Origin of the sequence: Marinobacter segnicrescens, from assembly GCF_900111555.1 — a bacterium.
In the GTDB taxonomy this organism is placed as follows: domain Bacteria; phylum Pseudomonadota; class Gammaproteobacteria; order Pseudomonadales; family Oleiphilaceae; genus Marinobacter; species Marinobacter segnicrescens.
This window is the reverse complement of record NZ_FOHZ01000003.1, coordinates 218,676-274,328: the sequence shown is the minus strand read 5'-3', so window position 1 is coordinate 274,328 and position 55,653 is coordinate 218,676. Positions and strand designations below refer to the sequence as shown.

Genomic DNA, 55,653 nt, shown 5'->3' with positions numbered 1-55,653 from the left:
GTGAGAATCGGCGACCTGTTCGCCTGCTTCTCAAATCCACAGGCCCGGACTGCCTTGGCAGCTTCCGGGCCTGTGTGTTTCTGGTATCCTTGAACGGGTCAGGTCGCTCCGTTAATCAGGGCCGACCAGGGCAATTCCATTCGTATTCCGGTATCCGAGAAAATCCATGGCCACCAGCAGTTTCAAGGCATCCAGCAGTGATCTGGAAACCTCCAGGGTGAAAATTCCTCCCCATTCCGTGGAAGCAGAACAGGCCGTACTGGGGGGGCTGATGCTGGATAACCGGCGTTTTGATGAAGTCTCCGAGGTGATCACCGCTGGGGATTTCTATCGCCAGGATCATCGGCTGATCTACGCCGCCGTGGAGAGGCTGGCTTCCGAAAGTGAGCCGCTGGATGTGGTGACCCTGGCAGAATACCTGGAGCGAGCGGGGGATATTGAAGACGCCGGCGGCCTCTCCTACCTGGCAGAGCTGGCGGAGAAAACGCCCAGTGCGGCCAATATCCGGGCCTATGCGCAGATTGTGGCAGAACGTTCGATTCTGCGTCAGTTGATTGAGGTTTCTGGTGGTATCGTGGACTCGGCCTTCAACCCCCAGGGGCGGACCAGCTCGGACCTGCTGGATGAAGCCGAGCGCAATGTCTTCCGGATTGCCGAGTCCCGCACCAAGGAGGGCTCCGGTCCGAAGGCCATAAATCCCATTCTTACCCAGGCGCTGACCCGTATCGAGGAACTGTTCGAGTCCGGTGAGAAAGTTACCGGCCTGACCACCGGCTTCACTGACCTGGATGAATGGACCTCGGGGATGCAGCCGGCGGACCTGATTATCGTGGCTGGTCGTCCTTCCATGGGTAAGACAACCTTCGCCATGAACATCGTGGAAAACGCCCTGTTGTCCTCCGGTGAGCCTATCCTGGTGTTCAGTATGGAGATGCCCGCGGATTCGATCGTCATGCGTATGCTTTCGTCATTGGGGCGTATCGACCAGACCCGCATGCGCAGCGGCAAACTGGAGGAAGACGACTGGCCCAGGCTTACCTCGGCAGTGAGTTTGCTCAAGGACAAACCCCTCTACATCGATGACACCCCGGGGCTCAGCCCCACCGAGATGCGTTCCCGGGCACGCAGGATTGCCCGGGAAAACGGTGGCAAGCTCAGCCTGATCATGGTGGACTACCTGCAGTTGATGCGGGTGCCCGGTAACACCGAGGGCCGGACCGCTGAAATTTCCGAGATCTCCCGTTCACTCAAGGGTCTGGCCAAGGAGCTCAGTTGCCCTGTGGTGGCCCTGTCCCAGCTTAACCGGAGTCTGGAGCAGCGCCCCAACAAACGACCGGTGAACTCGGACCTGCGTGAGTCCGGTGCCATTGAGCAGGACGCCGATGTCATCATGTTTGTCTACCGGGATGAGGTTTATAACGAGGATACCCAGGATAAGGGCATCGCCGAGATCATCATTGGCAAGCAGCGTAATGGTCCCATAGGCACGGTGCGCCTGGCATTTATTGGCAAGTACACCAAGTTCGAGGACCTGGCCCACGGCGACTACGGTGGGGATTACTGATGTCGCGCCCCACCGTTGCCCGCATACACCTGGACAATCTGCGCCATAATTTCCGCCTTGCCCGGGAACGCGCGGCCCCGTCCCGTACCATCGCCGTGGTGAAGGCGGATGGCTATGGCCACGGGATTGGGCGCGTGGCCCGGGCACTGGCTGCGGAGACGGATCTCTATGCGGTCGCCTGCCTGGAAGAAGCCATCGCCTTGCGAGAGGCTGGCCTGACACAGCCTGTTCTGCTCCTGCAGGGTGTTCATGAGGCCCGGGACCTGGGTGTTTGTGAAGCGCAGAACTTTACCGTCGTGGTCCACGACCCCCAGCAACTGGCCTGGCTGGAGAGTGGTAAAGCGCGGCCGCAGATCTGGCTCAAGGTAAATACCGGAATGAATCGGCTGGGGTTTGCGCCTGGCGATCTGGAGACGACCAGGGACCGACTGGCGCAAGTCGGGGTCGCCGTTACCGGTGCCATGACCCACTTCGCCTGCGCGGATGATGAACACAGTGAGAGTACTGCGCGGCAAACAGAGGTTTTTGACCAGGCTACCGCCGGGTTGGGGGCTATTACCCGAAGCGTCGCCAATTCCGCTGCCCATTTCAGGAGCGGGCAGGCGCTTTTCGATCGGACCCGGCCGGGTATCATGCTTTACGGGGGTTCGCCCATGCTTGGGTGCCACGGCCCGGCGCTGGGACTGAGGGCCGTCATGACCCTGGAGTCGCGCCTGATTGCCACCAGGGAGCTGGCACCAGGTGATGCCGTAGGGTATGGCGAGACCTGGCGGGCCTGCAGGCCCACACGGATGGGTATGGTGTGTATCGGTTATGGCGATGGCTACCCCCGTCATGCAGTAAACGGAACGCCGATGTGGATCCGTGGAACACGGGTACCGTTGATCGGCCGGGTGTCCATGGACATGCTGGCGGTGGACCTCAGTGACGTTCCCGGGGCAGCCGTGGGAGATACTGTGGAGCTCTGGGGGGAGAACATCCCGGTTGACGAAGTGGCCGTCTGCGCCGGTACGATAAGCTATGAGCTTCTGACCGGAGTCACCCAGCGAGTACCCCGTATCGAGGCGGGAAATCAATAAGTCTGAGCACAGGATCCAATTTGTGAATGTTCTGGTAGTCCATGACAATGGTGTGCTGGCCCGGCTGTTGCTCAAACAACTGAGTAGCACCCATCTTGCCGTGACCCCCCTGCTGATCAGTGACCTGTCTCACCTGGACCTGTCCGGAGTGGATCAATGGGTGCCGCCGAGCACCGATCTCATCGTCAATGCCATGTGGCTGACAGATCCGGAGGTCGCCGAGGCGGACCCGGAACAGGCCCGCACCAAGGCCTTCTCCCTGCCCATGGCGCTGGCAGAGCATGCGGCCGCGAACGAGATGATCCTGCTACAGCTGTCCACGTCCTACGTCTTTGATGGTCGCAAGCAAAGTGCCTACCTGTCTTCCAACCCAGGTAACCCTATCGGGCAGCTGGGTATCTGGCAGTGGGAGTGCGAACAGGTGATGCGAACGGTCCTGCCCCGGCACATACTGTTGCGCACCGGATGGGGCCTCCAGCGCTTTATTCGCAAGGTGCACGGTGCATCAGGGGCAGGGGAGCCGTTACGGCTTTCCAGCCGCCATCGGGGGCAGCCGGTAGCCAGCGGTGATCTCGCCAGGGTGATCCGGGCGATGGTTCTGCAAATGGACTGCGGTGCGGAGGTCTGGGGGACCTATCAATACGCCGGTGCCGAAGAGATCAGCCAGTATGACCTCGGGCTGACCCTGGCGGACCTGCCAGGAATGGACGGCGAAGGAGATGAGGTAGCGATACACGTGGTCGACGAACTGCCGTCATGGGCAGCCGTCGAGCCGGAAAACGCTACCCTGGGATGCACCAAGATCCGCAACACCTTCGGGGTGAAACAGTTGCCCTGGCGTTCCGCGCTGGAAGGGGAGCTGGCCCTGTCAGGTCTGGGCAGTGCCCTGGGCCATGGTTTGAAGGGCCTCAAGGTCGACTAGCTCGATGTCCCGGCCGCGCGCACGAATCAGGCCCTGATTCTGGAAACGGGTAAACACCCGGCTGACCGTCTCTACCGCAAGGCCAAGGAAGTTCGCAATATCATTACGGGCCATAGGCAGGTTGAAATGGGTCGGTGAGAGCTTGCGGCGCTGGAACCGGGTCGACAGCGACAGAAGCAGCGCTGCGATACGCTCCTCTGCGGTATTCTTGCTCAGCAGTACGGACAGTTGGTGGCTGTTGCGGATTTCCTGGCTCATCAGGTGGAACATGTGATGCTGCATGCCCGGCAGGGTATGGGCCAACTGCTCCAGCTGCTCCACCGGAATCTCGCATACGCTGGTACGCTCCAGTGCCTTTGCCGTCGACGCGTGGGTATCGTCACTCATGCTGTCCAGGCCAACCAGTTCACCGGGCATGAAAAAGCCGGTGATCTGCTCATCTCCGGATTCAGTAATCACGGACGTTTTGATGGCGCCGCTTTTCACCGCATAACAGGAGCGGAATGGCGTGCTCTGGGTAAACACCTGCTCCCCGCGATTGAAGATCCGATCACGGTTTACCACCTCGTCCAGACGATTCATGTCATCGCTGTCGAGCGCCAATGGCAGGCACAGATTGCTCAGGCTGCAATGCTGACAGGATGACTTGGAAATCGAAGAAACCTGATTTACGGGAATGGACTGATTCATGGCGACCCTGGTTGATGCATATCAACTCACACGATAATACGACAGCGGCAGTTTGCCAATGGTTAGCGCCCTTCTTTAAACCCGAAATCCGGCCCCGGCCATGACGGCCAGGGCCGGGCGCTCAGTCCAGTCGGCTGAAAATCAGGGAGGCGTTGGTGCCCCCGAAGCCGAAGCTGTTGGACATGACGTGGTTCAGTTCAGCCTGCCTTGACGCCGGCCCTACGATGGGCATGCCGGCAAGCTCTTCATCCGGATTTTCCAGGTTTGCAGTCCCGGCTACAAAGCCGTTCTGAAGCATCAGCAGGGAGTAGATGGCTTCCTGCACACCGGTAGCGCCCAGGGAGTGGCCGGTCAGGGACTTGGTGGACGAAATAGCGGGTACCTTGTCGCCGAATACGTTGCGCACCGCCTTCATTTCTGCCACATCCCCTACCGGAGTACTGGTGCCATGGGCGTTGATGTAATCAATGTCGCCATCCACGGTGGCCATGGCCTGCTGCATGCAGCGAGCAGCGCCTTCGCCGGAGGGGGCCACCATGTCATAGCCGTCAGAAGTGGCGCCGTAGCCGGTCAGCTCGGCGATGATATTGGCGCCCCGGTTGCGGGCGTGCTCCAGTTCCTCCAGGACCAGCATGCCGCCGCCCCCGGCGATAACGAAGCCGTCACGGCCACTGTCGAAGGGGCGAGAGGCGGCCTCTGGCGTGTCGTTGTACTTGAAGGAGAGGGCGCCCATGGCGTCAAACAGCATGGTGAGGCTCCAGTCCTCTTCCTCGCCACCACCGGCAAAGACAACATCCTGCTTGCCATTCTGGATTTGCTCCATGGCGTGGCCAATGCAGTGGGCACTGGTCGCGCAAGCTGACGACATGGAGTAGTTAACGCCGCGAATCTTGTAAGCCGTGGCCAGGCAGGCGGATACGGTCGAGGTCATGATGCGCGGCACCATGAAGGCACCAATCCGTTTGACGCCTTTCTCCCGCATAATGTCTACCGCTTCCACCTGGCTTGAGCAGGAAGCCCCGCCGGAGCCGGCGATAAGGCCGGTACGGTCATTGGAGACCATCTCTGGCGTCAGGCCGGAATCCGCGATGGCTTGCTCCATGGACAGGTAGGCGTACATCGCTGACTCACCCATGAAACGGCGGATCTTTCTGTCAATGACCGAGGTGTCCACGTCCACCATCCCGCACACCTGGCTGCGGAAGCCCAGCTCCTTATAGGTGTCATTGAACCGGATGCCGGACTTGCCCGTCCTGAGGCTGTTGGTGACTTCGTCGATGGAGTTACCAAGGCAGGACACAATGCCCATGCCGGTTACCACAACCCGTCTCATACTGTTCTCCTTGGTGCCGGGTGGCTCCTCTACAAGGGAGCAACACCCTGGTGTACATTCCCGGCGGGTACTCCAAAAAACCGCCTGTTCAGATATGGTGCGAGAGTTTAGGCAAAATCGCGAAAGATTGATATTTGACCTTCGTCAGGTGTTGCCGTTCCTGCGCTTACCTTTCTTTTTGCGCTCCTGCTCCCTGGCTCGTTCCTGCTCCAGTCGCAGTGCTTCCCGGGCCTGTTCCGCTTCAACCAATTCCGGCGTTTCCAGTGAAACAGCGCCCAGGGTGCCGGCCCGAAGCTCGTTCAGCAGCACTTCCGATACCTTATGCAGATCCGGAATGCCGCCACGGGCAAAGAAACGGCGCTTCGCCGCGATGGCGTCCATCAGTGCAAGGCCGTCGGCGGGTATCTCGTCCAGGCCATAACGTTCACAAACGCGGTCAGGGTAGGCTTGCAACAGATAGTCCGCTGCGAACAGGGCCACATCCTCGAACTCGATGACCGCTGCCCGGATGGCGCCGGTAACCGCCAGCCGGTAGCCACACTCTTCCGGGGTCAGCTTGGGCCACAGGAAGCCCGGTGTATCGTAAAGCAAAATATTGTCCGGCAACTTGATTGCCTGCTGGGCCCGGGTGACGGCGGGCTCGTTCCCGGTTTTCGCCACCGGCCGCCCGGCCAGGGTGTTGATCAGGGTGGACTTGCCCACATTGGGGATGCCCAGGATCATAATCCGAAGGGCACGGGTGTCGCGAATCGAATCAGGCACCATCTCCTGGGCCAGTCGCAAAATGCCCAGGGCTTCGTTGCGCTGATTGTGGGTCAGGGTCACGGCGCGTATGCCCTTTTTCTTCTCCAGCCACTGCTGCCATAACGCTGTGACCTCCGGGTCCGCCAGGTCCCGCTTGTTAAGCACCTTGATGACCGGCGTATCGCCCCTCAGGGCAGGTACCATGGGGTTCTCACTGCTGAACGGTATGCGCGCATCCAGGACCTCGATGATCAGGTCCATCTGCGGCATCACCTGTTTGATCTCCTTGCGGGCCTTGTGCATGTGGCCTGGAAACCAGTTGATGGCCATGGTGTGAGCTCCTGGCGTGGATGGGCAGTGTGAAGTGGGACAGGGCGCCATTATGGCGGGGAATAAAGAATTTTTCACATTTCCCGTGAGGCCGCAGATGCCGGGGCCTGACAGGCGGCAGGTGGATGATATGTCGTTATAGGCGCCAGTTGTGGGGTGAATTTGCCGGTTGATTTCTTTAGGGTGGACATGTTCCGATGCCATTCATAAACGACTGACCAATGATACCACGGAGATTTAGATGACCCTTATTCGCAACTTTGCGCTTGCCCTGATTGCCATGACCTTTGCCGGGTTTGCCATGGCCCAGCAACAACAGCCGGACCAGGTTTCCCAGATTGCCGAGCTTGTCGGCCTCAGCGCTGACCAGGAAGCAGAGATCCGCGAGATTATGCAGGAAACCCAGGGCGAACTTCGGGAGCTCCAGGCGGAAGCTACCGAAGTCCAGCAGCAGCTGCAGGACCAGATCGGCCCCGACTATGACGAAGGCGCCATCCGCGAAGATGCGGCACGCCTGGGTGAGCTGAACGGTGAGATGACAGCCCTGTCCACCCTGATGCAGGCCCGCATCGACAGCGTGTTCACTGAAGAGCAGCGCAATACCCTGGAGCAGCGCATGCGCGAAATGCAGCGCCAGCAGCAACAGATGCGCCAGCAAATGCAGCAGCGTCAGATGCAACAGCAACAGCAGATGCAGTAATGCGCTGACAATTGCGCCACTGCGGTGGCGCAATGGAATCAGACAGCCGCATTTCCCGGTTCGGGGAGTGCGGCTTTTTTATTGGAGTATTGCTCAACACTGATCCATAACCAGTATTTTAACCTATAGTTATCCCGGACGATTTTCGCGAACCGGGGGCTGTTACCGGGAAGCATGACCCGTCACTGATAGCCCCAGACATGGACCTGACTATGATTGCAGAAAAAAAATCATTTCAATCGACCATACTGGCACCGGTATTTGTTCCTGCTGTAGTGGTCACGCTGTTGCTGGTTGTCGGCACGATTGCCAATCCTGAGCTCGCAGGCGAGTTATTTGCAAGCACACTGGCCTGGATTACCAACACTTTTGGTTGGTTCTACATGCTCGCAGTAGCGATCTTCCTGGTATTCATTGTTTCCGTTGCGGCGTCTCGCTGGGGAAATATCAAGCTCGGGCCAGACCATGCCGAGGCCCAGTACAGTTTCCCCGCCTGGTTTGCCATGCTGTTCTCCGCCGGCTACGGCATAGCGCTGCTGTTCTTTGGGGTAGCCGAGCCGGTATTACACTTTTCCTCACCGCCCGCAGGGGCTGCAGAAACGGTTGATGCTGCCAAGCAGGCAATGCAGATAGCTTTCTTTCACTGGGGATTCCACATCTGGGCTATCTATGGCCTGGTTGGCCTGGTGCTGGCTTACTTTGCCTTCCGTCACGGCCTGCCGCTGTCCATCAGGTCCGCACTCTACCCGTTGATCGGCGAGCGAATCTATGGGCCGCTGGGGCACATTGTCGATGTCTTTGCCATCCTTGGTACCCTGTTCGGTATTGCCACCACCCTCGGGCTTTCCGTTGCCCAGATCAATGCGGGTATAAACTATCTGTGGGAAGGGGTTCCGATCAGCACCACGGTGCAGATCATTGCCATTGCCATTATCACCGCAGCGGCCACGGTCTCGGTGGTGGCTGGCCTGGATAAGGGAGTGAAGAACCTTTCCATCCTCAACATGGTGCTGGCCGTGTTGCTGATGACGTTCGTTTTCATCGTCGGCCCGTCCATTCTGATTCTGGAGACCTTCCTGCAGAACACAGGTAGCTACCTGAGCGGCATCGTGGAACGTACCTTCAACCTGCAGGCGTATACCCGCAGTGACTGGATTGGCAACTGGACGCTGTTCATCTTCGGCTGGACGATTGCCTGGGCACCGTTTGTGGGCCTGTTTATCGCGAAAATCAGTCGCGGCCGCACCATTCGTGAGTTTGTGGTCGGGGTCATGCTGGTGCCCTCCCTGTTTACCTTCCTCTGGTTCTCCATTTTTGGCGACACCGCACTGAACCTGATCATGAATGAGGGTGTAACCACGCTGATCGCTGACGTACAGAATGACCATGCGGTGGCCCTGTTCAAGTTGTTCGATCAGTTACCCTGGTCCTTCTTTATCTCGCTGGTGACGGTATTCCTGATCATTACCTTCTTTGTGACCTCCTCCGACTCCGGCTCGCTGGTTATTGACTCCCTGGCTTCCGGTGGTGTGTTGCAAACACCGGCCTGGCAGCGGGTATTCTGGGCGGTACTGGAAGGGGTGGTGGCCTCGGCCCTGTTGCTGGCAGGTGGTCTGAATGCCTTGCAGACAATGACCATCGCCAGTGCCCTGCCGTTTGCCATCATCATGCTGATCGCCATGGTGGGTATGTGGCGGGCGCTGGTGATCGAAGGGCATCGTGAAACCAGCCTTGTGGCTCATATGGCGTCCAATCGTCATATGACAGGCTCACAGTGGCGGCACCGCCTCGCCGGGATTATGGAATTCCCTGACCGGGAGCAGGTGGCCGGGTACATCCGCGACAAGGTGATGGCTGCGATGCGAGAGGTGGAATCGGAAATGCGCGAGCGAGGTTGGGAGGCCGTAGCGACCTATGACGACACGAACATTCGTTCCCACCTCCAGGTGCACCGGGAAGGTCATGTGGACTTTGTCTATGACATCCGGCTTACCGAACATCCCATGCCCGGTTTCGTCTATGCGGAGCTGAAGCGTGATCCGGACCAGCCGGACGTGTTCTACCGCGCCGAGGTATTCCTGCGTCGTGGCGGTCGTTCCTATGATGTATTCGGCTATGACAAGGATGACATCATCAAGGACATCCTCGACCAGTTCGAGAACTACCTGCACTTCCTCCACATCTCGCCGGGCAAGCTGCCCTGGGATATGGCCGAGCATGATGAAATGCTGGACACGGATAACGGCGATACACCGCCCCCGGAGGGCAAGCCAACCACCAGCTGAATGACCGTAAGCTTAAAGAAAACCCTGGCCGCCGCAAGGTGACCAGGGTTTTTTTAACGGCTCATTAGTGGCTGGCAGCCGGGCCGAAGGGTTTCAACAGAAGGATCAGCCGGGGCAGCAACATCAGTGCTCCCATCAGTGCCATGAACATGGCAAAGCCGGTGAACAGGCCGAAGTAGATGGTGGGCAGGAAGTTGGACAGCACCAGGATCGAGAAACCAATGATAATCGTCAGGGTAGTGTAGGACATGGCCCGACCGATACTCTGGTGGCAACGGTGCATGGTGGCGATATAGTCCCGGTCCTTTTCGAACTCTACCCGGAAGCGGTGGATATAGTGGATGGTGTCATCCACGGCAATGCCTACCGTGATGGCGGCTACGGTGATGGTCATCATGTCCAGGGGAATGCCCAGCCAGCCCATCAGGCCCAGCACAGAGCCCGCTGCCAGCAGGTTGGGGGCAATGCCGATCAGGGCCATTTTCAGGGACCGGAACAGTACGAAAAACATGATCGTGATCGCCAGGAATACGATGCCCAGGGTGCGGATCTGGGAGTCAAACAGGCTCTGGAGCATGTTGTTGTACATCACGGTCATACCGGTGAACAGTAGCTGACCTTGTTCAAAGCCCAACTTGCCGTGCAGGTGATTGCGGATCTCGGCCAGCAATTCATCCCGTCGAAGGTCCGGCAGGGAATCGATCAGGCGGATATTGATGCGTGCCCGGTGGTGCTCCTCATTGATATAGGGCGTCAGCAGGATGGGGGCCAGGTCATCCGGCAGCATGGCCGGCACGAAGGCCACCTCCATGGCGTTCAGGGGCTCACCGCCGTTGATTTCGGCCAGCAGGCGCAGGGTGGTGGTGACGGAGAGTACCTTGCCGGTTTCCGGCAGGCCGGCCAGGTAGTCATGGACCTGCTCCAGGCGATCCAGTTTCTGCCAGGTGAACCAGGTGTCCCGCAGGTCACCATCTTCGCAGTCCTCTACGAAGGGGTCGCAGTCACTGGCGAAGGGATCAGTTTCGGCATCTTCAGGTCGTTCCAGGTCAGTAATGATGATATCCAGTGGCGTTGTGCCACCGAGCTTCTGGTCAATCACCACCATGCCCTGGTGGATCTCGGTGTCGGACTTGAAATAGTCGATAAAGCTGTTTTCCACCGACAGGCGGCTCATGCCCACCACGCACAGCACCGCCAGGGCCAGGGAGCCGGCCAGCACTGTACCGCCAAAGCGTTCGGTAATGCGTGCAAAGGCATCGGTCAGCGGCAAGCTGCCCGGGCGGCTCTGGCGCACCGGCGGCTCAGGCAGAAGGGCGACCAGGACCGGGAACACCAGAAAGCTGATGGCAAAGGCCAGCGCCAGGCCCAGGGTCATCATCCAGCCGAAGTCGATCACCGGTCGGATGCCGCTGAAGGTCAGTGAGCCAAAGGCCACCATGGTGGTCAGAGCCATGTAGAAACAGGGTTTCACCATGGTGGAGAGCGTATCGCGAAGGTGCTGTTTGCGGTCGTCCTGCGGATGCGCCTGTTGATGCTCCCGGTACCGCACCATCAGGTGGATCGTCAGTGACAGGGTCATGATCAGCAGCAGGGAGACAAAGTTGGACGAGATTACCGTCACCGGCCACTGCATCCAGCCCAGGTAACCGGCCACCAGCCATACCGTGAACCCACAGCACAGGATGGGTACCACCACCCACTGCCAGCTACGGAAGATCACCACCAGGGTCAGAAGCAGGAAGATCAGTACACCCACGCCAAAGGTGGACAGATCGCTTTCGATAAAGCGGATCATGTCCGAAGCAATCATGGGTACACCGCCCAGGTGAATCTCGGCGTTGTCGCGGTAGCGGTCGAGGATGGCGCGAACATCGGTAATTGTTTGTTCACGCTCGGCCTCCAGTTCGGCTGCCAGCTGTCGGAACTGTTCAGAGACCTGCTGCAGTTTCTGCCGTTGCTGTTGGTTCAGTTCACCTACCCGGGCCTGCTCCCGCAGGTCATTGCGCAGGCGCACCAGCTCGAAGTAACGGTCGGGTGTTGGCAGGTTGACCTGGATCGCCGTGGTACTGGCATCCTCGCTGATCAGCATGTTGGGATAGAGGGGATTCGAAAGCAGGGAGTCCCTGGCCTGGTCCAGTGGGACCTCGTCCTGGTCCAGCGTCAGCAGCTCCTCATCAACCGTGTCGATGCCGAGGTCCGGGCTGTGGAGCAGGGGAACGTTGAGAATGCTGTTGGTGGAGCCAACCGGCCCAAGGGCGGCCAGGTCATCCCGCAGGTTGCGCAGGGTATTAATGGCCGGCTGGCTGAACAGGTCGCCGTCCGGCTTGTAGGTTACCACCAGGAAATCATCGGACGCTTCAAAGCGCTGGCTGACGGTGCGGTAGTCCTCCAGGGCGGTATCATTCTCCAGCACCAGGGATTCGGCAGAGGCGTCCAGGCGGAACTGGTGCAGTTTCAGGCTGGCAATGACCAGCACGACGGCAAACAGGATCAGCACCCGCCAGGGGTGGTTGAGAATCAGCCGGTCATAGAGGCTGTAGAAGGAACGCATTGAGTGACAGACTCCGCTGGTCAGAAGGAACTGCGAAGTCTGCCACACTGTGAAAAATTTTGTGAAAAATAGCGTTAAATGACTCGCCGTGCCGGAACATCCGCTTTAACTGGCGCGTACCTGTCGGGACGCTTCTTCCAGGGAGTCAATAAGCTGCTTGAGGCGCCGGGTCATTTCAGCGCTGGCGGCCAGTTCTCGGACCATGCCCTCAGTGGTTTCGCGTATCCCCCGCACGTCGGCAAGGACGGCATCGGTGCCGGCAGTCTGTTCGGCGGACACCCGGGCGATCTGTTCGTTGGTCTCGTCGATGCGGGCCACCATGCCCTGGATGTCCTGCAACGCCTGGCGACCCTCTGAGGCATCGCTGACGCAGCGGTGCGCATCGTCCGAGCTGGCCGTCATCTGGTCAACCGCGGCCGCCATGGCATCCAGGAGCCGGTCCAGGGTGCCCTGGATCTGGTCGGTGGAGTCCTGCACCCGCTGGGCCAGCTTGCGGACCTCATCGGCAACCACGGCGAAGCCCCGGCCCTGTTCACCGGCACGGGCAGCTTCGATGGCGGCGTTGAGTGACAGCAGGTTGGTCTGCTCGGCAATCCCCCTGATCTCGGTCACCGCCTGGCGGATTTCCTGGCTGTTGCCAGCCAGTGCCTGCACTGCCCCGGCCGAGGTTTCAACGGTTTGTGAGAGTTTCTCAATGGAATCCGCCGTCCGGGTGACCCGGTCGTGCCCCTCGCGGGCGGCGCGGTGTGCTTCATGGGACAGGGTGTTGGCCATACCGGCCTGTTCGGCAATGCCCGAGAAACTCTGCAGCATGGCCTCTACCGTCTCGGCGGAACGATCGGCACCCTGTTGTTGCCGGGTCAGCTCGTCACGGCGCTGCTCAGCGGCGGCGGTCAGCTCACGGACTTCCTCGTGCAGGCGGCGGATCGCCTCCAGCATGTTGCGGACCACGTCACCGGTGCGTTGCTGCATGGCGTTGAAGGCTTCGGCCATCTCACCGATCTCATCGCTGGAGTCAACACTGGCCCGTTCGTTGAGATCGCCGGACTGCTGAACCGATACCATGGTTTTCTTGAGCCGGTTGACGTGCCGTTCGATAAAGGAAATCAGTAACTGGGAGCCGGCCATCTCCAGCAGCATCAGTAACGCTACGATGCCGGCATATCCGGGCGCTGCGTCGGCGAACACGGTCATGAACGGCTGGTCAGTCCGGTTCGCGACATCGCTGATGGCGTAGAGCACCAGCAGACACATGACCACGAAGACCATGATGTTCAGTAGCCAGAATTTGTACTTCAGGCGGGCATTCTTGAGCAGCGTCAGCATGGTTAACCTGTTGTTGTCATGGTCCACCGGTGGCGGCAGTGGACGGATTACGAATCGGCTCCTGAAGATATCACCGGAACAGGGGGCGATGCTTGCTCCGGATCAGTTGGGGCTGACCTTTGACAATGTCTTACAAACAGGTATCGGCGGCTGGTGGCATTTCTTGAGGTTAGCAGGTGCCGGGGTGCGGCCAGCGGCGGCAAGCCGCTGGCGCAATGTTTTTAGGGGTCAGTCCACCTGACGTACTGGAATGGCGCTGGTGTCTCGCGGTACCGCCGGCACGGCCAGGCCAAGGTTGTTCTTCTCGAATACCCGGTCGGCACGATAGCTGGACCGAACCATGGGGCCGGAGGGAACTTCCATGAAGCCTTTTTCCAGCCCGATGTCCCGATACCGGTTGAATTCCTCCGGGGTGATATAACGTTCCACCGGCAGGTGGTTGGGCGTGGGGCGCAAATACTGACCGAGGGTGAGAATGTCCACGCCGATGGCCCTCAGGTCGTCCATGGTTGAGAGGATTTCTTCCTCGGTTTCACCCAATCCCAGCATCAGGCTGGTCTTGGTGAGCACGTCCGGGCGGTACTGCTTGGCGTGGGCGAGCACGCTCAGGGTTTTCTCATAGCCTGCACGTGGGTCGCGGACGCGACGGGTCAGGCGTTTGACGGTTTCAACATTCTGGGCGAACACATCCAGTCCGGAATCCACCACTTTCTCCACGTGGGGCATGACCGCATCGAAGTCCGGGGTCAGGGCTTCGACGGCGACTTCCGGGGTGCGCTGTTTGATGGCGGCAACACAGGCGGCGTAGTGGGCGGCACCACCATCGTCCAGGTCGTCCCGGTCCACTGAGGTGAGCACGATGTAGCGCAAGCCCATGAGCTCAACGGACTTCGCCGTGTTTTCCGGTTCGTCGTGGTCCAGCCAGCCCTTGGGGTTGCCGGTGTCCACCGCACAAAACTTGCAGGCCCGGGTGCATACGGAGCCCATCACCATGATAGTCGCTGTACCGTTGTTCCAGCACTCACCAATATTGGGGCAATGGGATTCCTGGCATACGGTGCTCAGGCGATGCTCGTTGACGTTCTGACGCACCGCCTCGAAGCGTTCACCGCCGGGCATGCGGGCACGGAGCCATTTGGGTTTGCGCTGCACAGGCGTTTCCGCGCTGGCGGTTTTCTTGACGCCATCCTTGATGGCCGAGAATCCGTGTTCATTGCGGAACTTCGAGCCGCTGACTACGCGGGGTTTGGCGTTGTCGCTCATGGCAACCGGGGTCTCTTTGCGAAGGTGTATGCGGGTACGTAAAGAGTAAGGCCCCGGACCAGTGGATACAAGCGGCATAGGGGAAATCCCGGTGCCACTTTGGTCGGGTTCAGACCGGTTGCTGGCCGGAAGCGCAGGCCTTCTCGGGTGCCTGTGACGTGCGGGTCTTCAGCCAACTTTCCAGTTCGCCGATCTGCTCTGCGCTGGCGTAGAGGCCCTGCTTGGTGCGCCGCCACAGGACATCGTCTGCGTTGCCTGCCCATTCGTGGCGTACCAGGTAGTCCACTTCCCGCTCATAGAGGTTGCCCAGGAAGTGACGCCCGAGATCATCCAGGCGGGCGCTGTCGCCCAGCAGTAGGTAACTGTCCGTACCATAGCTGCGTACCAGGCGTGAGGCGAGCAGGCCGGGTAGCCAGGGGTAGTGTTGGCACAGGGCTTCCTGCAAGCGAGGCTGACTCTGGAAGTCACCGCCCGGCAGGACGGCGTCCCGTGTCCAGTGTCCCCGCGCTTCCGGGAAATACTGGCAGAGCCGGTCAGTGGCTGCTTCGGCCAGCTTGCGAAAGGTGGTGAGCTTGCCCCCGAATACCGACAGCAGCGGTGTTTTTCCGCCAGGTGCATCCACTTCGAAGGAATAGTCCCGTGAGGCTTTCTGGGCACTTTCTTCCTCATCATCCATCAGTGGTCGGACCCCTGAGTAGGACCAGACCACATCCTCCGGCGTCAGCTGGTGGCGGAAATAGTGGTTAACAATATCGAGCAGGTAACGGGTTTCCTCGCCGGAAATCGTGGCTTCCGACGGGTTGCCCTCGTAGTCCACGTCAGTGGTGCCCACCAGTGAGAAGTGGTCTTCGTAGGGGATGACAAATACAATCCGCTCGTCTTCGTTTTGCAGGATGTAGGCCTCATCATCCCGGTTGAGTCGGGGTACCACGATATGACTGCCCTTGACCATGCGAATCATGCGCGGGGCTTTCTGGTCCAGGGTGCTGTCGAACAGGCTGCTGACCCAGGGGCCGGCCGCATTGACCAATGCCCGGGTACGAACCACGCGGGAATCACCGGTTCGGGTGTCCAGCAGGGTAACCTGCCAGTGATCACTGCCCCGTTCGGCCCGGACGCAGCGGGTCCTGGTCTGAATGCGGGCACCGAGCTGTTCCGCCTTGCGGGCCGTGAGCACCACCAGGCGGGCGTCATCCACCCAGCCGTCGGAATATTCGAACCCCCGGGTGATCTCCGGTTTCAGTGGATCGTCAGGGGTAAAGGTGATGGACCGGGAACCGGGCAGCAGTTCACGCTTTGCCAGGTGGTCATACAGGAACAGGCCGGCGCGGATCATCCAGGCCGGTCGCAGGTGGGGCTGGTGCGGCAGGCGAAAGCGCATCGGCCACATGATGTGGGGCGCATTTGCGAGCAGGGCTTCCCGTTCGGCGAGGGCCTGGCGCACAAGGCGGAATTCATAGTGTTCGAGGTAACGCAGGCCGCCATGAATCAGCTTGCTGCTGCGGCTGGAGGTAGCTGAGGCCAGGTCGTTCATTTCACAAAGCAGTACCCTGAGGCCCCGGCCGGCGGCATCCATGGCGATCCCTGTGCCATTCACGCCGCCGCCCACTACGACCACGTCATAACTCTCCGGTTTGCCGGTCATCACGTTCTTCCTTTAATCCTGGATGTGCACCGATGGAAGGAGTATGGAAAAGTCGTGGATATTCGTAAAGGAAAATATCGAAAATAAACGAAAGTGCCTATGATGGTGTCTCCAGCTCAGACGACGTGCAGACTGACCTGGTGTTCGGTAAGCAGGTGGCAGATTTCCTCAGGCGGTGCCTGGTCGGTGAACACATGGTCGGCCTGCACGATGTTGCCCAGCCGGACCATGGCATTGCGACCGAACTTGGTGTGGTCTGCCGCCAGTAACACCTGGCTGGAGTTATTGATAATGGCCTGGGCGACGCGGACCTCCCGGTAGTCGAAATCGAGCAGCGAGCCGTCACTGTGAATGCCGCTGATACCGATGATGCCAAAGTCCATGCGGAACTGGTTGATAAAGTCGCGGGTGGCCTCGCCCACAATGCCACCGTCCCGGTTACGTACCTCGCCACCGGCGATAATTATGGTGAAGTCTTCCCTGGCGGAGAGGATTGACGCTACGTGCAGGTTGTTGGTGACCACCCTCAGGTTGTTCTTTACCAGCAGGGCCCGGGCGATGGTCTCGGTGGTGGTACCGATATTGATGAACAGTGATGCGTTGTCGGGAATCATGTCCACCAGTGCTGAGGCGATGCGCTCCTTGGCGTCCAGTTCCATGATCTTGCGGGCCTGGTAGGCGGTGTTCACCGTGCTTGAGTCGATTCCGGCGCCGCCGTGGTGCCGGCGTACCCGGTTCTGCCTCGCCAGTTCGTTCAGGTCCCGGCGGATGGTTTGCGGAGTCACCTGGAAGTGGTCAACCAGCTGTTCCGTGGTGGCAAACCCCTGTTGCTGAATCAGTTCCAGGATCTGCTCCTGGCGGCGGGTTTGCGGCATGTTGACTCCCGATGTTCGTCAGCGAAAAGGCTTTTGCCGCTGCAGTATAAACCAGGATCGTTCAGCTTGTGGTATTTCAGCAGGTTGTGTGGCGTGACAGGGAGTCAGGCGTTTTTCGTTAACAAACTGCGAAAATGGTCATGATTGTTTGCGAACATTCAGAGCCTGTACTAGAACGATAGGAGGTTGTTTCAAAGGGACAGCAGGGTGCTTGCGAGCGGCCTGCACAAAAACAAGAAGGAAACCGGATGTCGCTGCAACTGGAGAATGTCTCCCGCGCCGTTGATGGCGTGGATTTCATCCGTGATGCCGATCTGACGTTCGAGGCCGGATCGTTCAATGTGCTGCTGGGTCGTACCCTGGCCGGGAAAACTTCCCTCATGCGCCTGATGGCGGGACTGGACCAGCCCGACAGCGGCCGTATCCTCCATAATAGCGAGGACGTGACCGGTCAGGGCGTGCGCAAGCGCAATGTCTCGATGGTCTATCAGCAGTTCATCAATTATCCCAACCTAACCGTCTACGAAAACATTGCCTCACCCCTGCGCCTTGCAAAGATGAAGGAGCAGGAACTGGATCGTCGGGTAAAAGAGACGGCAGCCATGCTGCACATCGATAACCTGCTGTCCCGTTACCCGCTGGAGCTTTCCGGGGGGCAGCAGCAACGGACCGCCATGGCCCGGGCACTGGTCAAGGATGCAACGCTCATCCTTTTCGACGAACCCCTGGTTAACCTGGATTACAAGTTGAGGGAGGAGCTGCGCTCGGAGCTTCGCCAGTTGTTCCGTGAGCGCCAGTGCATTGCGGTCTATGCCACCACCGAAGCCAACGAGGCCCTGGCACTGGGTGGCACCACAACATTGCTGCATGAGGGCAGGGTGGTGCAGACCGGACCGGTGGCGGAGGTCTATCGTCGACCGGTCAACACCCTGGCGGCGGAACTGTTCAGCGAACCGCCCATGAACCTGCTACCGGGTAAGGTCACCGGCAACTCGGTTACCTTTGGCGCCAATATCCACCACGACCTCACCCGTGAACTGGGTGATCTGGCAGAAGGTGACTACCTTTTCGGCATTCGCCCCAGTCATGTGGGCTTATCTCCGGCGGGGGAGGATGACCTAGCGTTGGAAATGGAAGTGGAACTGGCGGAAATCAGTGGCTCGGAAACCTTCCTCCACGTGGGTGCCGGGGCGCTGGACATGGTGGTCCAGGAGCTGGGAGTGCATACACGTCACCCAGGAGGGCAGGTAAAAATCTACCTGCCCATGAACCGCCTTTTCGTGTTCGACCAGCGTCGGGCGCTGGTGCATACCCCGGCGGATAGCGGAGGTGTTCATGGCTGAGATCGCCCTGACGGCCATGGCTCATAGCTATGAAAAGGAGCCAGCCGGGCCGGAAGACTACGCCATCCGTCAGCTGGACCACGTATGGGAAAAGGGCGGGGCCTATGCGCTGCTGGGTCCTTCCGGGTGCGGCAAAAGCACCATGCTCAACATCATTTCGGGCCTGCTGGCGCCCTCGGAAGGACAGGTACTGTTCGACGGCAAGCCGGTCAACCATCTCTCGCCCAGGGAGCGCAACATTGCCCAGGTGTTCCAGTTCCCGGTGGTGTACGACTCCATGACGGTGTTCGACAACCTGGCCTTTCCCCTCAGGAACAGCGGGTTACCAAAGGCGAAAATCCGGGAGCGGGTCAACGAAATTGCGGAAGTCCTTGAGCTGGAACCCCTGCTGCACCGCAAGGCCCGTAACCTGACCGCAGACGAAAAGCAGAAGGTGTCCATGGGTCGTGGGCTGGTTCGGGAGGACGTCTCGGCGATCCTGTTTGACGAACCCCTGACGGTGATCGACCCGCAGCTGAAATGGAAGCTTCGCCGCAAGCTCAAACAGATCCATGAACAGTTCGATATCACCATGATCTATGTAACCCACGACCAGCTGGAAGCGTCGACCTTCGCTGACCGGATCGCGGTGATGTACGAGGGGCGCATCGTGCAGTTTGGTACACCCACGGAATTGTTCGAGAACCCCAACCATACCTTTGTAGGCTTCTTCATCGGCAGCCCCGGTATGAACCTGATAGATGTGACCCGCTGCCCGGGCGGAGTGCAGTTCGGCAACACGCGCTTCCCACTATCGGAAGGAGTGATGAAGCGGCTCGCGGAAACAGGCTCGGACAATCTGCGCCTGGGTATAAGGCCGGAATTTATCGAACTGACAGAGCCGAACCCGGATAGCTGCCCGGCCATCGTGGAGGATGTGGAAGACCTGGGTACCTACCAGATCCTCACCGCGCAACTGGAAGGCCAGGGCCTCAAGGTCCGGCTCTCGGAGGATATCCAGGTTGAGCGGAAGCAGGTGGTGCACCTTCACTTTCCGGCACGCTGGCTGAAGCTGTACGTGGACGAATTCCTGGTGGAGGCATCGCCATGAGAAAGGTCCCGGACAACCGTGCCTGGTGGCTGGTGCTGCCGGTACTGCTGCTGGTGGCGTTTTCCGCCCTGGTGCCATTGATGACCGTGGTGAACTATTCAGTGCAGGATATTTTCGGTCCTGGTAACGCCTATTACGTGGGCACCGAATGGTTCCGGGATGTATTGCGGGACGAGCGCCTGCAGGCGTCGCTATTGCGGCAATTCGGTTTCTCTGCAGCGGTCCTGGCTATCGAGATTCCGCTGGGAATCGGGATCGCGCTAATGATGCCAAAAGGTGGCATTCGCGCGTCCCTGTGCTTGATCCTGCTGGCGATTCCGCTGCTGATTCCCTGGAACGTGGTGGGCACCATCTGGCAGATCTTCGCCCGGGGTGATATCGGCCTGTTCGGCTGGGGGCTCAACCAGCTGGGCTTCAACTACAACTACACCGGCGACCCGGTGGACGCCTGGCTGACGGTGCTGTTGATGGATGTGTGGCACTGGACGCCACTGGTGGCACTGCTGTGCTATTCCGGCCTGCGGGCCATCCCCGAGGCGTTCTACCAGGCGGCGGAGATTGACCGCGCCTCACGCTGGGCGGTGTTTCGCTATATCCAGCTACCCCGCCTGAAAAACGTGCTGGTGATCGCCGTGCTGCTGCGGTTCATGGACAGCTTCATGATCTATACCGAGCCGTTTGTGCTCACCGGAGGCGGGCCGGGAAGTTCCACCACCTTCCTGAGCCAGACCCTGACTACCATGGCGGTTGGCCAGTTCGACCTTGGGCGGGCTGCGGCCTTCTCCCTGGTGTACTTCCTGATTGTGTTGCTGGTGTCGTGGCTGTTCTTTACTGCCATCACCCATATGGACAAGGAGCGCTAGGCCATGGCGATAAGAGAACGATCCCGCAGCAAGGGACTGGGCATTACGGTCTTCATTATCCTGCTGCTGACGCCCATCTACTGGTTGCTGAACATGTCGTTCAAGACCAACCGGGAGATCCTCAGCGGACTGACCCTTTGGCCACAGAATTTCACCTTTGACAACTACGTGGTGATCTTTACCGATTCGAGCTGGTACTCCGGCTATATCAACTCCATGACCTACGTGTTGATGAACATGACGATCACCCTGACTGTGGCCTTGCCGGCGGCCTATGCGTTCAGTCGGTACCGGTTCCTGGGGGACAAGCACCTGTTCTTCTGGCTGTTGAGCAACCGCATGGCGCCGCCGGCGGTGTTTCTGTTGCCCTTCTTCCAGCTGTATTCCTCCATCGGGCTGTTTGATACCCATATCGCCGTGGCCCTGGCTCACTGCCTGTTCAATGTACCCCTGGCGGTGTGGATCCTGGAGGGCTTCATGTCCGGGGTGCCCCGGGAGTATGACGAGATGGCTTATATCGACGGCTACAGCTTCCCCCGGTTCTTCGTGAAGATCTTCATGCCCATGATCCGCTCCGGTATCGGGGTGACCGCGTTCTTTATCTTCATGTTTTCCTGGGTAGAGCTGCTACTGGCCAGGACGCTGACGTCTGTGGACGCGCAGCCCATCGCCGCCATCATGACCCGCACCATCGGCGCCAGCGGCATTGACTGGGGGGTGCTGTCGGCGGCCGGGGTGCTGACCATCCTGCCCGGGGTACTGGTGGTCTGGTTCGTTCGCAACCACGTGGCCCGGGGCTTTGCCCTGGGGCGTGTATAGGGGAGGGAGTCTGATGCTGGACTGGATGAACTGGACCCAGCCGGTTGCCATTTTCTTCGTGGTTATCGCCTGCATTCTGGTGGCCATGTCAGTGTGGGAACTGGCTTCGCCGTGCAGCGAGCGACGGGGCTTCCTTCCCATTGCCACCACCCGGGGCGACCGGTTGTTTATCGGGCTGCTTTGTGCGGCCTACATTCACCTGGCATTTTTGGGGCTCAGTGAGATCTCACTATGGGTTGCCCTGGCAGTGTCCGTGGCCTGGCTGCTGATTTTGCTGCGTTGGGGCTGAAAGGAGCTAACCGGAAGGGAGGGTATGCCTATAGGAACTCATGGAACCACCAAGGCGAAGGGGGCTGGCGGAGCCGGGTCCCTGATGTAAGAGAACGACCCGTGCAGGCACCCCGCCGCCCGGGAACAAATACAGTCAGTCCGCAGTTTTGACTCGACTCTTACACGAACAGACGAGGTTGGATATGTTCAATAACAACAAGCACTCAACACTGTTGCTGGGGGCGCTGATCGCAGCCCTGGCAGCAGGCCCTGTCTCACTGGCCCACGCAGACCAGTACGAGGATGCCGCCCGCAAATGGGCCAAGGAATTCTCCACGTCGACCCTGAGCGAGGAAGAGCGATTGGAGGAATTGCTCTGGTTCGCCCGGGCGGCGGAGCAATTCCGCGACATGGATATCAACGTGGTCTCCGAGACCATTGCCACCCATGAGTATGAGTCCAGCCGGCTGGCGCAGGCCTTCCGGGAAATTACCGGCATCAACCTGACCCATACCCTGATCCAGGAAGGGGACGTTATCGAGAAGCTGCAGACCCAGATGCAGTCGGGCCGAAATATCTATGACGGCTATATCAATGACTCTGACCTGATCGGGACCCACTGGCGTTATGGGAAGGTGGTCCCCATTTCCGACATGATGGAAAACGAGGCGAAGGAGCTGACCCTGCCGACGCTCGACCTGGACGACTTTATTGGCCTGGACTTCACCACGGCCCCGGATGGCAAGTTGTATCAGTTGCCCACCCAGCAGTTTGCCAACCTTTACTGGTTCCGGGCTGACTGGTTCGAGCGGGACGATCTCAAGGAGCAGTTCCAGGAGATCTACGGCTATGAGCTGGGGGTACCGGTGAACTGGTCCGCCTATGAAGACATTGCCGAGTTCTTCACCGAGCATGTGAAGGAAATTGACGGCGAGCGGGTCTATGGCCATATGGACTATGGCAAGAAAGACCCCTCGCTGGGCTGGCGCTTCACCGATGCCTGGTTCTCCATGGCCGGTGCTGGCGATACGGGCCTGCCCAACGGCCTGCCGGTGGATGAGTGGGGCATTCGCGTGGAGGAGTGTCACCCGGTGGGTTCCAGCGTGACTCGCGGCGGTGCGGTTAATGGCCCGGCGGCGGTCTATGCCACCACCAAGTACCTGGACTGGATGAAGAAGTACGCCCCGCCGGAAGCCCAGGGTATGACTTTCTCGGAAGCTGGTCCCGTTCCTGCCCAGGGTAACGTTGCCCAACAGATCTTCTGGTACACCGCGTTCACTGCCAGCATGGTGGAAGACGGCTTGCCAGTGGTCAACGAAGACGGCACCCCGAAATGGCGGATGGCCCCGTCTCCCCACGGCCCGTACTGGGAAGAGGGCATGAAGCTGGGCTATCAGGACGTAGGTTCCTGGACCTTCCTGGACTCAACCCCGGAAGAGCGCCGCCTGGCGGCTTGGCTTTACGCCCAGTTCACCGTGGCCAAGACCGTATCCCTGGAGAAAACCCTCAAGGGGCTGACGCCGATTCGCGAATCTGATATCAACTCGGATGCCATGACCGAAGCGGCACCGCGCCTGGGTGGCCTGGTGGAATTCTATCGCAGCCCCGCGCGGGTGCAGTGGAGCCCCACCGGCACCAACGTGCCGGATTATCCGAAGCTGGCCCAGCTGTGGTGGCAGTATATCTCACAGGCTGCCAGTGGTGAGGCCAGTCCCCAGGAAGCCCTGGACGGCCTGGCAGAAGCCCAGGACAGCATCATGATGCGCCTTGAGCGGGCCAACGTGATGGAAACCTGCGGCCCCAAACTGAACGAGCCCAGGGACGCCCAGTACTGGCTGGACCAGCCCGGTGCGCCCAAGCCGAAGCTCGATAACGAAAAGCCTCAGGGTGAAACCGTGCCCTACGAGGAACTGTTGAAGACCTGGCAGGAAGAACGGGAGAGCTGAGTTCCTGCTGATCAAAAAAAGGGGGAGGCCGCGGCCTCCCCCGTTTCGTTATCGCCGGATTAGCTGGCAGCCTTCAGGGCCTGGTCAATATCGGCAATGATGTCGTCCACATGCTCGATGCCAATGGACAGTCGCACCAGGTCCTCACTGACACCGGCGCTGCGCAGTTCATCCGCGTTCAGCTGGCGGTGGGTGGTGGTGGCCGGGTGGCAAGCCAGGGACTTGGCATCGCCGATATTCACCAGGCGGTAGATCAGTTGCAGGGCGTCGATAAACTTCGCGCCGGCGTCACGGCCACCCTTGATGCCAAAGCTCAGGATGCCGGATGCCTTGCCGCCACAGATCTTGTCGCAGGTGGCCTTGTAGGGACTGCCGGGCAGTGCTGCGTAGTTGACCCACTCGACCAAGGGATGATCTTCCAGGTACCGGGCGACCTTTTCGGCATTCTCGCAGTGACGTTCCATCCGCAGTGCCAGGGTTTCAAGGCCCTGCATGATCAGGAACGAATTGAACGGTGACAGGGCGCTGCCCGTGTTACGCAGCGGCACCACCCGGCAGCGGCCAATAAAGGCTGCGGGGCCCAGGGCCTCGGTGTAGACCACGCCATGGTAGGAGGGGTCGGGCTTGTTCATCATGGGGAACTTGTCGGCGCTGGCCTTCCAGTCAAACTTGCCAGAATCCACAACCACACCCGCCACGGTGGTGCCGTGACCGCCGATGTACTTGGTCAGGGAATGCACCACAATGTCTGCGCCGTGGTCGAACGGACGGCACAGGAAAGGTGTGGCCACCGTGTTGTCCACAATCAGGGGGATACCGTGGTCATGGGCAATCTTCGCCCAGGTTTCAATATCCACCACATTGCCCGCCGGGTTGCCGATGGACTCGCAGAACAGTGCCCGGGTGTTTTCGTCGATGGCTGCCACGACGTTGTCGTAGTCATCGTGGGCTACCATCCGGCACTCAATGCCCTGGTTGGGCAGGGAGTGGGCAAACAGGTTGTAGGTGCCGCCGTACAACTGGCTGGTGCTGACGATGTTATTGCCCACGGTGCAGATGGTCTGCAAGGCATAGGTAATCGCAGCCATGCCAGACGCCACGGCCAGTGCACCAACACCGCCTTCAAGTTGCGCCATGCGCTCTTCAAGCACCCCGTTGGTGGGATTCATGATGCGGGTGTAAATGTTGCCTTGTACCTTCAGGTCAAACAGGTCGGCACCGTGCTGGGTATCGTCAAAGGTATAGGAGGTGGTCTGGTAGATGGGCGTGGTAGCCGCCTTGGTGGTCGGATCGCCGCTAAAGCCGGCATGTAGCGCCAGAGTTTCCGGTTTCATGAGTCGGTTCCTTGCTGGTGGATTATTCTTAATGAGTTTCAGCATGGGGAGTATGCCACAGGCGACACACCAGCCGCATAGTTCCAGCGGTTATAGGCTTATCAGTAATTGATGAGAGCTTTGTCATGCTCAAATGGGTTCGTACAGGCGCGGTAGGTAGGATGACGGACCGGGGGCACGGGCGGCCCTTTCGCAGCAGCGCCAGGGATGGCGCGGAGCAAGGCCGGTCCAGGGACGGGCCGTGAATTGCGGTGAAGAAAGGGCCGCCCGTGCCCCCGGGCCAGCCCCCGAAACACCCAGGCAGGAACGAAAAAAGCCCGACTCTTGCGAGCCGGGCTTTTTGAATACTGGTAGCAAGGGGCGGAGTATTCGGCCTGCGGCCTCACCCTCCGGGCCGTCGTCGCGTTGCTCCGACGTTCCTCCGCACGCGTTGCGTGCTCCGGTCGCACCGCCTTCGTCGGTTCGACTCATTATCAGCCGGAATTAAAAAAGGGCCCACGCTTACGCGAGGACCCTTTTTAAATTCTGGTAGCAAGGGGCGGAGTCGAACCGCCGACCCCAGCATTATGAGTGCTGTGCTCTAACCAACTGAGCTACCTTGCCATTTCGTCGGGATTTACGCCCCAAACGAGGCGCGTATTTTCAGTATTCGGGGGGTATCTGTCAAGGCTTACCCCCGGATTTTTTTCAGCGTTTACACATTGAAGCGGAAATGGATGATATCGCCGTCCTGGACGATGTACTCCTTGCCTTCCAGTCGCCACTTGCCGGCGTCCTTGGCACCCTGTTCGCCGTTGTACTGGACGAAGTCCTCATAGGCGACGACTTCGGCACGGATAAAGCCGCGTTCGAAGTCGGTGTGGATCACAGCCGCCGCCTGGGGCGCGGTAGCGCCGATGCGGACGGTCCAGGCGCGTACTTCCTTGACGCCGGCGGTGAAGTAGGTCTGCAGGCCCAGCAGTTTGTAGCCGGCGCGGATAACACGGTCCAGGCCGGGTTCTTCCATGCCCATCTCGTCCAGGAACATGGATTTCTCGTCGTCTTCCAGCTCGGAGATCTCGGCTTCGATCTTGTTGCAGATGGGCACCACCACGGCATTCTCTTCAGCGGCGATGGCCATGACCGTGTCCAGGTGCGGGTTGTTCTCGAAGCCGTCCTCGCTGACATTGGCGATGTACATGGTGGGTTTGACCGTGAGCAGGCACAGTTCGCGGATCAGTGCCATCTGGTCGCTGTCCAGGTTCATGCTGCGAACCGGCATGCCTTCGTTCAGCACAGGCAGCAGCTGCTCGAACATATCCAGCTGCGCCTTGGCAGTCTTGTCGCCGCTCTTGGCAACCCGCTGGACGCGCTTGATGGCTTTCTCGACGGTATCCAGGTCGGCCAGGGCCAGCTCGGTGTTGATGATCTCGATGTCGGCAGCCGGGTCAATCTTGTTGGCCACGTGGATGACGTTCTCATCCTCGAAACAGCGAACCACGTGGGCAATGGCGTCGGTCTGGCGAATATTGGCCAGGAACTGGTTGCCCAGGCCTTCGCCCTTGGAGGCGCCTTCCACCAGACCTGCGATGTCCACGAATTCCATGGTGGTGGGGATGACCTTCTGGGGTTTCACGATCTCCGCCAGTTTGTTCAGGCGCGGATCGGGCATGGGCACCACGCCCGCGTTGGGTTCAATGGTGCAGAAAGGGAAATTCTCTGCGCCAATTTCCGCCTTGGTCAGTGCATTGAAGAGCGTGGATTTGCCGACGTTGGGCAGGCCGACAATGCCGCAATTGAATCCCATGTGTGCCTCTGCTGATCGTAAAGGGGGCCGTCTGGTGATCTGCCGCTGCAGGCAGAGACGGGCGCCCGGAAATTTGCGCGAATTATACCGGTGTACGGGTACAGGTGCGAGTAAGGGCTAGCTCAGGCCTGTTGGCTGACCGGTGGTTCAGGGTGCCGGTTTGAAGCTGTGCAATCGGTTCATGGCTGCTGCGAGCTTGCCGCCGGCTGCGTCCGGCAATACCCGGAGAATCTCGTCAATGACGGCGTTGAGCTGCTCGGTTTCCTGCTTGCCAAGCCGTCCCAGTACATAGCCAGTAACCTGGCGGCTGTCGCCTGGGTGGCCGATGCCGATTCGCAGTCGCTGGAAGTCTTTGGTGCCCAGGTGGGCGATGGTGTCGCGCAGGCCGTTGTGGCCGCCGTGACCGCCGCCTTTCTTGAGCTTGGCGGTGCCGGGTGGCAGGTCCAGTTCGTCATGGGCGACGAGGATCTGTTCCGGGGCAATCTTGAAGAAGTCCGCCAGTGCCTTGATGGACAGGCCGCTGCGGTTCATGAAGGTGGTGGGGTTTAACAGGTGAAGGTCCAGGCCCTGCCACTGAATTCGGCTATAGAGACCGTGGTATTTCTTTTCGGGGCGGAGCGTCTGGCCCGCTTCACGGGCCAGCGCTTCGACGAACAGGGCGCCGGCGTTATGGCGGGTATGCTCGTAGTCGGCTCCGGGATTACCGAGACCCACCACCATGACGATATCCTGTGCCATAGACGCCAACTCCCCGGACAGGGATTACTCCTTGTCTTCGCCTTCTTCCTCGCTGCCTTCCTCGGCTTCATCGTCCACCTTGGCGCCACGGGGCAGGTGAACGGATACGACCGCCTGGTCGTGGTCTTCGCCGTGCTGCAGGGCAGCGGAGCGAACGCCTTTCGGCATCTTCAGGTCGCTCAGGTGCAGTACCTGATCCAGCTCCAGGTCCATGACGTCGATTTCAATGAACTCGGGCAGGTCCTGGGGCAGACAGATAACTTCCACTTCGTTCAGCTGGTGGGAGATGACGCCACCCTGCAGCTTGACGACCGGAGCCTTGTCTTCGTTCAGGAAGTGCAGCGGTACGTTGACGTGGATCTCGTGGTCCTTGTCAACGCGCTGGAAGTCAGCGTGAGTCAGGATCGGCTTGTACGGGTGACGCTGCAGATCCTTCAGGATGACGCTTTCCTTCTTGCCCTGAATGTCGATGGTCAGGATGTGGGAGAAGAAGGCCTCGTTTTCCAGGTCTTTCTTCAGTTCGTTGTGCCAGATGGAGATAGGCGTAGCTTCCTTGTTGCCACCATAGATAATGGCAGGAATCTTACGCTCCTCGCGACGCAGGCGGCGGCTCGCACCTTTCCCCTGGTCATCGCGAGGAAATGCTTCAATCACGAAATCCTTCTTGGACATGGTCATTACCTCGTTGAATCATCCACCGGGCCCGCGACCAGGCTTGCGATGGTGATGTCAGTGAATGCCGGTTTTGTGCCGGCGCTTAAAGCAGAACTGGAGCCCCGTGGTAACGGGGCTCCAGTTCCGGATACTTCAGAGTCTGTTCTCTGTGCCTGGCTTTACCCTGGTCCGGATTTGGCTCAGACGTTCTCGAACATGGCGCTGATGGACTCTTCGTTGCTTACGCGGCGAATGGACTCCGCGAGCAGCCCAGCCATTCCGAGGGGGCGGATTCTATCACAATTCTTCGCCTTGTCACCCAATGGAATGGTGTCACAAACAACCAGTTCGTCCAGCTGTGATGCATTGATGTTGTCAATGGCAGGGCCGGACAGCACCGGGTGGGTAATATACGCAATAACCCTCGAGGCGCCGTGTTCTTTCAGGGCATTGGCTGCCTTGCAAAGGGTGCCGGCAGTATCAACGATGTCGTCCACCAGGATGCAGGTCTTGTCTTTGACATCACCGATGATGTGCATGACCTGGGAAACATTGGCCTTGGGGCGACGCTTGTCGATGATGGCGAGGTCGGCATCGTCCAGGCGCTTGGCCACGGCCCGTGCGCGAACCACGCCGCCTACGTCGGGAGATACCACGATAAAGTTCTCGAAGCGCTGCTTCTCGATGTCTTCGAGCATGACCGGAGTGGCGTAGATGTTGTCCACCGGGATGTCGAAGAACCCCTGAATCTGGTCAGCATGGAGGTCAACGGTCAGAACCCGGTCCACTCCGATGGAGGAGATCATGTCCGCCACGACCTTGGCGCTGATGGCTACCCGTGTGGAGCGTACCCGACGGTCCTGGCGCGCGTACCCGTAATACGGGATGACGGCGGTGATACGTGTGGCGGACGCGCGACGCAGGGCATCGGCCATCACGATCAGTTCCATCAGGTTGTCGTTGGTTGGGTAGCAGGTGGGCTGGATAATAAAGACGTCGTGACCGCGGACGTTCTCATTGATCTCGACGGTGGTTTCACCGTCGCTGAAGCGGCCTACGGTCGCCTGTCCCATGGGAATATGAAGTTTCTGGGCAATAGCCTTGGCCAGTTCCGGATTGGCATTGCCGGCGAAAATCATCAACTTGGACACGACGGTATCCTTCTGTGATTCAGCTTTGGATTCAGAGGAAGAAGAAGAAAGGTGGCTGGGGTGGCAGGATTCGAACCTGCGCATGACGGGATCAAAACCCGTTGCCTTACCACTTGGCGACACCCCAGTATCGTGCTGCTTTCTCGGCATCATTTAAGCTCTGTCAGCTTTATGTGAAGTGGTGAATGGTTCACCCCTCTAGCTACGAACCCCGTGATGCCGGTGGGTCTTTTTGCCCAGACTTTCAGGGCTTCTGCTTCTGTTGGGAAACGTCCAAAGATGCAAGCCCCGGTTCCGGTTAACCTTGCGGGTCCGAATTTGGCCAGCCAGTCCAGGCTGTTTTTTACCTCGGGATACAGTCGCTTAACTACATCCTCGCAATCGTTTCGGTACCCTGAGGCGTCTCCCTCAAAAGCGGGCGCTATTGTGATTCGGGGGGTGTTCCTTGTCAACCCTGGATCTGAAAAAATTTCAGCGGTGCTGATTTCAACCGGCGGTTTAACAACGATAAACCAGTCCTCCGGCGGGTTTGCGGGGGTCAGTTTCTCGCCCACGCCTTCACCCAGGGCCGCCCGGCCGCGGACAAAAACCGGTACATCGGCGCCCAGGGCTAGGCCCAGCTCGGCGAGCTGGTCTTCCGACAGGCCGGTTTGCCAGAGGTGGTTGAGGCCAACCAGGGTGGTGGCTGCATTGGAACTACCGCCACCGAGACCACCGCCCATGGGGAGTTTTTTATCCAGGTGAATGTCGGCCCCCTTGCCGGTGCCGGAAGCTTCCTGCAGGCAGCGGGCCGCCCGAACCACCAGGTTTTGCTCGGCCGGCACCCCTGGCAGCTCCGGAGTGAGGGTGATAACGCCATCATCCCTTGGGTGAAAGGTGAGCGTGTCGCCATAGTCCAGGAACTGGAACAGCGTCTGCAGCTCGTGGTAGCCGTCGGCACGGCGGCCGGTGATATGCAGGAACAGGTTGAGCTTGGCCGGCGAGGGCAGCGTGATGTCCGGGCGAGTGAGGTCCGTCATGGTCAGTCAGCTGAGCCAGGTTGCCACGATGACACCACCAGCCGAACCAGCTTTTCACCTTTGCGGGCTGTCAGCCGGGCCGGTAACTCGGGTCTGTCGTCCATGAATGCCCGCCAGCGTTCATAGCGTATGGTCCAGCCTTTCTGTTGCACCTGTGCTAGCTGGCCCTCGCGATCAAAGGCAAGGCGGTAGTTGCCATCCGGCGATGGCAGTCCGCGTATCCACCAGACCAGGGCGTCGATGGGCAACTCCCAGCCGGTGGCGGAGTAGATGAGCCCCTGGGGATCCGAGGAAGCATAGGTTTCGCCATCCGGCAGTTCGAGCTCGATGAAGCCCGGGCTACCCTCAAGGCGGGTACTGCCCATTCCGAGGAAGCTTGACGACAGCGCCAGCTCATAGTGTTCGTCGTTCTGCGTCCATCGGTTGATCACGGCAGAGCCGCTGTCCCCAGGCTGGCGAACCGCCAGTTTTCCGGTCAGCACCCAATGATTGAAGTTCTGCAGGGTGGTCTGTCGCTGTGGCCAGTCGGCCGGTGGCTGTTCGCTGAGCCCTGCCGGCAGGGGCTCCTGTTCAAGGGTGGCGCAGGCGACCAATGCAAGGCTCATTGCAATGGCGGCCAGTGGTTTCATGAGCGTTGTGACGGGATGTCTCACAGGTCGTCCACACCGAGTCGTTGAAGGGTCTCCTGGAGTAGTTCGTGGTCCGGGTCCTCGTCCTCGGCCCGTTCCCAGATGACTCTCGCCTGGGCCCTCTGATCCAGCGACCACAGCACTTCGCCATAGTGGGCGGCAATTTCCGGGTCCGGGTAGATCTCGTAGGCCCGGCGCAGGTAGCCAAGCGCACCCTCCTTGTCACCCTGGCGGAAGAGGACCCAGCCCATGCTGTCAAGGATGGCGGGGTTGTCCGGGTCCATTGCCAGCGCCTGCTCGATATAACCCCGGGCCTCTTGCAGCCGCTCGGTATGGACAGTCATTACGTATCCAAGGGCATTCAGCGCGGTGGGGTTGTCGGGCTCCAGCTCGATCATGGTTCGCAGGTCACCCAGCGCCTGCTCGATCCTGCCCAGTTGCTCATACGTCATGGAGCGTGCATAGAGGAGGCTCTGGTCGTCCGGATGGGACTCAAGTGCCTCCGTGGCACTGGCCAGGGCTTGCTGGTGAAGGTCCAGGCCCTGCAGCAGGTTGACCTCGACCAGCCAGAGGCTGGCTGCATCTGCCGGGTTGAGTTCACGGACGTCCCTGAGCTGATCAAGTGCCGAGTCCAGGTCGCCTGCCTCGGCACGCAGCTCCGCAGCGCGGCTGAGGGCAGGGTGGTAATGACTGCCCTCGGTAACCTGTTCATACCAGGTGATGGCCTGGTCCGTGTTGCCTCGTTTCTCGGCAATCTGCCCGAGGTAGTAGTGGGCCTGGCCGGTTTGCTGGCCAAGGTTGATCAGGTGCTTCAGGTCCTGGTGAGCCAGGTCCAGCTCATCGTTCTCGATGGCAACCAGTGCCCGGGAGAGGCGAAGGCCGTGTTCGTTGGGGAATTGCTCCACCAGGCGGCTGAACTCATCCTGGGCGGCGCGCATCTCGTTTTCACTGACCAGGATCCGGGCATAGAGTGTGCCCAGCTGGCGGTTTTCCGGGTAGCGCCGGGAGCTGGTCTGCAGGTGTCTCAGTGCCTCACGGCGTTGTCCGAGTTCGTACAGTAACTCACCCTGAAGCACCAGCGCCGGCTGGAACTCGTTGTCATCGGTTTCCAGTAATGGGCGGAGTGTCTCCAGAGCCTGTTCCGGGGCCCCCGTCAGGTTCTGCAGCAGGGCAGTGCTGTAACGGATTTCGGCATTGTCCGGGTGTCGTTTCTGAAGCTGGTCGAACAGCCGCCGGAGCTCCCGTTGCTGATCTGCAGGCAGCCTTGGTGCCATGGAGGCGAGGCCGTCAAAGTCCGCATCACCGCCCATCTGCAGAATCTGCTCCAGGTGCTCCAGGGTCCCGATCAGGTCGCCATCCCGCAGCGCCTGGATGGCTGCGGCGCGGCGGGCTTCCTCGCTCCGGGGCGCGACTTCGATCCAGGTTTCGGTCAGGGTGCGGACCGCGCCCGGGCTATTGAGTGACTCGGCTATCAGCAACGCACGCCGTATCACGCCGGTATCACCGGACTGCCTCGCTGCTTCGACGTAATTCGCGAGGGTAACGTCATATCGGCCACGCTGGGCCGCAATTTCCCCGGTTAACAGAAGATAGAGTTCTTCCGGGCGGAACTCCCTGTCAGTTGCCTGGTCGGTGGTTTGCTCAACCGCGGCCGTGGCTTCCGGTTGCCCCGGTGCACCGGAATCCGGCGAGGGTTCCTTGCTGTCCATGCTGGCGCAGCCGGTGAAGGCAAGAAGGCTGATAGCGAGATACAAGGCTTTTCTTGGCATTGGGCTTCCTGGAATAGAGGGCAAGGTATACGCTGCCGGTGCCGTCGTTGGAGCTATGATGGCACAAGGCCGGGTTCGGCCCAAGTCACTCATTTCACACCGTGGTTACAAGGGTATACCTCTATTGGTGGGTGGCAGACAGGCGGTTGCGCCGGTAAAATGCCCTTTATAAACGTCAAGTCCGCTCTCCCGGGACCGGCTTCGGAGTCAGCTCGTTCATTATGGCATTGATCACACTGGGTATTAACCATCGCACGGCGCCGCTGGAAATCCGCGAGCGGGTGGCCTTTACGCCGGAGCGTATGCCGGATGCCTTTCGCGAGCTGCGGGTGGCGACCGGTGCCAGTGAGGCGGCAATCCTCTCGACCTGTAACCGAACCGAGCTTTACCTGGCGGGAGATGATGACTGCGCTCCAACCCTGTTGCGGTGGCTTGCAGGGTTCCATGAGCTGGCGCCAGCCGACCTGGAAAACTCCATCTATATCCATCGGGACAGCGATGCCGTGCGGCATATGATGCGGGTTGCCGCCGGGCTCGACTCCATGGTGCTGGGCGAGCCGCAGATTCTCGGACAGTTGAAGGACGCCTACGCCCTGTCCCGGGAGCATGGGGCCAGCGGCTCGTTCCTTTCCCGCCTGTTCGAGCACACCTTCTCAGTGGCCAAGCGGGTGCGGACTGAAACCGCCATTGGTGAGAACCCGGTGTCCGTTGCCTATGCGGCGGTCAGTATGGCGCACCATATTTTCTCGGACCTGTCCCGTAACCGCGCCTTGCTGATCGGCGCCGGCAAGACCATTGAGCTGGTTGCCCGGCACCTTTCGGAAGCCGGTGTGAAGGATTTTATTGTTGCCAACCGGACCGTGGAACGCGCGCAAGCCCTGGCTGAGGCACACGGCGGGCAGGGCATCGTCCTGTCGGATATCCCGGATTACCTCAAGGATGTGGACATCATTATCTCATCCACCGCCAGCCCATTGCCCATTCTCGGCAAGGGTGCCGTCGAACGCGCACTGAAGAAGCGCAAGCATCGCCCCTACTTCATGGTGGACATCGCCGTCCCCCGGGACATTGAGCCGGAAGTGGCCCGCCTGGACGATGTCTACCTGTACTCCGTCGACGACCTGCGCCAGGTGATCGAGGAAAACCTTCGTTCCCGGGCCGGTGCGGCCAAGGAAGCGGAGAATCTCATCATCGCCGGCACCCAGGATTTCATCAGTCAGATCCGTGCCCTGGATGCGGTGTCCACACTTAAACAGTACCGGGAGCGGGCCGAGACCCTGCGGGACCTCGAAGTGGCGAAGGCGCTCAGGGCCCTGAACAACGGCAACGACCCGGAAACTGTACTGCGCAGCCTGGCCCGGGGGCTGACCAACAAGCTGTTGCACGAACCTTCGGTGCAGGTGCGCAAGGCCTCCGCTGAAGGTCGTCCGGAGGTGGCCGATTGGCTTCGTGAGCTGCACCAGCTCGAAGCACTGGATCCTCAGGACGCTCCCACCACACTGGAAAAAACATGAAATCATCCATTCAGGCCCGCCTCGAGCAACTGGTTGACCGCTTCGAGGAAGTCAGCGCTTTGCTGGGCGACCCGGGCGTGATTGCTGACCAGAAGCAGTTCCGGGCATTGTCGAAGGAATTTGCCGAGATCGAGCCCATCGTCCAGTGCTTCCAGGCCTGGCGTCGCACCCTGGATGACCTGGCCACGGCCGAGGAGCTGGCCCGGGAAGGGGACGCGGATATGCGCGAGATGGCAGAAGAGGAAATGACTTCCGCTCGCCAGAAGCGTGATGAACTGGACGAAGAGCTGCAGCGCCTGATGCTGCCCAAGGATCCTGACGACAGCAAGAACGTGTTCCTGGAAATCCGCGCCGGCACCGGTGGCGATGAAGCTGCCCTGTTTGCCGGCGACCTGTTCCGCATGTACAGCCGCTATGCGGAAACCCGTCGCTGGCAGATCGAGGTGATCAGCGCCAGTGAAGGGGAGCACGGCGGCTACAAGGAAATCATCAGCCGGGTTAGTGGCGAGGGCGTTTACGGTGCGCTCAAGTTCGAATCCGGCGCCCACCGGGTACAACGTGTGCCGGAGACGGAGTCCCAGGGTCGTATCCATACCTCCGCCTGCACCGTGGCTGTCATGCCGGAAGCGGACGAGGCCGAGGCCATCGAGATCAACAAGGCCGACCTGAGGGTGGACACTTTCCGGTCCTCCGGCGCCGGCGGTCAGCACGTCAACAAGACGGACTCGGCCATTCGCATCACACACCTTCCCACCGGCATCGTGGTGGAATGTCAGGAAGAGCGCTCCCAGCACAAGAACCGGGCCAAGGCTATGAGCTTCCTGCAATCCAGGCTGAAGAACATGGAGGCGGAAAAGCAGGCACAGAGCCAGGCTGCTGCCCGTAAAAGCCTGGTGGGCAGTGGCGACCGTTCCGAGCGTATCCGCACCTACAACTTCCCCCAGGGCCGGGTAACCGACCACCGTATCAACCTCACCCTGTACAAACTGGACGAGGTGATTGCCGGTGACCTGAATCCGGTGATTGTACCCCTTCAGCAGGAACACCAGGCCGATCTGCTGGCCAGCCTGTCGGATGAGTGAACCGTTACTGACTTGTGAGCAGGTCCTGGCCGAGGCTTGCGGACGGATCGGGGGCGAGTCTCCGCGGCTGGATGCGGAGTTGCTGCTGGCCGACGTCACTGGTTGGTCCCGCACCCGCTTCCGGGCATTTCCTGAGACGGAACTGTCTGATGACCAGGTAAGGCAGTTCTGCCACCTGGTTGAACGACGTTCAAGCGGTGAGCCCATAGCCCATATCCTGGGCCACCAGGACTTCTGGTCGCTGGCCCTGGACGTCACACCCGACACCCTGATTCCCCGGCCAGACACCGAATGCCTGGTGGAAGCTGCCCTGGAACTGCCTCTGCCTGAACGGGCCCGGGTCATCGACCTGGGCACGGGTACCGGCGCCATTGCCCTGGCTCTGCTCAGCGAAAGGCCGGACTGGCAGGTGTTGGCCACTGACCTGGTACCGGGCGCTGTCGCACTCGCCCGTCGTAATGCCGAGCGATGTGGCCTGCCACTCAGGGTGATCCGAAGTCACTGGTTCGATGAAGTGGAACCGCAGCACTTTGACCTGATTATTTCCAACCCACCCTATATAGAGGAAGGTGATCGCCACCTGTCCAAAGGGGATGTTCGCCACGAACCCGACTCGGCACTGGTCTCCGGCCCTGACGGGCTGGATGCGATACGCCACCTGGTCACCGAGAGTCAGCGCTGGCTTACCCCCGGGGGCTGGCTGGTGCTGGAGCATGGCTACAATCAGGGGGAGGCGGTAAGGTCACTGTTCAGTGGCGCGGGTTATTCCGCCGTGGAAACCCGGAAAGATTATGGTGACAACGAACGCCTGACGTTGGGGCGGTGGGATTGACGCTTTTTTGCCACGAATTCACGGCCCTTCGACAGGCTCAGGGCAAGCGGTCCTTCAAAAAAGTCCGGTCTTACCCGCTCGCCCTGAGCCTTTCGAAGGGCCGTGGATTCGCTAGCTAACCAAGGGTTTCATAATGCTGGACGACAACGAACTCCTCCGATACAGCCGCCAGTTGCTGCTTCCACGCTTTGACGTGGAAGGTCAGCTGGCCCTGAAACAGGCCCGGGTACTGGTGGTCGGCAGCGGCGGTCTCGGCTGTCCGGTTGCACTGTACCTTGGTGCTGCCGGGGTGGGACAGCTGGTGCTGGCGGACGACGATGCGGTGGAACTGGCCAATCTCCAGCGGCAGATCGCCTTTGACCAGGCGTCGGTTGGCCGATCCAAGGCCGAGGCACTGGCCGAGCGAGTCAGGGCGATCAACCCGGAGATTTCGGTGACGGCCCGGGTGGAACGGCTGGAAGGCGAGCTTCTGGCGGAAGTGGTTGCCGGCGTGGATTTGGTGCTGGATTGTACCGACAACTTCAACACCCGGTTCGCCCTGAATCGTGCCTGTGTTGAGTCCCGGGTTCCGTTGGTCTCCGGTGCGGCTATTCGCGGTGAGGGTCAGGTGTCGGTATTCGATTCCAGGGACGAAGCCAGCCCCTGTTATCACTGCCTGTATCCGGAGCAGGGCAATGAGGATCTGAACTGTTCAGAGGCCGGGGTGATCGGTCCGCTGGTGGGTATGATCGGTGCCACCCAGGCCATGGAGGCCATCAAGGTGATTTCCGGAAAGGGACGACCACTGGTTGGCCGTCTTCTGATCCTGGATGCCTGGCAGATGGAATGGCGGGAGATGAAACTGGCCCGGGATCCGGATTGTCCCGTTTGTAGTTGACAGTTATCTTCAGCCTCGCAGCGCCAGAACATTATCCAAGGCTGGCGGCGAGAATAGCACCAAAGTTCCAGCGCGTAAGGTGAGGACCTTTTCCGGGACCTTCAAAAACAGGGACGTTTTTGAAGAGCCTCCATGGATGGATTCACGGCGTGTCCCGGAAAAGGTCATCGCCGTTCGCGCCCGGCACCTGGTCGCAGTCTCGTAGGGCTTCAGGCATCGGAACAGCAATAAACATACTGGAGTGAATCTCAGCCCGGCTGGCCTGCCAACGCGGGGGTGGCGCGTGGAGCGATACCTTTTTACGGGACACGCCCGCGAGTACGTCCATGTAGGGCTCGACGAGCGCCTTCCCTGGCGCTCGACGGTCCCGGAAAAAGGTCTCCCACCACACGCTTCATACCAAGGTGCCAGCCTCCAGGTTCAGCGAGCTACCTTTTTAACGCCTCAAACCGCGCAATAGCTTCTTTTCGGCTCTCTTTAAGGTCCACTACAGGGCGAGGATACCCCCCGGGTATCACACCCCCCGCGGCAGGGTTGTGAATCCGCTTGTTATCCAGTTTGGCCAGCTCGGGTACCCAGCGACGAATAAACTCCCCCTTCGGGTCAAAGCGCTCACTCTGTGTCGCCGGATTGAACACCCGGAAATAAGGCGCCGCATCCGTGCCGGTGGACGCGCTCCACTGCCAGCCGCCATTGTTGGACGCCAGGAAACCATCCACCAGGTTCTGCATGAACCACGCCTCGCCAAGGCGCCAGTCGATAAACAGATTCTTGCTCAGGAACATGGCGGTAATCATCCGCAGGCGGTTGTGCATCCAGCCGGTTTCCCGTAGCTGGCGCATGCCGGCGTCTACAATCGGGATGCCCGTGCGTCCCTCCTTCCAGGCTTCGAAGTGCTCGCCGGGATCGTTCCAGCGAAGGGCTTCCGTGTCCGGTTTGAAGGCCCTGTGCATGCTGACCCGGGGGTAGTGATAGAGGATATGGATGTAGAAATCCCGCCAGGCAATCTCGTTGACCCAGGTACTGAAACCCTCCTGGTTGCCACCCCGCGACTGGGCCTCCCTCGCGGCGATCAGGCACTGGCGTCCGGAAAGGGCACCGACGGCCAGGTAGGGCGAAAGCTGGCTGGTGCCATCAACGGCAGGGAAGTCCCGCTTTGCCTTGTAATCGCCACCGCGTTCTTCAAGGAACCAATCAAGCTGGTCGTGGGCGCCGCTCTCCGAGGCAGTCACCAGCGCGGGGGGTGGGGAAGTGAACCCCAGGGTTTCCGGGGTATGGCCGTGGTTGCGCCAGGGCAGCGGTTCACCCACCGGGCTCGGTACCGGCAATACCGTGGGAGTGGTGTCCTCAATCCACCGGAGCCAGCGCCGGGAAAAGGGAGTAAATACCGAGTAGGGTTCATCCTTACCGGTGCGGATGGTACCGACCGGTGTCACGGTCTGGTCCCGGTATTTGTTAACCGTGATCTCCTCTTTCGACAGCTGGTCCCGGACCTGCTTGTCCCGCCGGCGTTCGTTGACCCCGTATTCTTCATTGAAGTGCAGTACGCGAGTGCCATGCTGGTGGCAGTAATCCGTCAGCAGACGAATGCTTTCGGAAAAATCGTCAGCTTCGAGAATATCCATCGGGATACCCAGCTTCGCCAGGGCCCTGCCCAGGTCATCCAGGTGGCCGAGCATCTGCTGGACGCGGGCCGGTGACCAGTCATGGTCCTGCCATTGACCGGGGGTGAGTATGAAAAGCGCGCGGACGTTCTGGCCCTTGCCGCAGGCGGCCGTCAGGGCCGGGTTGTCGGCGGTGCGGAGGTCGTTACGGAACCAGACCAGGTGGGACATGAAGGCAATCCTGATGCTATCGGAATGAATGAGCGGCAGGGGATTATTCGCCGGAAGTCCCCGGCTGGATTATAGTGAGTGTAGCCCATTGATTCTTTGACAGTTCCCCGTTGGCAATTGTGCGTATTGAGTGGAGGGGCGTTGCCCCTTCTAATGCGCGCAGTTTCACGATGGATGTAGGGCCCGACAACAATACAAGGAGCCAGGAAATGCCCGGAAATTCACCGCCCAAACAGGCCCCCGGCGAGGGTGTCAGCGCGCGCATTGGCCTGGGCTGGCGAGAGTGGCTGGCCCTGCCCGAGCTGGATATACAGCGCATCAAGGCCAAGGTGGACACCGGTGCACGGACGTCCTGCCTGCACACGTTCCGCACCGAACCCTATACCGAGAACGGACAGCGCCGGGTCAGGTTCTGGGTGCACCCGGAGCAGAACAATCTCCACAATGTGGTGGAGTGCGATGCGGCGGTGATCGACGAACGCCCGGTCACCGATTCCGGCGGTCATAAGGAAATGCGCCTGGTGATTGAAACCCTGGTGGTGGTGGGTGACCAGAGTTGGCCCATCGAGATGACCCTGACCAATCGCGATTCCATGCGATTCCGTATGCTGCTGGGCCGTACTGCCATGGCTGGTCGTTGCACGGTAATGCCCGAAGCCTCCTATCTGACCGGAGACCCGGTACTGAGGAATGTCGAATGAAAATAGCAATTCTCTCCCGTAACAGGCATCTGTATTCCACGCGTCGCCTGGTGGAAGAGGGTATTAACCGGGGCCACGAGGTGCGGGTGATCGACGCGCTGCACTGCTCCATGAATATCACATCTGCCGACCCCCGAATCCACTATCACGAGGAAGTCCTGGAAGACTTTGATGTGGTGATTCCCCGAATCGGCGCCTCGGTGACCTTCTATGGCACGGCGGTATTGCGCCAGTTCGAGATGATGGGTGTATTTCCGGTCAACGAATCCGTGGCCATTACCCGTTCCCGGGACAAACTGCGGTCGTTGCAGCTGCTCGCCCGGAAGGGCGTTGGCATGCCAGTCACCGGATTTGCCAACAAGCCCGATAACGTCCCCGAGCTGCTCAAGATGGTGGGTGGTGCCCCGGTGGTGATCAAGCTGCTGCAGGGTACCCAGGGCATCGGCGTGGTGCTGGCGGAGACCCGCAAGGCGGCGGAGAGTGTGATCGAGGCCTTTATGGGCCTGAAGGCAGACATCCTCGTGCAGGAATTTATCAAGGAAGCTGGCGGTGCGGATATCCGGTGCTTTGTGATCGGTGACAAGGTGATTGCCGCCATGAAGCGCCAGGGCGCAGAAGGGGAGTTCCGTTCTAACCTGCACAGGGGCGGCACCGCATCGCTGGTGCGCATTACTCCAGAAGAACGGCGTACGGCCATTACCGCCGCCAAGGCTATGGGCCTGAACGTGGCCGGTGTCGACCTGTTGCGCTCCAGTCGTGGGCCGCTGGTAATGGAGGTGAACTCGTCCCCTGGCCTGGAAGGCATTGAAAATGCTACCGGCAAGAACGTAGCGGGTATGATCATCAACTGGACTGAAAAGAACCATAAACCCTGGAAAACAAGAACCAAAGGCAGAGGTTAACCTGTGGCCCGAGCACCCTTTATTATTGCGGACACTGAAATAAAGGCAGGCACCCGGCAAACCGTCGAGGTGCCTGTCGCCAAGCTATATACCCACACACCCCTGCATATCCCGGTGGAGGTGGTTCATGGCCGGCGTGACGGTCCGGTGCTAATGGTGTGCGGTGCCATCCATGGCGATGAAATCAACGGTGTCGAAATCGTCCGCAGGGTGCTGAAGAACTCGGCGTTGCGCCACCTTCGGGGCACACTGGTCGCCGTGCCCATCGTCAATATCTTCGGATTCGTGCAGCGCACCCGCTACCTGCCGGATCGGCGGGACCTTAACCGTTGTTTTCCGGGCAGCGAGAGCGGCTCCCTGGGCGGGCGCATCGCCTATCTGTTGCGCACCCAGATCATGGAGAAGGTCACCCACATCATCGACCTGCACACCGGCGCCATTCACCGCTTCAACCTGCCGCAGATTCGTGCGGAGCTGAAAAACCCGGAGACCGTGCGCATGGCCGAGGCCTTCGGCGCGCCGATCATCCTCAATGCCAGCCTGCGGGAAGGTAGCCTGCGGGAATACGCCGACTCCCAGGATATTCCGGTTATCACCTTTGAGGGCGGTGAGGCGCTGCGGTTTGATGACGTGGTCATCACCAGCGGCGTAAAAGGCGTAATCCGGGTCATGCGGGCGCTGGAAATGATCCCCAGCAAGAAGGGGCCGAAAGCGCCTCGCAAACGGTCAGAAACCGCTGCCATGTCTACCTGGGTGCGGGCTGATATCGATGGCATCATGCGGCCGGTAGCCAAGCTCGGCCAGAAGGTCCGCAAGGGCCAGCGCCTGGCCATGGTAGCTGACCCGTTCGGCGAGACCGAGGAAAGCGTGGTGTCGCCCATCTCCGGCATCGTTATCTGTGTCAACAATCTCCCGCTGGTGAACGAAGGTGAAGCCATCTACCACGTCGCCCGGTTCGACGAACTGGGTGAGGCGGAGAAGGCCATGGACTACTTTCGCTCGTCCCTCGACCCAGAGGTGACGGAGGCGGTATTGCCGGTGCATCCATGGGACAATGACCCCAAGTAAGCGGGTTACCCGAGCTGACCCTGGGTGGTAAATGTCAGCGGTAACTTACAGGTTAGCTCGGACGGTGTGGCGGGACAGGTTTTCGCAGCAGGGCCATGGATGGCCCGGAGCAAGGCGGGCGCCAGGATGGCCCCTGAATTGCGGCGGAGAAAACCTGTCCCGCCGCAGCGGCCAGCCCCCAAACCCTGACCCCGTGCCCAACCTGGAACAGAATTGACCAAGAAAGGGGAGCCAACATGATCTGGGACCAGACAACCATCCAGCTCCAGGAATACCCGAGAGGTGTCCACCTCATCACCAACGACGTGCTCGCCAATGGTCCCGAACTGGTCAACTGCCAGGTAGGCCTGCTGCACCTGTTTATCCAGCACACGTCGGCCTCGCTGGCCATCAACGAAAACGCCGACCCGGACGTACGGGGTGATATAGAGCGCCACCTCAACGTCATGGTGCCGGAAAACGCTTCTCACTATGAGCACACCCTGGAAGGCCCGGATGACATGCCGGCGCATATCAAAAGTATCCTCATTGGCCCGAGCCTGACTATACCCGTAAGTGGCGGCCACCTGGCCCTGGGTACCTGGCAGGGCATTTACCTCTGCGAGCACCGCAACCGGGGCGGCGGACGGCGTATCGTGGCGACCCTGCAGGGGCGTTGGTAAGATCCGGTCAAGCGCGACAGAGCTTTCGTTGAGCTGTCTGAGCAGTCAATTACAATAACGCCTCGCCATGAGAGGAGGCAGTACCGTGGCCCAGCCGCATTCCGAAGACCAGCGCAAACCAACCCTCACCCAGCGTGCGGTGATGAAACTGATCAACCTCTTTGGTTGGCGGGTTCCCCCCTTCCCGGACGTCGACAAGGCCATTGTCGTAGGTGGCCCCCATACCTCCAACTGGGACGGAGTGATCGGCCTGAGCGGGGCAGTGGCCCTGGGATTGCACGCCCGTTTCCTGATCAAGCATGACCTGTTCAGGGGCCCGATGGGCTGGATCCTGCGCAAGCTTGGAGGTATCCCTGTGAACCGGGCCAGGGCCGGTGGCGTGGTGGGGCAGGCCGTTCGCCAGTTACAGGGAAGTGACCGCCTGATACTTGTTGTGACACCGGAGGGCACCCGCAGTAACGCCAGCCAGTGGAAGACAGGCTTTCACCGGATTGCCCGGGAGGCCGGTGTGCCCATCATAGTGACTGTCGCGGATTACAGCAGGCGGGAGCTACGTTTCCCGCTGGTCCTGGAGGCCACCGATGACCTGGCGGCAGACCTCGAACAGATCTATCAGTGCTTTGCCGAGGTAACCCCCAGACACCCCGAAAAGCTGTCGGCTCCGGTGAGGGAGCGTTTCCTGGCCCGGAACCCGGAGTGATCAACGCAGGCGCAGGGACTGCTGCCTGCGCCTTCAGATCCGGACTGGTGCTGTCATGCGCTGCTGGCTGTGCCGGCTGTACCAGCAAAGCAGGATGCCAAACGCCATCAGGGATGATGTGATGGTAAATACCCGGGCAAAGCCGGCGGACTCGATAATCACCCCGGCAACGGCAGGACCGATCAGCTGACCGACCGCAAAGAACAGGGTAACGAAACTGACCGCCACCGGCGCCAGCCGGGGGTGGACGGTTTCCGTGGAAGCGGCCAGGACTGACGTAAACAGCCCTGAAACGCACAGGCCCAGGATCAGGAAATGCGCAGCAAAGGCCGGCAGGGTGGGTGACAGCACCGGCAGGGCCATGGCACTGGCACTGAAGGCCATACACAGCACCAGGGAGTTGGAGCGTCCGATGCGGTCCGAGATCCAGCCCCAGAAAGGCCCGGCTACCAGGCCCAGCAAGCCCATCACCGAAGCCAGCCGCCCGGCTGTCAGGGCGGGAACGCCCGACTCAAGGGCAAAACTGAACATGAAGATGGTCTGTACGATGTAGGTCAGGCCGACGATGCCGTAGATCAGGCCGACGTTGATGACATGGGGGTTCCGGTAGACCCCTGAGCGAGCAGCGGGTACCGGATCCTGTGGGCCGCCACTGCCGCCTGCACCAGGCGGGTTCTTCAGGAACAGGGCAACCACCACCGAGACCACCACTGCCGCACTCGCGAAAACGCCCCATACCAGTCGCCAGCCGCTTTCCGGCCAGGCAGTGGTCAGCCAGGGCACCAGCACACCCGCAATAAACAGTCCCAGCCCCACACCGCCGTTGGCGAAGCCGATTACCGCACCACGCTTTTCCGGATACCAGCTGCCCAGCAGGGAAATCAGCGGTGTATAACCGAAGGCCGTCCCGAAGCCAAGGAAGGCCATCATGGCCATGCTGAACACGTAGCCCTGGGACAACGCCATACCGGTAAAGCCAATAGCCGCGAAACCCAGACCGATCAGGATGGCCTGCTTGCCACCGTATCGCGATGCGAACACCCCGGCCACCATCAGCAGGGCCAGATACCCCAGTGCGGTGACTGTGCCCAGGTTGGCGGCCTGGGCGTAGCTGATTCCCATGCCCTCCCGCATGCCCGGAACCACCAGGCCATAGGCCAGGCGTGCAAAGACGACCAGGGTGATAGTGCACATCATGCCGGTGACGATCATCAGGGGCATCGGGGGGCGATCGGGGGTGTTCATGAGGGTTACCGAAGTTGTTGTTAGTAGACTATCGAAAAGTAGGCGAATGGCCTTTCCAGGTCAACATCTGTTGCGTCAGCCTGGAAGATTGCGATTGTGTCACCTTGCTATACATTCCGGCATCGCTGGTCCAGTATTAGCATGCGTATGGCCGATGTCCGGTGGGACAAATCTGCCGATAAATCAGAACCTTCAAAAAAGGAAACCGTTATGGACGTTAGGAAAACCCTCCGGCGCCCTGTGGCGTTATTCATGATCGTATTGATGAGTCTGACCACCACCGGTATGGCGTTCGCCCAGGGCGGAACCGTGCCTACGGAACCGGTTTCCACTGCGGAGGTGCTTCAGTCGGAGCAAATCCGTGTGGACCGTGCTGAACTCAAGGCCATGCTGGCGACCGGCGAGGTGCAGGAGAAGCTCGCATCACTTGGCGTCGACCCCGGGCAGGTCGAGGAGCGCATCGATAGCCTGACCGCCGAGGAGTTGTCCGAGTTCAACCAGGCGCTGGATGAATCGCCTGCAGGTGCCGGTGTTGGCAGTGTGGTTGGCATCATCGTGCTGTTCCTGCTGGTGTTCATCATCACTGATATGCTCTGTGCGACAGATATCTACAGCTTCGTCAACTGCGTCAACTGACACCATGCCTGTTGCATCAGCCGGCCCGGTGCGGGCCGGCCTCCTTTCGCTTCTCGTCATCCTGCTCGCTGGCTGTGCCGGGCCGGGCCACTACCCGGGGCCGGAAACCTATAAGCAGAGTGGTGTATCTGACCGCACCGTGATCGATTCCGTGCCGTTCTATCCACAGGAAGACTACCAGTGCGGACCGGCCGCGCTCGCCATGGGGCTCAACCATCGGGGTGCGGAGGTCTCGTTAGCCGAAATGGTCGACCGGGTGTACCTGCCAGGCCGCAAGGGGAGCCTGCAGGTGGAGATGGTTGCTGCTGCCCGGGCCGAGGGCATGCTGGTGTACCCCCTGGAAAAGGAACTGGATGCGATAATCCGGGAAGTCGATGCGGGTAATCCCGTGCTGGTTTTCCAGAACCTGCGGCTGGACTGGTGGCCGCAGTGGCACTTTGCCGTGGTGATTGGCTATGACCTTCCGGCGCAGGAGTTTATCCTTCATTCCGGTACCGACGAACAAGTCCGGGAGCCGTTCCGGGGGTTTGACAACACCTGGGGGCGGGCAGACCGGTGGGCGCGGGTCATCCTGCCACCGGGTGAACTTCCCGCGACGGCAAAACCGGTAACCTATGTGCGGGCCGCCCATGACCTGGAAGAGGTTGGCCAGATTAAAAGCGCGGCAACCTCCTATCGCGCTGCGGTTGACGCATGGCCTGACAGCCTCGCTGCCGGATTTGCCCATGCCAATTTCCTGCTTTCAGCGGAGCAATGGGGCGAAGCCGGTGAGGCTTTCCGCCGGTTATTGACCTTCCATCCGGGATCTGCGCCGGGCTGGCACAATTTCGGTGTTGCCCTGGCGCGTAACCAGTGTCCCCTGGCGGCTCGCCAGGCCTTTGCCTGTGCGGGCAAGCTGGCACCTGAGGATGAGCGTTTCCGGTCGCCTGAGCAGGGAAGTGGCGATCGTGATGCGAAGGCGGCCTGCGCCATTACCAGTTTATTGGAAGCGGCGGGGTGTGGCAGGGAGTAATACCACAGGAAGCCCGGCCGGGCGGCCCCGGCCGGGGAAAGTCCGATCTGGTGTAAGCCCGCCCTACGAACGCTTTGTGGGGCAGGTCTTGATGCCTATGATCGAGTATAGCGGGCAAACGCCGATGGCGGCGGTTACCAGCGGAATGATACCGATCCAGCCCCAAGGAGTCTGAGGTCCGACAAAAACCAGGCTCAGTAGAACCAGCCCGATAATGACACGGATCACCCGATCCGCACTGCCCATGTTCTTGGTCATGTTGCCACTCCTCGTGTGGTTTATGTCATTGCCAATGTACGCTGACGGCGTGCCGTGCTCAGTGATAAAGTCACATTCAAACCACTAACTGAACAGGGAGAGCCAGTGGCCGCCCAACATGCTTTGCTCGAATGCCTCAGTCCGCCCCTGCGGATGGAAGCGGAGCGTTATGCGCAACCGGTTCACCTGTCCGCTGGCGACGTGGTCTTCCGTGCCGGCGATAGTTGCCGGGGCCTCCCGCTGGTGATCAGCGGTTCCGTCCGGGTGCAGATGCTGGGGGCATCCGGTCACGGTATCGTGCTTTATCGTATGGGGCCGGACGACCTGTGCACCCTGTCCATTGGCTGTCTGATGGCTGGCCGTGGCTACCGGGCAGAGGCGCATGTGGAAGAACCCACGGAAGCCCTGCTGATGCCCCGCCAGGCCTTTGACCGGCTGATGGCTCAGTCCGCTGAATTCCGCCAGCAGGTGATGGCGTCGTACGGAAGGCGCCTGGATGACCTGATGCTGCTGGTGGAGGAGATCGCTTTTGGCAGGCTGGATCAGCGCCTGCTTGAGTGGCTGAGAGCCCATGCTAATGGCCGGCCCGCGCTCATCACTCACCAGGAGCTGGCAGTGGAGCTGGGTACCGCCCGCGAGGTCGTCAGCCGTCTGCTGAAAGATTTTGAGCGTCACGGCCGGGTCCGGTTGGCCCGGGGGCGAGTGGAGTTACTGGAATCACAGGAGATCGACTGATGGATACCCAGCAGCGACACCTGATGGTGGAAGGCCATGTTCAGGGTGTGTCTTACCGTGCGTACACCGAACGGCATGCGAGTGAGCTTGGCCTCGAAGGCTATGTGCGAAACCTGACCGATGGCCGGGTGGAAATCGTTGCGGAAGGTCCCCTGAAGGCACTGGATGAGCTGGAAGAGTGGTGCTGGCAAGGGCCGCCCGCGGCGAAGGTCAGCGCTGTCCGGGCAGAGACGCGCCCGGCCAGTGGCGGCTTCAGCGGATTCGTAATCCGCTGAAGCGCGTGGCTGTATACGGTCTTTGATGCCTTCTACAAATTGGCTTCCGCGTATTCGGCCAGTACTGACCGGGGCACACCCTGCAGGTGGATATGGCCGCCATGGCGGAAACCCTTGAAGCGCTCGGTCATGTAGGTCAGGCCTGAACTCAGGGCGCTCAGGTAGGGTGTGTCGATCTGGGCCAGGTTGCCCAGGCAGATCACCTTGGAGCCATTGCCGGCCCGGGTGATGATGGTCTTGATCTGGTGGGGAGTCAGGTTCTGGGACTCGTCGATGATGATCAGCGAGTGCTGAAAGCTGCGACCCCGGATATAGTTCATCGACTTGAAGTGCAGGGGCACCTTGCTGAGGATGTAGTCCACGCTGGCGGTCATGTTCTCGTCATCCTCATGGAGGGCCTCCAGGTTATCCACGATGGCGCCCAGCCAGGGTTCCATCTTTTCAGCCTCGGTACCCGGCAAAAAGCCGATATCCTCGTCCAGTCCCTGGGTGGACCGGGTGGCAATAATGCGCTTGTACATCTTGCTGGCCACGGTCATCTCGATGCAGGCGGCCAGGGCCAGGATGGTCTTGCCCGAGCCGGCCGAGCCGGTCAGGTTCACCAGGTGCACCTCCGGGTCCAGCAGCAGGTTCAGGGCCATAGCCTGGTAGATATCCCGCGGTACCAATCCCCAGACCTCCTCGTCCAGCAGGTCCTGACGGTGCAGGTCCTGGAGCACCAGGGTGTCCTCGTCGACAGCCACCACCTTGCCGATAAAGCCCAGCTGGTCGATCACAAACTCGTTGATGTTGAGTTTCGAAAGCTCGCCCTCCCGTCGCAGAATGTGCTCGGTTACCGCTTCCCGCTGCACCGTCTCCACCTTCTCGATCTTGTCCCAGAAGGAGTTGGGGAACTCGTGGTAGCCCTTGGGCAGCAGGTCGATGTCATCCAGCAACTGGTCATTGTGATAATCCTGGGCTTCGACACCAAACCCGCGGGCTTTCAGCCGCATGTTGATATCCTTGCTCACCAGGATGATGTCACGGGCCTTGTAGCGGGACTGCAGTTCCGCCAGGGTGTTGATGATTTTGTTGTCGTTCAGGTGCTCGGGCAGGGAATGGCTGCCGGCGTTGCCGGTGCTCATCAGTATGGAAAGGGTGCCCAGGGGCTTCGCCTTCTTGGCCCGCACGATGGGAACGCCTTTTTCGATGTCCTTGGGGCTTGCGTCTCCCAACAGCTTGTCGATGTTACGGATCGCCTGGCGACAGTCAGCAGCAACCGCCTGTTTGCCGGATTTGAGGCTATCGAGTTCTTCCAGGACGGTCATCGGCAGGATGACATCATGTTCTTCGAAATTGAGGAGGGCGTTGGGGTCGTGGATCAGGACGTTGGTGTCGAGAACGTACATTTTTCGGCGAGCTTGCGGTGCTCTGGGCATAGGGCGCGATACCTCTCTGGCAGGCGTCTTGCGGTCTCCAGGTCCCCGGGAGTGAATGCGCAGTTCACTCGCTGTCGGCACAGCGCCGAGTCAGGGATTGGTCGGATATCAGTTTCAGCATGTCATAGGTGGTGATGATGCCGGTGATCTTCTTGTCCCGTGTCACGAAGATGCGATGCAGGTGTTCTCCCATCATGATATCCGCAATGTCTCTCACCGGAGTCGACTCGTCAACTGAAAACACCTGTGGGGTCATAATATCGCGAACTTCGACAGGTAAACGGGTCATTTCTTCCAGGATGGCCATGCGCAGACGGCGCACTTCTTTCTGCTCTTCCGGCGTCAGCCTGGCCCAGGCCCTGGGTTTGCGGTCGGAGGACCAGCGGAACTCGGCAATGTCCTTGAGGGTGGCAATGCCGACAATATCGCCATGATCGTCCACCACCGGGCTGCCGGTGATTTCGTTTTCGGTAAGAAAGCGGGCGAGTCGATCCATGGTCCAGGATGCGGGAACAGCCTTGACGCTGGGCGTCATGATGTCGCGGGCGAGAACGGTCATGGATCTCCCTTCCTTGCGATTGGCGGGCCCGCTCAGGCGAGACGAACCCGCCAGGCTTAGCGGCGTTCAGGCAGGGTAACGTTCAGCTCCAGTACGGAGCAGTCGTCGTTACGGTCCACTTCCACCTGAACCTGGTCATCGTCAATCTGGACGTATTTGCGAATAACCGCAACCAGTTCCCGCTGCAATTCCGGGAGGTAATCGGGCTGGTCGCGCTTGCCCCGTTCATGGGCCACGATAATCTGAAGCCGTTCTTTGGCAACGTTCGCCGACCCCGTGTTTTTTCGGGACCGGAAATAATCTAGGAAGCTCATCCTGTTTACCCCTTGAACATCCGTGCGAAAAAGCCTTTCTTCTGGGAACTCATGAAGCGGTGCTCCCGCTCCTCTCCCAGAAGTCGTGCAACGGCGTCGTCATAGGCCTGGCCGGCATCACTCTGATCTTCAAGAATGACAGGCGTGCCCTGGTTGGAGGCGTTGAGAACCACCTGGGACTCGGGGATGACACCCAGCAGGGGAATGGCAAGGATCTCCTCCACATCCGCCACTGAGAGCATTTCGCCCTTCTCAACGCGATCGGGGTTGTACCGCGTCAGCAGCAGGTGTTCCTTGACGGGATCCTGCCCCATCTCAGCCCGGCGGGACTTGCTTTGCAGGATACCGAGAATGCGGTCGGAGTCCCGCACCGAGGATACCTCGGGGTTGGTGACCACGATTGCCTCGTCGGCGTAGTACAGCGCCATCAGCGCGCCATGCTCGATGCCGGCGGGGGAGTCGCAAACGATATAGTCGAAGGTTTCTGACAGCTCGTTGATGACTTTTTCCACGCCTTCCTTGGTCAGGGCTTCTTTCTCCCGGGTCTGGGAGGCGGGCAGGATGTAGAGCGTATCAACCCGCTTGTCCCGGATAAGGGCCTGGTTGAGGCTGGCGTCGCCCTGGATGACGTTAACGAAGTCATACACCACCCGACGCTCACAGTTCATGATCAGGTCCAGGTTACGCAGGCCCACGTCAAAATCGATCACCACGGTCTTGTGCCCGCGGCGGGCCAGACCGGTACTGATGGAAGCACTGGTGGTGGTCTTGCCGACCCCGCCTTTTCCTGATGTGACAACGATGATTCTAGCCAAGGTTGCGGTCCTGTCTGCTGATGATTGATTTTTTGTCAGGGGGTCAGCCCGGGGAGCGGTCAAGTGGTGTGACCACCAGCAGGTCGTCCCTGAGCTGGATCTGCACCGGGGCTTTCCAGCCGCGCTCCTGCAGATCTTCCGAGATTTTATAGTGGCCGGCAATGGACACAAGCTCTGCCTCCAGGGACTGGCAGAACACCCGTGCCTCTTCCTGGCCATGGACGCCGGCAAGCGCTCTGCCGCGCAAGGGGCCATATACATGAATGTTACCTGCCGCCAGTACTTCGGCGCCAGCCTGAACCGGCGCAAGGATAATTAAATCCCCTTCAGGGGCGTAAACCTGCTGGCCGGAACGCACCGGCTGCGACACGATGCGGGCCGGCGCCGGGTTGGCGGGGGTGCTTTCAGCGTTGGGTGCGTCCGTTCCACTCTCTGCTGCCGGACCGGTTTCGGGGCCTTTTTCCGGCGACGAGGGCCTGTCATTCTGGCCGCTGCCTGGTAGCACCGCGATGGCAGCATGACGCGCCAGCCGGCGCTGGTCCTCATCGCCGCCCCGTACACCCACTACATGGATGTCGTGGCGCCGACAGATTCCCAACAGCTTGAAGAAATCCAGCTCGGCGGTCGGGCCTTGGTAGTGATCGAGGCTGATGAGGATGGGAATGTTCCGGAAAAAGCCCGGGGCCTGGCGGATTTTCTCCCGCAGGGCTGCTTCGAAGGATTCCTCGTCAAAGTAGGCCAACTCGAGGGCGGTCAGGGAGACGGTGGTGCCCTTGAGCTGGAAGGCGGGCCGGTCATTGGCCTGCAGCGCGTCGGTCATGCTTGCGTGTCCTGGATTGTGGATGTGGTCTGGGGCCTCAGGGCCGGGCCATCGAAAGCGATACCGGACCAACCGGTGGCCATGAACTGACGAATATTGCCATGGCTGCTGCCGGCCGGGTCGTCAAGCACATCACGATAGTGACGGCCGAACAGTGCCAGGGCCTGGGCCTCGTTCAGGTTGCTGAACTGGGCCAGGGCAAACACCTTGCAGGAACCCTCGTTCTCGCCGGCGGCATTGTACAGCGGCCCATTACGGAAACCAGTGGGCGAGTAATCAAAGTACCGGCCAACCAGTGCGAGGGTGTCCTCGAAGTCCGAGTGGCCGGCCGCCAGGGATGCGAGGTGAATGCGGACGGCTTCATTGATGTTCATTCCCTGTGGTCTCCGCTATGGGGCTGTTTCGGGCCCTGCTGATACCTGGCTTTCCAGTCGTCGTAGGGCATACCATAGATATGCTCCCGCGCTTCGGCATCGGTCAGTGCGATGCCGCGCTCTTCTGCCTCGGATCGCATCCATTTGGACAGGCAGTTGCGGCAGAAGCCGGCCAGGTTCATCAGGTCGATGTTCTGGACCTCGGTATGGGTCTGCAGATGGCTGACCAGCCGGCGGAAGGCCGCCGCCTCGATCTCGGTGCGGGTCTGGCCGGAAAATTCATTGTTCATGGTTTCAGGTTCCTGTGCCGGGAATGGCCTGCAAATGTCTGACATTCTCGGCAACAGCGCGTAAGATACAAGGCTGTACGTTTATACAGAGGCTGCCGTAACCTGGTGCGCAAGATCATCCACATCGACTGCGACTGTTTCTATGCCGCGGTAGAAATGCGGGACGATCCCTCATTACGGGAGGTACCCATTGCCGTGGGTGGCCAGAGTGGACGCGGCGTGGTGACCACCTGCAACTACCGCGCCCGGGCCTTCGGTGTGCGCTCCGCCATGCCCGGGGGCGAGGCCCGGCGCTTGTGCCCGGAGCTGGTCATGGTGCCCCTGGACATGCCCCGCTACCGGGAGGTCTCCCGCCAGGTGATGGCCATCTTCCGGGAGCTGACCGACCTGGTGGAACCCCTGTCGCTGGATGAGGCCTTCCTGGATGTCAGTGAGGTGGAGGCCTTCCAGGGCAGCGCCACCCTGATGGCCCGCCATATTCGCCAGCAGGTGTGGGAGCGTATCGGGATTACCGTGTCCGCCGGCGTCGCCCCGAACAAGTTCCTGGCCAAGATCGCCAGCGACTGGAACAAACCGGACGGCCTGTTCGTGATTACCCCGGAACAGGTGGATGATTTCGTCAAGGTATTGCCGGTGGAAAAACTGTCCGGAGTCGGGCCTGTTACCGCCGGCAAGCTCAATGACCGGGGCCTGCAGACCTGCGGTGACCTCAGGGAGGCCGGTGAAGCAGAGCTGGTCCGGCTGTTCGGCAAACAGGGCCTTCGCCTTTGGCATATGGCCCATGGCCGGGATGACCGCCCGGTGGTCGTTACACGGGTGGCCAAGTCGGTCAGTGTCGAGCGCACTTTCTCCCGGGACCTGCCGGGCAAGGAGGCCTGCCAGCAGGTCATGACAAGCCTCGTGGACGACTTGCACCGCCGGCTGGAGCGTAAGGGCAGTCACAAGCCCCTGCACAAACTGTTTATCAAGGTCCGCTACAGCGATTTCTCTACCCACACCCTGGAGCGGGTAAGAGAGCCGGGGCCGGACGCCATGCCGGTAGCCGGGGAGTTCCTGCCCCTGCTCGATGAACTGGTGACAGACGAACACCGGCCTGTTCGTCTGCTCGGCGTAGGGGTAAGGTTCCGGGAAGACAGCGCGCCGATTACCCAGTTACGACTGTTCGAATAGGCCCGGCCAGCAAGTGCTCTCAACCTGCCGCGACTGTGCCAAACCATGCCAGCAGCGGCCCTGCACCCAGCGCCACCCAGACTACGCCCATCACGCCACCAACCAGCGCGCCGGCCAGGACATCGCTGGGGTAGTGCAGTCCGAGCACAACCCGCGACGCTGCCACCGCCAGGGTAAACGGGAGTACCACAAGGGCCAGCGCCGGCAGGGTCAGTGCCAGTACGGTGGTGAAGCAGACCGCATGAAGTGTGTGGCCCGAGGGAAAGCTGTAGCGGTCCAGCGGCGGTGTACCACAATGGATAACCGGGAATGAGATAAAGGGTCGCTCCCGCACCAGGGTTCGCTTGAGGCATTTGTAGGTGAGGGTGCAGGTGAGCCCGGCGCCGGTCATCAGCAACGCAATCGCCAGCCCTTCATCCGGATACATCAGCGGCAGGGACAGGATCAGCGCATACCAGAGCCAACCGTCCCCGAGCCGGCTGACCACCTGGAACAGCATGGTGACCGGCCGAAAGCGCAGGCTGCTGTTAATCATCCGGCAGAAGGCAAATTCCGCCTGGTCGACCTGGTCAAAGAAGCGGGATACCCGGGGTGACGGCATGGCAGCGGTCCCTCCTCTTGAGGGTGAGGGTGAGTTGTTCGAATTGCTCCACCTGGCTGGCCCAGTCAAGGTCCAGTGCATCCAGTCGCGCCTGTTGGCGGATGTTGCCCAGCAAGGTGTTCTGCTGGGCCAGGGTCAAGGCGTGTTCTACAAAGGCCTCATCATCGTCCAGGGCGGCGATCATGCCGTTCTCCTGGTGACGGATATGCTCACTGGCCGCCGCATCGTCAAAGGCCACCACCGCCAGCCCGCTGGCCATGGCTTCTGTCACCACATTGCCGAAAGTGTCGGTCTTGCTGGGGAACAGGAACAGGTCGCCGGAGGCATAGTGCCGGGCCAGGTCTTCCCCCTTGCGGACACCGCAGAAAATGTAGTCGGGATGCCTGGCCTGCAGTCGCCTGCGTTGCGGCCCGTCACCGACCAGCACGAACCTTGCCTTCGGGTGCAGGGCGCGTACCCGCTCGAAACAGGAGACGGCCAGCTGCAGGTTCTTCTCTGATGCGAGCCTGCCCACGTAGAGTACCGCCCGGTCCTGTGGCTGCAGCCCCCAGGCCTCACGTAACCCCGGGTCCCGTTTGCCGGGAGCGAACAGCTGGCAGTCGACGCCCCGGCTCCAGAGCCCCACGGGATGGATTCCCATTGCCTGGATCCGCGCTGCCATGGCCCGGGTCGGTACCAGGGTGAGGGCGGTGCGGTTGTGAAACCAGCGCCCGTAGCGTTCCAGCAGGCGTGAGAGGAAGGCCGCATGGTAATGCCGGCTGTAGCTGTGGAAGTTGGTATGAAAGCCCGAGCAAACCGGAATGCCCAATTCCCTGGCGGCGGCAACTGCCACCACCCCGAGCGGGCCCTGGGTCGCTACGTATACCAGGTCAGGACGCTTCTGCCGCCACAGGTCAGATAGTCGCCGCCGGCGAGTCAGCCCGACTTGCAGGCCCGGGTAGCCTGGCAGGGGCAGGCCTGCTACCCGCACCAGGTCATGGTGCAAGACAATGCCAGGCTCTGGGAGCTCACCTACGCCCTTGTCCCCGGTCTGGGCTGGTCGTACCACCTGTACCTCATGGCCCCGAGTACACAGCCCCCGGCACAGCTGTTTCAGGGTGTTGGCCACCCCGTTGATCTCCGGAGCAAAGGTTTCCGAGACGATCGTGATCCGGCGAGGAGGGGGCTGACTACTGACTGTGTTCATTCAGAGACCTTGCTGGATGATTCGGGTGGTTGCGGTTAACCTCTTGGTCCATTAACGAGACAACTGACTTGTTTTCCATATACTCACTATGGAAATCAAATATGACCGTCAGACTTCAGTGTTGTGACATTCCCTTGAAACCCACGCCAGGACTGACCCGGGCGTGCAGAGTGAGATTAACCAAGCCGTAGGAGGAAGGATGGAAAAGCGAAGACTGGGCCGTACCGACCTGGACGTGAGCCTGATCTGCCTGGGCACCATGACCTGGGGGGAGCAGAACACCGAGCAGGAAGCCTTCGAGCAACTGGACTACGCTACCGGTGAAGGCATCAACTTCATCGATGCTGCAGAAATGTACCCGGTCCCGCCGAAGGCTGAAACCCAGGGTCTGACCGAACAATACCTGGGTAACTGGCTGGCACGTCGGGGACGCCGGGATGACCTGGTAATAGCCTCGAAGGTGGCAGGTCCCGGCAACGGGCTCACCTACCTGCGTAACGGCCCGCGCCTGACCCGGGAACACATCCGCGAAGCCTGTGATGCCAGCCTCAAACGACTGCAGACGGACTACATCGATCTGTACCAGGTGCATTGGCCGGACCGGAATACCAATTTCTTCGGCAAGCTGGGTTACCGTCATCGCGAGGACGAGGATTTCACGCCCATCGAGGAAACCCTGGACGCCCTCCATGAGCTGGTGCAGGAAGGCAAGGTCCGCCACATCGGCCTGTCCAATGAAACGCCCTGGGGCACCATGAAGTACCTGCAGCTGGCCGAGCAGAATGGCTGGCCCCGTCCGGTGTCCATCCAGAATCCCTATAACCTGCTGAACCGGACTTTCGAGCAGGGCCTGGCGGAAGTGGCCCACCGTGAAGATGTCGGCCTGCTGGCCTATTCGCCGCTGGCGTTCGGCATGCTCACCGGCAAGTACCTGGACGGTCAGCGGCCGGAGAACGCACGGATTACCCTATTCAAACGCTTCGTCCGCTACCAGGGCGAACGTGCCGAAAAGGCCATCCGCGCGTATTGCGACCTGGCCAGAGCCCATGGTCTG

The 55,653-nt window shown here is 60.3% G+C and carries 54 protein-coding genes and 2 tRNA genes (1 of these 56 cut by a window edge); 26 read left to right on the top strand and 30 right to left on the bottom strand.

Going from position 1 to position 55,653, the window contains the following annotated elements:
• Positions 1–166: 166 nt before the first annotated feature.
• From dnaB to BM036_RS05535, 3 genes are read left to right on the top strand one after another with little or no spacing between them, the layout of a single operon-like run.
• Complete coding sequence (gene dnaB / locus BM036_RS05545; protein ID WP_091849318.1) at positions 167–1,564, top strand: replicative DNA helicase; 1,398 nt, start codon at positions 167–169, stop codon at positions 1,562–1,564.
• Positions 1,564–2,643 (top strand): alanine racemase, encoded by a 1,080-nt coding sequence (alr, locus tag BM036_RS05540; RefSeq protein ID WP_091849317.1) that lies wholly within the window; start codon positions 1,564–1,566, stop codon positions 2,641–2,643. The genes dnaB and alr overlap by 1 nt, the downstream gene beginning before the upstream one ends.
• A 22-nt stretch (positions 2,644–2,665) precedes the next feature.
• Positions 2,666–3,565 (top strand): SDR family oxidoreductase, encoded by a 900-nt coding sequence (locus tag BM036_RS05535; RefSeq protein ID WP_091849315.1) that lies wholly within the window; start codon positions 2,666–2,668, stop codon positions 3,563–3,565.
• Here BM036_RS05535 and fnr read toward each other — a convergent pair.
• The 3 genes from fnr to ylqF form a co-directional block, all read right to left on the bottom strand.
• Positions 3,512–4,255 carry a fumarate/nitrate reduction transcriptional regulator Fnr gene (fnr, locus tag BM036_RS05530; protein WP_091849314.1) on the bottom strand — a complete coding sequence of 248 codons (744 nt, stop codon included), beginning with the start codon at positions 4,253–4,255 and terminating at the stop codon, positions 3,512–3,514. The two genes, BM036_RS05535 and fnr, sit on opposite strands and share 54 nt — an antisense overlap.
• A 121-nt stretch (positions 4,256–4,376) precedes the next feature.
• Positions 4,377–5,588 (bottom strand): beta-ketoacyl-ACP synthase I, encoded by a 1,212-nt coding sequence (gene fabB, locus BM036_RS05525; protein ID WP_091849313.1) that lies wholly within the window; start codon positions 5,586–5,588, stop codon positions 4,377–4,379.
• Between the two features lie 144 nt (positions 5,589–5,732).
• The gene (ylqF, locus tag BM036_RS05520) at positions 5,733–6,662 is read right to left on the bottom strand and encodes a ribosome biogenesis GTPase YlqF (protein WP_091849312.1); all 930 of its coding nucleotides are present in this window, start codon (positions 6,660–6,662) and stop codon (positions 5,733–5,735) included.
• A 241-nt stretch (positions 6,663–6,903) separates the two neighbouring features.
• Here ylqF and BM036_RS05515 point away from each other — a divergent pair, with 241 nt between their 5' ends.
• On the top strand, positions 6,904–7,362 hold the full coding sequence (locus tag BM036_RS05515; RefSeq protein WP_091849311.1) for a Spy/CpxP family protein refolding chaperone: 459 nt from the start codon (positions 6,904–6,906) through the stop codon (positions 7,360–7,362).
• 212 nt (positions 7,363–7,574) lie between these two features.
• Positions 7,575–9,647 (top strand): BCCT family transporter, encoded by a 2,073-nt coding sequence (locus BM036_RS05510; RefSeq protein WP_091849374.1) that lies wholly within the window; start codon positions 7,575–7,577, stop codon positions 9,645–9,647.
• Positions 9,648–9,711: 64 nt separating this feature from the next.
• Here BM036_RS05510 and BM036_RS05505 read toward each other — a convergent pair whose 3' ends face one another.
• From BM036_RS05505 to BM036_RS05485, 5 genes are all read right to left on the bottom strand, one after another.
• On the bottom strand, positions 9,712–12,198 hold the full coding sequence (locus tag BM036_RS05505) for an efflux RND transporter permease subunit (protein WP_091849310.1): 2,487 nt from the start codon (positions 12,196–12,198) through the stop codon (positions 9,712–9,714).
• Between the two features lie 105 nt (positions 12,199–12,303).
• On the bottom strand, positions 12,304–13,524 hold the full coding sequence (locus tag BM036_RS05500; protein WP_091849372.1) for a methyl-accepting chemotaxis protein: 1,221 nt from the start codon (positions 13,522–13,524) through the stop codon (positions 12,304–12,306).
• Between the two features lie 228 nt (positions 13,525–13,752).
• Entirely contained in the window at positions 13,753–14,787 is a 1,035-nt protein-coding gene (lipA, locus tag BM036_RS05495; protein ID WP_091849305.1) for a lipoyl synthase, read from the bottom strand.
• Positions 14,788–14,896: 109 nt separating this feature from the next.
• Positions 14,897–16,432 carry a glycerol-3-phosphate dehydrogenase gene (gene glpD, locus BM036_RS05490; RefSeq protein ID WP_091849304.1) on the bottom strand — a complete coding sequence of 512 codons (1,536 nt, stop codon included), beginning with the start codon at positions 16,430–16,432 and terminating at the stop codon, positions 14,897–14,899.
• 116 nt (positions 16,433–16,548) lie between these two features.
• Positions 16,549–17,307, bottom strand: coding sequence for a DeoR/GlpR family transcriptional regulator (locus BM036_RS05485; RefSeq protein ID WP_091849303.1), 759 nt, complete (start codon positions 17,305–17,307; stop codon positions 16,549–16,551).
• A gap of 248 nt (positions 17,308–17,555) precedes the next feature.
• Here BM036_RS05485 and BM036_RS05480 point away from each other — a divergent pair, with 248 nt between their 5' ends.
• The 6 genes from BM036_RS05480 to BM036_RS05455 all read left to right on the top strand — a co-directional run bounded on the left by BM036_RS05480 (position 17,556) and on the right by BM036_RS05455 (position 23,638).
• On the top strand, positions 17,556–18,650 hold the full coding sequence (locus BM036_RS05480; RefSeq protein WP_091849302.1) for an ABC transporter ATP-binding protein: 1,095 nt from the start codon (positions 17,556–17,558) through the stop codon (positions 18,648–18,650).
• Entirely contained in the window at positions 18,643–19,740 is a 1,098-nt protein-coding gene (locus BM036_RS05475; protein ID WP_091849301.1) for an ABC transporter ATP-binding protein, read from the top strand. The genes BM036_RS05480 and BM036_RS05475 overlap by 8 nt, the downstream gene beginning before the upstream one ends.
• The gene (locus tag BM036_RS05470) at positions 19,737–20,603 is read left to right on the top strand and encodes a carbohydrate ABC transporter permease (RefSeq protein WP_091849300.1); all 867 of its coding nucleotides are present in this window, start codon (positions 19,737–19,739) and stop codon (positions 20,601–20,603) included. The genes BM036_RS05475 and BM036_RS05470 overlap by 4 nt, the downstream gene beginning before the upstream one ends.
• Before the next feature lie 3 nt (positions 20,604–20,606).
• Positions 20,607–21,422, top strand: a complete 816-nt coding sequence (locus BM036_RS05465; RefSeq protein WP_091849299.1) for a carbohydrate ABC transporter permease — start codon at positions 20,607–20,609, stop codon at positions 21,420–21,422.
• A gap of 13 nt (positions 21,423–21,435) precedes the next feature.
• The gene (locus tag BM036_RS05460; RefSeq protein WP_091849297.1) at positions 21,436–21,711 is read left to right on the top strand and encodes a DUF2160 domain-containing protein; all 276 of its coding nucleotides are present in this window, start codon (positions 21,436–21,438) and stop codon (positions 21,709–21,711) included.
• A gap of 184 nt (positions 21,712–21,895) precedes the next feature.
• Positions 21,896–23,638, top strand: coding sequence for an ABC transporter substrate-binding protein (locus BM036_RS05455; protein WP_091849295.1), 1,743 nt, complete (start codon positions 21,896–21,898; stop codon positions 23,636–23,638).
• Between the two features lie 59 nt (positions 23,639–23,697).
• On the opposite strand, the gene BM036_RS05450 is transcribed toward BM036_RS05455, so the two are convergent.
• The 10 genes from BM036_RS05450 to BM036_RS05405 all read right to left on the bottom strand — a co-directional run bounded on the left by BM036_RS05450 (position 23,698) and on the right by BM036_RS05405 (position 32,718).
• Positions 23,698–24,972, bottom strand: a complete 1,275-nt coding sequence (locus BM036_RS05450; RefSeq protein ID WP_091849293.1) for an O-acetylhomoserine aminocarboxypropyltransferase/cysteine synthase family protein — start codon at positions 24,970–24,972, stop codon at positions 23,698–23,700.
• 526 nt (positions 24,973–25,498) lie between these two features.
• Positions 25,499–25,575, bottom strand: a tRNA-Met gene (locus BM036_RS05445).
• Between the two features lie 91 nt (positions 25,576–25,666).
• Positions 25,667–26,758: a redox-regulated ATPase YchF gene (gene ychF / locus BM036_RS05440; protein ID WP_091849291.1), complete on the bottom strand. Its 1,092-nt coding sequence runs from the start codon at positions 26,756–26,758 to the stop codon at positions 25,667–25,669.
• 147 nt (positions 26,759–26,905) lie between these two features.
• Positions 26,906–27,496: an aminoacyl-tRNA hydrolase gene (gene pth, locus BM036_RS05435; protein WP_091849289.1), complete on the bottom strand. Its 591-nt coding sequence runs from the start codon at positions 27,494–27,496 to the stop codon at positions 26,906–26,908.
• Between the two features lie 24 nt (positions 27,497–27,520).
• Positions 27,521–28,168, bottom strand: coding sequence for a 50S ribosomal protein L25/general stress protein Ctc (locus BM036_RS05430; protein ID WP_091849370.1), 648 nt, complete (start codon positions 28,166–28,168; stop codon positions 27,521–27,523).
• A gap of 182 nt (positions 28,169–28,350) precedes the next feature.
• Positions 28,351–29,301, bottom strand: a complete 951-nt coding sequence (locus BM036_RS05425; RefSeq protein ID WP_091849287.1) for a ribose-phosphate diphosphokinase — start codon at positions 29,299–29,301, stop codon at positions 28,351–28,353.
• A gap of 52 nt (positions 29,302–29,353) precedes the next feature.
• A tRNA-Gln gene (locus BM036_RS05420) sits at positions 29,354–29,428 on the bottom strand.
• A gap of 22 nt (positions 29,429–29,450) precedes the next feature.
• Positions 29,451–30,320, bottom strand: a complete 870-nt coding sequence (gene ispE / locus BM036_RS05415) for a 4-(cytidine 5'-diphospho)-2-C-methyl-D-erythritol kinase (protein ID WP_091849285.1) — start codon at positions 30,318–30,320, stop codon at positions 29,451–29,453.
• Positions 30,321–30,322: 2 nt separating this feature from the next.
• Complete coding sequence (lolB, locus tag BM036_RS05410) at positions 30,323–30,949, bottom strand: lipoprotein insertase outer membrane protein LolB (protein WP_091849271.1); 627 nt, start codon at positions 30,947–30,949, stop codon at positions 30,323–30,325.
• A gap of 20 nt (positions 30,950–30,969) precedes the next feature.
• Positions 30,970–32,718 (bottom strand): tetratricopeptide repeat protein, encoded by a 1,749-nt coding sequence (locus BM036_RS05405; RefSeq protein WP_091849259.1) that lies wholly within the window; start codon positions 32,716–32,718, stop codon positions 30,970–30,972.
• A gap of 221 nt (positions 32,719–32,939) precedes the next feature.
• Between BM036_RS05405 and hemA the strand changes: the two genes are divergently transcribed.
• From hemA to BM036_RS05385, 4 genes are all read left to right on the top strand, one after another.
• Positions 32,940–34,232: a glutamyl-tRNA reductase gene (hemA, locus tag BM036_RS05400; RefSeq protein WP_091849257.1), complete on the top strand. Its 1,293-nt coding sequence runs from the start codon at positions 32,940–32,942 to the stop codon at positions 34,230–34,232.
• A complete protein-coding gene (gene prfA, locus BM036_RS05395; RefSeq protein ID WP_091849255.1) occupies positions 34,229–35,314 on the top strand; it encodes a peptide chain release factor 1 in 1,086 nt (361 codons plus the stop codon). The genes hemA and prfA overlap by 4 nt, the downstream gene beginning before the upstream one ends.
• Entirely contained in the window at positions 35,307–36,146 is an 840-nt protein-coding gene (gene prmC, locus BM036_RS05390) for a peptide chain release factor N(5)-glutamine methyltransferase (RefSeq protein ID WP_091849254.1), read from the top strand. The genes prfA and prmC overlap by 8 nt, the downstream gene beginning before the upstream one ends.
• A gap of 133 nt (positions 36,147–36,279) precedes the next feature.
• Positions 36,280–37,023: a HesA/MoeB/ThiF family protein gene (locus BM036_RS05385; RefSeq protein WP_091849253.1), complete on the top strand. Its 744-nt coding sequence runs from the start codon at positions 36,280–36,282 to the stop codon at positions 37,021–37,023.
• A gap of 428 nt (positions 37,024–37,451) precedes the next feature.
• Here the strand turns inward: BM036_RS05385 and phrB are convergent, their stop codons facing one another.
• Positions 37,452–38,858, bottom strand: coding sequence for a deoxyribodipyrimidine photo-lyase (phrB, locus tag BM036_RS05375; protein WP_091849250.1), 1,407 nt, complete (start codon positions 38,856–38,858; stop codon positions 37,452–37,454).
• 209 nt (positions 38,859–39,067) lie between these two features.
• On the opposite strand from phrB, the gene BM036_RS05370 reads away from it, so the two are divergent.
• The 5 genes from BM036_RS05370 to BM036_RS05350 all read left to right on the top strand — a co-directional run bounded on the left by BM036_RS05370 (position 39,068) and on the right by BM036_RS05350 (position 42,891).
• Positions 39,068–39,559 carry an ATP-dependent zinc protease family protein gene (locus tag BM036_RS05370; protein WP_091849243.1) on the top strand — a complete coding sequence of 164 codons (492 nt, stop codon included), beginning with the start codon at positions 39,068–39,070 and terminating at the stop codon, positions 39,557–39,559.
• Positions 39,556–40,461, top strand: coding sequence for a 30S ribosomal protein S6--L-glutamate ligase (gene rimK, locus BM036_RS05365; protein WP_091849242.1), 906 nt, complete (start codon positions 39,556–39,558; stop codon positions 40,459–40,461). The genes BM036_RS05370 and rimK overlap by 4 nt, the downstream gene beginning before the upstream one ends.
• Positions 40,462–40,464: 3 nt before the next feature.
• On the top strand, positions 40,465–41,529 hold the full coding sequence (locus BM036_RS05360; protein WP_091849241.1) for a succinylglutamate desuccinylase/aspartoacylase family protein: 1,065 nt from the start codon (positions 40,465–40,467) through the stop codon (positions 41,527–41,529).
• 236 nt (positions 41,530–41,765) lie between these two features.
• Complete coding sequence (locus BM036_RS05355) at positions 41,766–42,191, top strand: secondary thiamine-phosphate synthase enzyme YjbQ (RefSeq protein ID WP_091849240.1); 426 nt, start codon at positions 41,766–41,768, stop codon at positions 42,189–42,191.
• 85 nt (positions 42,192–42,276) lie between these two features.
• Positions 42,277–42,891 carry a 1-acyl-sn-glycerol-3-phosphate acyltransferase gene (locus BM036_RS05350; protein ID WP_218144773.1) on the top strand — a complete coding sequence of 205 codons (615 nt, stop codon included), beginning with the start codon at positions 42,277–42,279 and terminating at the stop codon, positions 42,889–42,891.
• Positions 42,892–42,924: 33 nt separating this feature from the next.
• On the opposite strand, the gene BM036_RS05345 is transcribed toward BM036_RS05350, so the two are convergent.
• On the bottom strand, positions 42,925–44,136 hold the full coding sequence (locus tag BM036_RS05345) for an MFS transporter (RefSeq protein WP_091849239.1): 1,212 nt from the start codon (positions 44,134–44,136) through the stop codon (positions 42,925–42,927).
• A 210-nt stretch (positions 44,137–44,346) separates the two neighbouring features.
• On the opposite strand from BM036_RS05345, the gene BM036_RS05340 reads away from it, so the two are divergent.
• Both BM036_RS05340 and BM036_RS05335 read left to right on the top strand, forming a co-directional pair.
• Complete coding sequence (locus tag BM036_RS05340; RefSeq protein ID WP_091849237.1) at positions 44,347–44,772, top strand: PA2779 family protein; 426 nt, start codon at positions 44,347–44,349, stop codon at positions 44,770–44,772.
• A gap of 4 nt (positions 44,773–44,776) precedes the next feature.
• A complete protein-coding gene (locus tag BM036_RS05335; RefSeq protein ID WP_091849235.1) occupies positions 44,777–45,784 on the top strand; it encodes a PA2778 family cysteine peptidase in 1,008 nt (335 codons plus the stop codon).
• A gap of 63 nt (positions 45,785–45,847) precedes the next feature.
• Here the strand turns inward: BM036_RS05335 and BM036_RS05330 are convergent, their stop codons facing one another.
• Positions 45,848–46,042 (bottom strand): YgaP family membrane protein, encoded by a 195-nt coding sequence (locus tag BM036_RS05330; protein WP_091849233.1) that lies wholly within the window; start codon positions 46,040–46,042, stop codon positions 45,848–45,850.
• A gap of 105 nt (positions 46,043–46,147) precedes the next feature.
• Here BM036_RS05330 and BM036_RS05325 point away from each other — a divergent pair, with 105 nt between their 5' ends.
• Complete coding sequence (locus tag BM036_RS05325) at positions 46,148–46,777, top strand: Crp/Fnr family transcriptional regulator (protein WP_245742480.1); 630 nt, start codon at positions 46,148–46,150, stop codon at positions 46,775–46,777.
• A complete protein-coding gene (locus BM036_RS05320) occupies positions 46,777–47,052 on the top strand; it encodes an acylphosphatase (protein ID WP_091849231.1) in 276 nt (91 codons plus the stop codon). Before BM036_RS05325 ends, BM036_RS05320 begins: the two co-directional genes overlap by 1 nt.
• A 32-nt stretch (positions 47,053–47,084) precedes the next feature.
• Here the strand turns inward: BM036_RS05320 and BM036_RS05315 are convergent, their stop codons facing one another.
• The 7 genes from BM036_RS05315 to BM036_RS05285 form a co-directional block, all read right to left on the bottom strand.
• Positions 47,085–48,470, bottom strand: a complete 1,386-nt coding sequence (locus BM036_RS05315) for a PhoH family protein (RefSeq protein WP_245742478.1) — start codon at positions 48,468–48,470, stop codon at positions 47,085–47,087.
• A gap of 64 nt (positions 48,471–48,534) precedes the next feature.
• Positions 48,535–49,029: a CBS domain-containing protein gene (locus tag BM036_RS05310; RefSeq protein WP_091849227.1), complete on the bottom strand. Its 495-nt coding sequence runs from the start codon at positions 49,027–49,029 to the stop codon at positions 48,535–48,537.
• Between the two features lie 56 nt (positions 49,030–49,085).
• Positions 49,086–49,343, bottom strand: coding sequence for a cell division topological specificity factor MinE (gene minE / locus BM036_RS05305; RefSeq protein ID WP_091849225.1), 258 nt, complete (start codon positions 49,341–49,343; stop codon positions 49,086–49,088).
• Positions 49,344–49,348: 5 nt separating this feature from the next.
• On the bottom strand, positions 49,349–50,158 hold the full coding sequence (gene minD, locus BM036_RS05300; protein ID WP_091849223.1) for a septum site-determining protein MinD: 810 nt from the start codon (positions 50,156–50,158) through the stop codon (positions 49,349–49,351).
• A 43-nt stretch (positions 50,159–50,201) separates the two neighbouring features.
• Positions 50,202–50,978 carry a septum site-determining protein MinC gene (minC, locus tag BM036_RS05295; RefSeq protein ID WP_091849221.1) on the bottom strand — a complete coding sequence of 259 codons (777 nt, stop codon included), beginning with the start codon at positions 50,976–50,978 and terminating at the stop codon, positions 50,202–50,204.
• Positions 50,975–51,352, bottom strand: a complete 378-nt coding sequence (locus BM036_RS05290; protein WP_091849214.1) for a HopJ type III effector protein — start codon at positions 51,350–51,352, stop codon at positions 50,975–50,977. Before BM036_RS05290 ends, minC begins: the two co-directional genes overlap by 4 nt.
• Positions 51,349–51,642 carry a DUF1244 domain-containing protein gene (locus BM036_RS05285; protein WP_091849206.1) on the bottom strand — a complete coding sequence of 98 codons (294 nt, stop codon included), beginning with the start codon at positions 51,640–51,642 and terminating at the stop codon, positions 51,349–51,351. The genes BM036_RS05290 and BM036_RS05285 overlap by 4 nt, the downstream gene beginning before the upstream one ends.
• A 105-nt stretch (positions 51,643–51,747) precedes the next feature.
• Here BM036_RS05285 and dinB point away from each other — a divergent pair, with 105 nt between their 5' ends.
• Complete coding sequence (gene dinB / locus BM036_RS05280; protein WP_281247011.1) at positions 51,748–52,812, top strand: DNA polymerase IV; 1,065 nt, start codon at positions 51,748–51,750, stop codon at positions 52,810–52,812.
• 19 nt (positions 52,813–52,831) lie between these two features.
• Here dinB and BM036_RS05275 read toward each other — a convergent pair whose 3' ends face one another.
• Complete coding sequence (locus tag BM036_RS05275; protein WP_091849204.1) at positions 52,832–53,413, bottom strand: phosphatase PAP2 family protein; 582 nt, start codon at positions 53,411–53,413, stop codon at positions 52,832–52,834.
• Complete coding sequence (locus BM036_RS05270) at positions 53,382–54,599, bottom strand: glycosyltransferase family 4 protein (RefSeq protein WP_091849203.1); 1,218 nt, start codon at positions 54,597–54,599, stop codon at positions 53,382–53,384. The genes BM036_RS05275 and BM036_RS05270 overlap by 32 nt, the downstream gene beginning before the upstream one ends.
• Before the next feature lie 199 nt (positions 54,600–54,798).
• Here BM036_RS05270 and BM036_RS05265 point away from each other — a divergent pair, with 199 nt between their 5' ends.
• A protein-coding gene (locus tag BM036_RS05265; RefSeq protein WP_091849202.1) for an NADP(H)-dependent aldo-keto reductase crosses the window boundary here: on the top strand, positions 54,799–55,653 show its 5' portion. It continues 183 nt past the right edge of the window; the window shows 855 of its 1,038 coding nt (coding positions 1–855); the start codon lies at positions 54,799–54,801; its stop codon lies beyond the right edge, outside the window.

Excerpts from the sequence above, each read along its gene's own strand:
- dnaB (WP_091849318.1), top strand. The coding sequence starts at position 167 with ATGGCCACCAGCAGTTTCAAGGCATCCAGCAGTGATCTGGAAACCTCC.
- alr (WP_091849317.1), top strand. The coding sequence starts at position 1,564 with ATGTCGCGCCCCACCGTTGCCCGCATACACCTGGACAATCTGCGCCAT.
- fnr (WP_091849314.1), bottom strand. The coding sequence starts at position 4,255 with ATGAATCAGTCCATTCCCGTAAATCAGGTTTCTTCGATTTCCAAGTCA.
- fabB (WP_091849313.1), bottom strand. The coding sequence starts at position 5,588 with ATGAGACGGGTTGTGGTAACCGGCATGGGCATTGTGTCCTGCCTTGGT.
- ylqF (WP_091849312.1), bottom strand. The coding sequence starts at position 6,662 with ATGGCCATCAACTGGTTTCCAGGCCACATGCACAAGGCCCGCAAGGAG.
- BM036_RS05515 (WP_091849311.1), top strand. The coding sequence starts at position 6,904 with ATGACCCTTATTCGCAACTTTGCGCTTGCCCTGATTGCCATGACCTTT.
- BM036_RS05510 (WP_091849374.1), top strand. The coding sequence starts at position 7,575 with ATGATTGCAGAAAAAAAATCATTTCAATCGACCATACTGGCACCGGTA.
- BM036_RS05505 (WP_091849310.1), bottom strand. The coding sequence starts at position 12,198 with ATGCGTTCCTTCTACAGCCTCTATGACCGGCTGATTCTCAACCACCCC.
- BM036_RS05500 (WP_091849372.1), bottom strand. The coding sequence starts at position 13,524 with ATGCTGACGCTGCTCAAGAATGCCCGCCTGAAGTACAAATTCTGGCTA.
- lipA (WP_091849305.1), bottom strand. The coding sequence starts at position 14,787 with ATGAGCGACAACGCCAAACCCCGCGTAGTCAGCGGCTCGAAGTTCCGC.
- glpD (WP_091849304.1), bottom strand. The coding sequence starts at position 16,432 with ATGACCGGCAAACCGGAGAGTTATGACGTGGTCGTAGTGGGCGGCGGC.
- BM036_RS05485 (WP_091849303.1), bottom strand. The coding sequence starts at position 17,307 with ATGCCGCAAACCCGCCGCCAGGAGCAGATCCTGGAACTGATTCAGCAA.
- BM036_RS05480 (WP_091849302.1), top strand. The coding sequence starts at position 17,556 with ATGTCGCTGCAACTGGAGAATGTCTCCCGCGCCGTTGATGGCGTGGAT.
- BM036_RS05475 (WP_091849301.1), top strand. The coding sequence starts at position 18,643 with ATGGCTGAGATCGCCCTGACGGCCATGGCTCATAGCTATGAAAAGGAG.
- BM036_RS05470 (WP_091849300.1), top strand. The coding sequence starts at position 19,737 with ATGAGAAAGGTCCCGGACAACCGTGCCTGGTGGCTGGTGCTGCCGGTA.
- BM036_RS05465 (WP_091849299.1), top strand. The coding sequence starts at position 20,607 with ATGGCGATAAGAGAACGATCCCGCAGCAAGGGACTGGGCATTACGGTC.
- BM036_RS05460 (WP_091849297.1), top strand. The coding sequence starts at position 21,436 with ATGCTGGACTGGATGAACTGGACCCAGCCGGTTGCCATTTTCTTCGTG.
- BM036_RS05455 (WP_091849295.1), top strand. The coding sequence starts at position 21,896 with ATGTTCAATAACAACAAGCACTCAACACTGTTGCTGGGGGCGCTGATC.
- BM036_RS05450 (WP_091849293.1), bottom strand. The coding sequence starts at position 24,972 with ATGAAACCGGAAACTCTGGCGCTACATGCCGGCTTTAGCGGCGATCCG.
- ychF (WP_091849291.1), bottom strand. The coding sequence starts at position 26,758 with ATGGGATTCAATTGCGGCATTGTCGGCCTGCCCAACGTCGGCAAATCC.
- pth (WP_091849289.1), bottom strand. The coding sequence starts at position 27,496 with ATGGCACAGGATATCGTCATGGTGGTGGGTCTCGGTAATCCCGGAGCC.
- BM036_RS05430 (WP_091849370.1), bottom strand. The coding sequence starts at position 28,168 with ATGTCCAAGAAGGATTTCGTGATTGAAGCATTTCCTCGCGATGACCAG.
- ispE (WP_091849285.1), bottom strand. The coding sequence starts at position 30,320 with ATGACGGACCTCACTCGCCCGGACATCACGCTGCCCTCGCCGGCCAAG.
- lolB (WP_091849271.1), bottom strand. The coding sequence starts at position 30,949 with ATGAAACCACTGGCCGCCATTGCAATGAGCCTTGCATTGGTCGCCTGC.
- BM036_RS05405 (WP_091849259.1), bottom strand. The coding sequence starts at position 32,718 with ATGCCAAGAAAAGCCTTGTATCTCGCTATCAGCCTTCTTGCCTTCACC.
- hemA (WP_091849257.1), top strand. The coding sequence starts at position 32,940 with ATGGCATTGATCACACTGGGTATTAACCATCGCACGGCGCCGCTGGAA.
- prfA (WP_091849255.1), top strand. The coding sequence starts at position 34,229 with ATGAAATCATCCATTCAGGCCCGCCTCGAGCAACTGGTTGACCGCTTC.
- prmC (WP_091849254.1), top strand. The coding sequence starts at position 35,307 with ATGAGTGAACCGTTACTGACTTGTGAGCAGGTCCTGGCCGAGGCTTGC.
- BM036_RS05385 (WP_091849253.1), top strand. The coding sequence starts at position 36,280 with ATGCTGGACGACAACGAACTCCTCCGATACAGCCGCCAGTTGCTGCTT.
- phrB (WP_091849250.1), bottom strand. The coding sequence starts at position 38,858 with ATGTCCCACCTGGTCTGGTTCCGTAACGACCTCCGCACCGCCGACAAC.
- BM036_RS05370 (WP_091849243.1), top strand. The coding sequence starts at position 39,068 with ATGCCCGGAAATTCACCGCCCAAACAGGCCCCCGGCGAGGGTGTCAGC.
- rimK (WP_091849242.1), top strand. The coding sequence starts at position 39,556 with ATGAAAATAGCAATTCTCTCCCGTAACAGGCATCTGTATTCCACGCGT.
- BM036_RS05355 (WP_091849240.1), top strand. The coding sequence starts at position 41,766 with ATGATCTGGGACCAGACAACCATCCAGCTCCAGGAATACCCGAGAGGT.
- BM036_RS05345 (WP_091849239.1), bottom strand. The coding sequence starts at position 44,136 with ATGAACACCCCCGATCGCCCCCCGATGCCCCTGATGATCGTCACCGGC.
- BM036_RS05340 (WP_091849237.1), top strand. The coding sequence starts at position 44,347 with ATGGACGTTAGGAAAACCCTCCGGCGCCCTGTGGCGTTATTCATGATC.
- BM036_RS05335 (WP_091849235.1), top strand. The coding sequence starts at position 44,777 with ATGCCTGTTGCATCAGCCGGCCCGGTGCGGGCCGGCCTCCTTTCGCTT.
- BM036_RS05330 (WP_091849233.1), bottom strand. The coding sequence starts at position 46,042 with ATGACCAAGAACATGGGCAGTGCGGATCGGGTGATCCGTGTCATTATC.
- BM036_RS05320 (WP_091849231.1), top strand. The coding sequence starts at position 46,777 with ATGGATACCCAGCAGCGACACCTGATGGTGGAAGGCCATGTTCAGGGT.
- BM036_RS05315 (WP_245742478.1), bottom strand. The coding sequence starts at position 48,470 with ATGCCCAGAGCACCGCAAGCTCGCCGAAAAATGTACGTTCTCGACACC.
- BM036_RS05310 (WP_091849227.1), bottom strand. The coding sequence starts at position 49,029 with ATGACCGTTCTCGCCCGCGACATCATGACGCCCAGCGTCAAGGCTGTT.
- minE (WP_091849225.1), bottom strand. The coding sequence starts at position 49,343 with ATGAGCTTCCTAGATTATTTCCGGTCCCGAAAAAACACGGGGTCGGCG.
- minC (WP_091849221.1), bottom strand. The coding sequence starts at position 50,978 with ATGACCGACGCGCTGCAGGCCAATGACCGGCCCGCCTTCCAGCTCAAG.
- BM036_RS05290 (WP_091849214.1), bottom strand. The coding sequence starts at position 51,352 with ATGAACATCAATGAAGCCGTCCGCATTCACCTCGCATCCCTGGCGGCC.
- BM036_RS05285 (WP_091849206.1), bottom strand. The coding sequence starts at position 51,642 with ATGAACAATGAATTTTCCGGCCAGACCCGCACCGAGATCGAGGCGGCG.
- BM036_RS05275 (WP_091849204.1), bottom strand. The coding sequence starts at position 53,413 with ATGCCGTCACCCCGGGTATCCCGCTTCTTTGACCAGGTCGACCAGGCG.
- BM036_RS05270 (WP_091849203.1), bottom strand. The coding sequence starts at position 54,599 with ATGAACACAGTCAGTAGTCAGCCCCCTCCTCGCCGGATCACGATCGTC.